This window comes from Pontibacter sp. 13R65, from assembly GCF_047525655.1.
Lineage (GTDB): Bacteria > Bacteroidota > Bacteroidia > Cytophagales > Hymenobacteraceae > Pontibacter.
In genome coordinates, this window is the sequence record NZ_JBLIQL010000017.1 from 57,672 (window position 1) to 115,342 (window position 57,671).

Annotated in this window: 34 protein-coding genes (2 of these 34 cut by a window edge); 14 read left to right on the forward strand and 20 right to left on the reverse strand. The window is 47.4% G+C overall.

Annotated elements, in window-relative coordinates:
* Positions 1-2,461 carry the 5' portion of a PAS domain S-box protein gene (locus ACMA1I_RS17355; RefSeq protein ID WP_337069687.1) on the reverse strand. The gene continues 824 nt to the left of window position 1, outside the view, so 2,461 of the gene's 3,285 nt are visible here — the first part of the coding sequence; it begins with the start codon at positions 2,459-2,461; its stop codon lies off the left edge, out of view.
* A 937-nt stretch (positions 2,462-3,398) separates the two neighbouring features.
* Here ACMA1I_RS17355 and ACMA1I_RS17360 point away from each other — a divergent pair.
* Positions 3,399-3,983, forward strand: a complete 585-nt coding sequence (locus tag ACMA1I_RS17360) for a sigma-70 family RNA polymerase sigma factor (RefSeq protein WP_337069688.1) — start codon at positions 3,399-3,401, stop codon at positions 3,981-3,983.
* The gene (locus tag ACMA1I_RS17365) at positions 3,970-5,250 is read left to right on the forward strand and encodes a TonB family protein (protein WP_337069689.1); all 1,281 of its coding nucleotides are present in this window, start codon (positions 3,970-3,972) and stop codon (positions 5,248-5,250) included. Before ACMA1I_RS17360 ends, ACMA1I_RS17365 begins: the two co-directional genes overlap by 14 nt.
* Positions 5,251-5,681: 431 nt before the next feature.
* Here the strand turns inward: ACMA1I_RS17365 and ACMA1I_RS17370 are convergent, their stop codons facing one another.
* From ACMA1I_RS17370 to ACMA1I_RS17405, 8 genes are all read right to left on the reverse strand, one after another.
* On the reverse strand, positions 5,682-7,343 hold the full coding sequence (locus ACMA1I_RS17370; protein WP_337069691.1) for a RagB/SusD family nutrient uptake outer membrane protein: 1,662 nt from the start codon (positions 7,341-7,343) through the stop codon (positions 5,682-5,684).
* Between the two features lie 9 nt (positions 7,344-7,352).
* A complete protein-coding gene (locus tag ACMA1I_RS17375; protein ID WP_337069692.1) occupies positions 7,353-10,502 on the reverse strand; it encodes a TonB-dependent receptor in 3,150 nt (1,049 codons plus the stop codon).
* Between the two features lie 710 nt (positions 10,503-11,212).
* A complete protein-coding gene (locus tag ACMA1I_RS17380) occupies positions 11,213-12,994 on the reverse strand; it encodes an FG-GAP-like repeat-containing protein (protein ID WP_337069693.1) in 1,782 nt (593 codons plus the stop codon).
* A gap of 399 nt (positions 12,995-13,393) precedes the next feature.
* On the reverse strand, positions 13,394-16,249 hold the full coding sequence (locus ACMA1I_RS17385; protein WP_337069694.1) for a glycosyl hydrolase: 2,856 nt from the start codon (positions 16,247-16,249) through the stop codon (positions 13,394-13,396).
* Between the two features lie 200 nt (positions 16,250-16,449).
* Complete coding sequence (gene rhaM, locus ACMA1I_RS17390) at positions 16,450-16,761, reverse strand: L-rhamnose mutarotase (protein ID WP_337069695.1); 312 nt, start codon at positions 16,759-16,761, stop codon at positions 16,450-16,452.
* Between the two features lie 176 nt (positions 16,762-16,937).
* Complete coding sequence (locus tag ACMA1I_RS17395; protein WP_337069696.1) at positions 16,938-20,738, reverse strand: DUF4450 domain-containing protein; 3,801 nt, start codon at positions 20,736-20,738, stop codon at positions 16,938-16,940.
* 368 nt (positions 20,739-21,106) lie between these two features.
* Positions 21,107-23,611 carry a glycoside hydrolase family 31 protein gene (locus tag ACMA1I_RS17400; protein ID WP_337069697.1) on the reverse strand — a complete coding sequence of 835 codons (2,505 nt, stop codon included), beginning with the start codon at positions 23,609-23,611 and terminating at the stop codon, positions 21,107-21,109.
* Between the two features lie 421 nt (positions 23,612-24,032).
* Positions 24,033-24,998 (reverse strand): Gfo/Idh/MocA family oxidoreductase, encoded by a 966-nt coding sequence (locus ACMA1I_RS17405; protein ID WP_337069698.1) that lies wholly within the window; start codon positions 24,996-24,998, stop codon positions 24,033-24,035.
* 373 nt (positions 24,999-25,371) lie between these two features.
* On the opposite strand from ACMA1I_RS17405, the gene ACMA1I_RS17410 reads away from it, so the two are divergent.
* Entirely contained in the window at positions 25,372-26,820 is a 1,449-nt protein-coding gene (locus ACMA1I_RS17410; protein ID WP_337069699.1) for a glycoside hydrolase family 28 protein, read from the forward strand.
* 122 nt (positions 26,821-26,942) lie between these two features.
* Here the strand turns inward: ACMA1I_RS17410 and ACMA1I_RS17415 are convergent, their stop codons facing one another.
* The 3 genes from ACMA1I_RS17415 to ACMA1I_RS17425 all read right to left on the reverse strand — a co-directional run bounded on the left by ACMA1I_RS17415 (position 26,943) and on the right by ACMA1I_RS17425 (position 31,977).
* Complete coding sequence (locus tag ACMA1I_RS17415) at positions 26,943-28,121, reverse strand: PepSY-associated TM helix domain-containing protein (protein ID WP_337069700.1); 1,179 nt, start codon at positions 28,119-28,121, stop codon at positions 26,943-26,945.
* Between the two features lie 3 nt (positions 28,122-28,124).
* Positions 28,125-30,524 (reverse strand): TonB-dependent receptor, encoded by a 2,400-nt coding sequence (locus ACMA1I_RS17420; RefSeq protein ID WP_337069701.1) that lies wholly within the window; start codon positions 30,522-30,524, stop codon positions 28,125-28,127.
* A gap of 583 nt (positions 30,525-31,107) precedes the next feature.
* On the reverse strand, positions 31,108-31,977 hold the full coding sequence (locus ACMA1I_RS17425) for an AraC family transcriptional regulator (protein ID WP_337069702.1): 870 nt from the start codon (positions 31,975-31,977) through the stop codon (positions 31,108-31,110).
* A 251-nt stretch (positions 31,978-32,228) separates the two neighbouring features.
* Here ACMA1I_RS17425 and ACMA1I_RS17430 point away from each other — a divergent pair, with 251 nt between their 5' ends.
* Genes ACMA1I_RS17430 through ACMA1I_RS17440 form a run of 3 tightly spaced genes read left to right on the forward strand, consistent with a single transcriptional unit; the run spans position 32,229 to position 34,941 of the window.
* Entirely contained in the window at positions 32,229-32,966 is a 738-nt protein-coding gene (locus ACMA1I_RS17430; RefSeq protein WP_337069703.1) for a (Fe-S)-binding protein, read from the forward strand.
* Entirely contained in the window at positions 32,963-34,357 is a 1,395-nt protein-coding gene (locus ACMA1I_RS17435; protein WP_337069704.1) for a LutB/LldF family L-lactate oxidation iron-sulfur protein, read from the forward strand. The genes ACMA1I_RS17430 and ACMA1I_RS17435 overlap by 4 nt, the downstream gene beginning before the upstream one ends.
* Positions 34,354-34,941: a LutC/YkgG family protein gene (locus tag ACMA1I_RS17440; protein ID WP_337069705.1), complete on the forward strand. Its 588-nt coding sequence runs from the start codon at positions 34,354-34,356 to the stop codon at positions 34,939-34,941. The genes ACMA1I_RS17435 and ACMA1I_RS17440 overlap by 4 nt, the downstream gene beginning before the upstream one ends.
* 385 nt (positions 34,942-35,326) lie before the next feature.
* On the opposite strand, the gene ACMA1I_RS17445 is transcribed toward ACMA1I_RS17440, so the two are convergent.
* The 5 genes from ACMA1I_RS17445 to ACMA1I_RS17465 all read right to left on the reverse strand — a co-directional run bounded on the left by ACMA1I_RS17445 (position 35,327) and on the right by ACMA1I_RS17465 (position 42,537).
* A complete protein-coding gene (locus ACMA1I_RS17445; protein ID WP_337069707.1) occupies positions 35,327-35,917 on the reverse strand; it encodes an outer membrane beta-barrel protein in 591 nt (196 codons plus the stop codon).
* Positions 35,918-36,194: 277 nt separating this feature from the next.
* Positions 36,195-36,773, reverse strand: a complete 579-nt coding sequence (locus ACMA1I_RS17450) for a hypothetical protein (RefSeq protein ID WP_337069708.1) — start codon at positions 36,771-36,773, stop codon at positions 36,195-36,197.
* 159 nt (positions 36,774-36,932) lie between these two features.
* On the reverse strand, positions 36,933-37,454 hold the full coding sequence (locus ACMA1I_RS17455; RefSeq protein ID WP_337069709.1) for a GNAT family N-acetyltransferase: 522 nt from the start codon (positions 37,452-37,454) through the stop codon (positions 36,933-36,935).
* 387 nt (positions 37,455-37,841) lie between these two features.
* Positions 37,842-39,353: a SusD/RagB family nutrient-binding outer membrane lipoprotein gene (locus ACMA1I_RS17460; protein ID WP_337069710.1), complete on the reverse strand. Its 1,512-nt coding sequence runs from the start codon at positions 39,351-39,353 to the stop codon at positions 37,842-37,844.
* Positions 39,354-39,426: 73 nt separating this feature from the next.
* The gene (locus tag ACMA1I_RS17465; protein WP_337069711.1) at positions 39,427-42,537 is read right to left on the reverse strand and encodes a SusC/RagA family TonB-linked outer membrane protein; all 3,111 of its coding nucleotides are present in this window, start codon (positions 42,535-42,537) and stop codon (positions 39,427-39,429) included.
* 84 nt (positions 42,538-42,621) lie between these two features.
* On the opposite strand from ACMA1I_RS17465, the gene ACMA1I_RS17470 reads away from it, so the two are divergent.
* Positions 42,622-43,644, forward strand: a complete 1,023-nt coding sequence (locus ACMA1I_RS17470) for an AraC family transcriptional regulator (RefSeq protein ID WP_337069712.1) — start codon at positions 42,622-42,624, stop codon at positions 43,642-43,644.
* A gap of 203 nt (positions 43,645-43,847) precedes the next feature.
* The gene (locus ACMA1I_RS17475; protein WP_337069713.1) at positions 43,848-46,049 is read left to right on the forward strand and encodes a S9 family peptidase; all 2,202 of its coding nucleotides are present in this window, start codon (positions 43,848-43,850) and stop codon (positions 46,047-46,049) included.
* A gap of 87 nt (positions 46,050-46,136) precedes the next feature.
* Here ACMA1I_RS17475 and ACMA1I_RS17480 read toward each other — a convergent pair whose 3' ends face one another.
* On the reverse strand, positions 46,137-47,108 hold the full coding sequence (locus ACMA1I_RS17480; protein ID WP_337069714.1) for a hypothetical protein: 972 nt from the start codon (positions 47,106-47,108) through the stop codon (positions 46,137-46,139).
* A gap of 530 nt (positions 47,109-47,638) precedes the next feature.
* Here ACMA1I_RS17480 and ACMA1I_RS17485 point away from each other — a divergent pair.
* From ACMA1I_RS17485 to ACMA1I_RS17510, 6 genes are all read left to right on the forward strand, one after another.
* Positions 47,639-49,051 carry a hypothetical protein gene (locus ACMA1I_RS17485; protein ID WP_337069715.1) on the forward strand — a complete coding sequence of 471 codons (1,413 nt, stop codon included), beginning with the start codon at positions 47,639-47,641 and terminating at the stop codon, positions 49,049-49,051.
* 23 nt (positions 49,052-49,074) lie between these two features.
* Positions 49,075-49,263 (forward strand): hypothetical protein, encoded by a 189-nt coding sequence (locus ACMA1I_RS17490; protein ID WP_337069716.1) that lies wholly within the window; start codon positions 49,075-49,077, stop codon positions 49,261-49,263.
* A 321-nt stretch (positions 49,264-49,584) separates the two neighbouring features.
* On the forward strand, positions 49,585-50,655 hold the full coding sequence (rhaT, locus tag ACMA1I_RS17495; protein WP_337069717.1) for an L-rhamnose/proton symporter RhaT: 1,071 nt from the start codon (positions 49,585-49,587) through the stop codon (positions 50,653-50,655).
* Between the two features lie 283 nt (positions 50,656-50,938).
* Positions 50,939-53,065, forward strand: coding sequence for a bifunctional aldolase/short-chain dehydrogenase (locus tag ACMA1I_RS17500; RefSeq protein ID WP_337069718.1), 2,127 nt, complete (start codon positions 50,939-50,941; stop codon positions 53,063-53,065).
* Positions 53,066-53,298: 233 nt separating this feature from the next.
* A complete protein-coding gene (locus tag ACMA1I_RS17505) occupies positions 53,299-54,582 on the forward strand; it encodes a sugar isomerase (RefSeq protein ID WP_337069719.1) in 1,284 nt (427 codons plus the stop codon).
* Positions 54,583-54,687: 105 nt separating this feature from the next.
* Positions 54,688-56,013: an FGGY-family carbohydrate kinase gene (locus tag ACMA1I_RS17510; RefSeq protein WP_337069720.1), complete on the forward strand. Its 1,326-nt coding sequence runs from the start codon at positions 54,688-54,690 to the stop codon at positions 56,011-56,013.
* Positions 56,014-56,141: 128 nt separating this feature from the next.
* Here ACMA1I_RS17510 and ACMA1I_RS17515 read toward each other — a convergent pair whose 3' ends face one another.
* Both ACMA1I_RS17515 and ACMA1I_RS17520 read right to left on the reverse strand, forming a co-directional pair.
* Positions 56,142-56,327: a CsbD family protein gene (locus tag ACMA1I_RS17515; protein WP_337069721.1), complete on the reverse strand. Its 186-nt coding sequence runs from the start codon at positions 56,325-56,327 to the stop codon at positions 56,142-56,144.
* A gap of 662 nt (positions 56,328-56,989) precedes the next feature.
* Positions 56,990-57,671, reverse strand: partial view of a glycosyltransferase gene (locus tag ACMA1I_RS17520; protein WP_337069722.1) — the 3' portion only. It continues 278 nt past the right edge of the window; only the last 682 of its 960 coding nucleotides appear in the window; its start codon lies beyond the right edge, outside the window; it ends in the stop codon at positions 56,990-56,992.

The window sequence follows — 57,671 nt, forward strand, 5'->3', positions numbered from 1 at the left end:
TGTAGTTCAACATCTCCATAGACACTGGCAAGCCCCTTCTTAACTTATTTGCCAGTTCCTGTAATTGCTCTATATCGGATTCGGGGCCAACAAGAAGTTCACCAGGCACCTGCCCCATCACATCTTCCAGCTGGTAGCCAGAAAACTTACAAAAGGCCTCGTTTACCCACTCTATACGGCAATAGGCATCCATAATAATGACACTATTCGTAGTTTTGCTGGCCACCAATGAGAGTTTCTTCAACTCCTCTCTAAATTTGATTCTTTCAGTAATATCAGTTTGGATGCTGATAATATTTATAATCTTGCCAGCATCATCTAAAACGGGGGTAATATCTACGGCCACCCAAATTCTACCGCCTGATTTCTGGTAATCATACATTTCTACAGATACAGGTAAGGCCTTACTTAATTGGTCCCTTATCAGGCGAACCGCATTTTCGTCAGTGTCCGGACCATGCACAATCTCCTCTGGTCTTCGCCCCAGAACTTCCATCTTACTATAGCCTGTTATAGTGGTAAAGCCATCGTTTACCCATTCTATGCAGCCATTGGCATCCATAATAGTAACGCCATTAGAGACTTTATTGGCTACTAACGAAAGTTGCTTTAGCTCCTGCTCCGTCTCTTTTTTTGCAGTAATATCAGTTAAAATACTTATAAACCTGTCTACCTTTCCGCTTGTGTCCAAAATTGGGGTAATGTTGACTGCCAGCCAAATTTTTTCACCTGATTTACGGTAATCCAGCATCTCTGCAGAAACAGCCATGCCTTTACTCAAGTGCTCCCTAATATAGCTTACGGTTTCGAGATTGGTTTCCGGGCCATATAAAAACTCACCAGGAGTTTTACCAACAACTTCTTCCAATGTGTACCCTGTAAGCACTGAAAAGCCATCGTTTACCCATTCAATGTGGCCGGTGGCATCCATAATATTTACGCCATTTGTAATCTTGCTAGCCACCAACGATAGTTTAACAAGTTCCTGCTCTGTCTTTACCCTATCCGTAATATCAGCAAAGTAAACCGAAACTCCTTCTTCAGACGGATACATGGCAACTTCTATCCAAAGGCCTGGGTGTTTAATAAAAGCTTTATAATTTACTGTTTCACCTGTTGTTATGGCGTGTTGGTAATGAGTTATAAAATCGCCTTCCTCTTCCTCCTTAAAAATTTCAAGAATGTCTTTACCTAAACAATCGTTCCTGGTGATTTGGAGTAGTCGCTCTGCCTCTTTGTTAATATAGTTGAACCCCCTGTTTTTGTCTAGTACAAAAAACGCATTTGTTATACTTTCGAAGATCGTATTCAGCTTTTTAGCCTGCTGCTGAATTGTTTTCTGCGACTGAATAATTTCGGTTGTGTCTTTTAAGATGGTATAGACCCCAACTACTGTACCCTCTATAATAACAGGAACTTTGGTGATATTTAAATTTCGTGTGCCTTCTTGCTCAAAACCTAATATTAAAGTTTCGAGGTCGTAGCAAATTAGCTTTCCTTCAAATGCTTCCAGGTGCTTTTGATAAGAATACTTTTTAGTATCTGGCGGCAAAAACTTGAATAAAGAATGCCCTATAATGGCATCTTTATTTACACCAAAAGTAGAAAAAAAGGCTGGGTTAGCATCAAGTATTTTACCTTCCCGATTCTGGTAATATATTAGATTCGGGTTATTCTCAAACAATGATCGGAAGCGTTGCTCGCTCTCTTGAAGTTGCAATCGATTCAGCCTTTGTTCAGTTATGTCGCGCGAGCTAATAGCAATACCTTTGATAGCCGGATTGTCTATCCGGTTAGTCGCTTTTGTTTCGATCCATCGCCACTGCCCGTCTGCAGCTTTAAAACGAAATTCAGATATCTGAAAATAAGTGTCTGAGGTAGCTTGGGCAAGTCCTTTTTGCACTGTTTCTAGGTCATCTGGATGAACAAAACTTAATGCACTTTTACCTAGTAATTGGCTTGGAGAATAGCCCAGAATATTTTTAATTGACCCGCTAACATACAAGTACGTGCCATTAGCATCGAGGAGTCCTAGCATGTCTGCCCCATACTCGATTAACGATTTGTAGAGCTCCTCCCTCTCGCGAAGTTGTTGAGTAATTTGTTTTTGTTCGGTAATGTCGCGCCCGATACAGAAATATAATGCATCCTGCTCAGACCATACGATGGACCACTGCAGGTGCACTTCCCGTCCATCTTTGCTCAGGCAGCAGTTCTCGAAATAACTTTTCTTTGATTTCTTGAAAACGTCTTTTACGAAAGAGCAAGTTGCATCATAATAATGGGGATGAATAAAACTGAAAAAGGTCTTACCTTCCAGTTCCTCCCGCTCATAGCCTAATATTTGTTTACAGATATTATTTACCTGGTAAATTTGCCCTTCTTTATCAATAGCACAAATCAGATCAAGAGAAAAATCAATTATTCGATCTAATACCCCACTATTCCTTACACTTTCCATTCTATTATAAATTACCCATAAAAAGCCCTTACCAGTCAACAAAGAAATCAAAATATAGTCCAATTTTAAATTGGACTATATTTTAAAACTAATCTTTCGTAAGTAGAAATACAAAAGCATTTTTCAATAAATTCAATTTGTCTGAAGAGTATTCTATAATAGATCATTACAAAATATTTAATTTCCTAAGTAGCAAAAGAAATCTCACTTATAAACTCTTTGGCTTTTGTAATAACTTCTACCGACCATATCGCTTCCTTGTATGGCTCCTGCAGAATAGCAACCAGAAAGACAATTTTCAGAAGCTTTGGCAGGAAATAAAATGTGCCCTTGTACCAGTTTAAATGTAATTTGACTTGCCAATAGTAGTTCAAAAAAGGAAACTACCGGATATAATTTTTCACATAAAAAGTGTTTTCCGATAGTTTTATACTACATCTAGCCAAGCGTTATTCTTGGTATTGGAGTTTGCATGTACGTAATTAAATTTTTACTTCTACGCCAATAACCCTGAAAAAACACAAATAATAAACTCTTCTACACTAGTTTATACTGCGCATGCTTGCTGGCGCAGGCCTCCTAAGTACCATTTACCAGAATAGTACGTATCAAGCAAAAGTACCTTATCTTAAATTCACCATTTATATTTTATTGTCATCTCTGGACCCCAAACATTGAGCAGCCAAGCATAAATAGGTTTAGCAGTACGGCTATTCTATGAAAATACCTGCCGAAGACTTCATTATAAGTGATTTGTAAAAGGTTGCAGCAACACTAGTGTTCCTTAGAATACAGGATTTTTCTTCTGGAAATTTTTGATTAGGTTAGGGCAGGTTTACTGGCAGTGCTGCCGCTTCTTTCAGAAAAAAACGTACAATCTTACTATAGCTTTTGCCTGAGAACCAGTGCAAGAGCATAAGCGACAACCCAAAGCCCCATGTTTCTAAAACTCTTCTCTAAACCTACGCCCCCGAGCGACCTGGAGCTGGTACACAAGTACCAGAAAACCAGCGACATGCAGGCTATGGGAGAATTGTTTGAGCGCTACACCGAAATGGTTTACCTGGTATGCCTGAAATACCTGAAAGACGAGGAAGACAGCAAGGACGCTACCATGCAGGTGTTCGAAAGGCTGCTTGAATTGTTAAAAAAGCACGAGATAAGTAATTTTAAGAGCTGGCTGCACGTAACCACCCGTAACCATTGCCTTGTTCTACTCCGGAGCCGCAACACTAAACAGGTACCAGTCGACGATAAAATTGCTATTCTTATGGAATCCACTGCTTTACTGCATCTATTGGAAGAAGACCAGCAGGAAGTAACCTTGCAGCTTCTGGAAAAAGGCCTCACCAAGTTACCCCCTGAACAAAAGATCTGCCTGGAATTGTTTTACTTGCAGCAGAAGAGCTATAAAGAAATTGCCGCCATAACAGGATGTGAATTACCAAAAGTGAAAAGCTACATACAAAACGGCAGAAGAAACCTGAAAATATACCTGGAAAACCATCATGAGCAGCCATAACAGCCAACTAATCTGGGGAACGGAGGAGCACCCCTCACTGGAGGAGTTGCGCCAATACCAGGAGGGTATGCTGCCGGAGGCTACCAGCCAGGAGGTGGAGCGGCATGTTTTTTCCTGCGAAATCTGTACCGATGTGGTGGAAGGCATGGTACTGGCCGACCGCTCCTCTACCCAAAAGGCAGTGCAGTCTATTCATTTCAGGCTCCATAACCTGAAGCAACCTAAAAAGAAACGTCGGCTGCCTGCCATGCCCCTGCTCGACTGGCGTGCCGCTGCTGCCATTGTGGCCCTGCTCTGCTCCCTGGCGCTGGTAGTGTATTACCACTATACCCAATTAGCAAAAGAGAGGCCTGCTGCCGTAACACAAGCGATCGAACCAACAGAGGTTGCTCCCGCCATTGCTGCTACCAGCCCTGAGGCAATCTGGGAGGAAGCTATCGGGCCAGAACCAGCCATACAGCAACAACCTGCACCAGCTGCCGCACCTGGCTCAAATGCTGCTTTACATCAAAACCCACCTCTGGCCGCTCCTTTACAAACACCTGCGCCTAAAAAGTTAGAACCTACTACAGCGCCAGAGGCAGGCCTCGGCTACGACAACGGTAATTTGGAACAAGCCGAAGGAACAGCTGCACCAGCCAATGCCAATAAGGCACAGGCAAAAGAGCAAGAGCTGCCAAAAGCAACCAGCAGCAACAATATTAGCGGCAAGGTCTTATCTGAAAACGGCGACGGATTACCAGGCGTAACGGTTACCCTGAAGGGCACGCAAACAAGCACAGTAACCGATTTGGAGGGTAACTTTACGCTCGCGGCTCCCACAGTTACTCGCACCCTTGCCTTTAACTACATCGGCTATGCGCCAACTGAGACAACCTTAGATGCTACAGCCGGCACAGTGGAAGTGCACCTCTTTCCGAGTGCCAACGCCCTGAATGAGGTAGTTATAACTGGCTACGGAAAAGCTCCTGTTACAAAAGCACCCCGGCCAGTAGGCGGCACCAGAGCGTTTAACAAATATATAAAAGAGAACATGCGTTACCCGGAAGATGCCAGGGCCGCACAAGTAAAAGGAAAAGTAGGAGTAGACTTTACTGTTAACCCTACAGGAAAGGTGGTAAACGCAAAGGTAACAGAAAGCCTGCATCCTTCCTGCGATGCAGAGGCTATCCGGCTAATAGTAGAAGGGCCTGACTGGCAACCAGCCACCAGTAACGGAGGCGTTACCTCCCAGCAGGTGAAAGTATCCATAAATTTCAAACCGTAAACCAAACCCACACAAAACGTCGCGGCTACGCTGAATTATTCTAATGAAACCAGCCTTCCTGAGCTAAAATACAGGTTTAGGGCAATAGACTTTACACCTTTCTAATTCCACTTCAGAAAAGCTGTTTCGGATTATATTAAGGGAGAGGTAGCTTTTTATAATAGCACACCTGTCGCTACTCTATCAGTAGAAAAACTTTTTAAACTAAGCATCTTTCATGATTAAATCAGCAACTAATCAAAGTAGGCTACTGCTCCTATTGCACCCACTTCCAGCTAGATTCTAAAACAATGACAAATGGAAACAGGGAATAAATGATGGATGAGGTTTTGGTACAAAAAGGAACAGGCCGGAATTTTCCGGTCTGTTCCTTTTGACATAAAGTGCACCCTATGTGCGGTGGTGGTTAAAACATCTGTTTTAGCAAAAGATTAATATCCTGGGTTCTGAGGGAACTCCGCATCGTTCAGAAGAAGTGCTCTTGCAGGGATTGGGCGTAATATTTTATACGCTCCATCTTGACCTTGGAACGGATCAAATCCGCGGTTATACCAGTTTCTGATATCTCTGTTGTACTCGCGAGTACGCTCCATGAGTGTACCAGTACGCTTCAGGTCGAACCAACGATGATACTCACCAGCCAACTCACGTGCTCTCTCGTCCAAAATAAAGGCAATGGTTACGTCAGCAGCTGTAATGCGCATGGCTTCTTCAGCTCCTGGTTTTGCGGCTCTTCTTCTGACCTCGTTTATGCGAGTTGCAGCTGTTCCGTTATCGCCTAACTTAAAGTAAGCTTCTGCTGCGATAAGGTAAGTTTCGGCGAGCCGCGCCAAAAATATGTCGCGGGTACTGGTAGCTCCACCAAAAACGGAACGGGGATCATCAAATTTTTTAATGGCTGGTGTAGCATTGTCGAGGGCCGTGCTGTTATTGGCTTCCCAGGCAGCAGAATAAGGTATAACTTGTGCGTCATTGCGTCGGTCAGGGTTTGCTGCCTTCCAGGCGGCAATGGCTTCAGGAGAGTTAGCCCATTTTGGTGCATAATAAAAGCGTACGTTTAATGTGTTGCGCTCTGTGCTTTTATCATAATAGTCGTAGTAGCGTTGGTAGTACTCTATCATAAAAGTGGCATCAAACCGTGCATCGTTTTCTGTAAACACATCGAAGGTATACATGGTTGGCACCAGGCGGTACGCACGCTGCGGATAACCTTGCGCTGCACCCTGGCCACCCATATAGGGTCCGTACCAATAGTTTTGGCTGTTGCCCGTGCTCTGTGGGTTAGCTACAGAACCGGCATCGTACTGAATCGAAAACAGTATTTCTGGATTACGCTCGTTACCCGGGAAAAACACTTGTTCGAAAGATTGCGTCAGCAACTGACCATCAATGGCAGCATCGGCAAACTGGGCTGCCTTGGCAAAATCGTCGGGGGCAGCAAAGCTTTCGTAGCCACGGGTCAGGTGCACTTTAGCCAAGTAATGGCGCACGGCGCGCTTGGTTACCCGACCAAACTCTGACGATGTTTCCGGGACCAGTTCCAGCGCCTCGTTCATCTGATTGACAATAAAAGTATAAACCTCCTCGGCAGTATTTCGAGGAAAGGCAGCTACCGGCTCGCTGAACCTCTCGGTTACCAGCGGCACACCGCCAAACTGCTGCACCAGCAAGAAATAATGGTAAGCACGTAAAAACTGTACCTCTCCTTTTCTGCTGGCAAGTGTTGCAGCGGGTGCTGTTCTCTCATTGAAATAGAGCGCGTTGTTACAAACCTGAATACCGGCATATACCCTGCGGTAAAAGTCCTCTATATTGGTATCTTCTGGGTTTAACTCGCGGTACTCACTTATGCCTTTTGGCTGGGCATCTCTGCCCTCCACATACATATCAGTGCCTGCGGCAAACACCCAAGGATCGGTATACACTGGCCTTAAAGAGGAATAAGAGGCATTCACTATTTTATCGTACCCTTCGGCTGTGGTATAATAGGCATCTGCCTCCATATTAGAGCGGTTCTCCTCTTCCAGAAAATCTTTGCAGCCTGCCAGAACAACCACTGCCGCTAACAGACTAAGTATATTAAAATTTTTCATTTCTTTCAATTAGAATTTAACGTTTACACCAAACTGATAAATAATAGAGCTAGGTCCGGTGTTGTTCAGGTTACCGTTTGTGCTGTTGGTAACATTGGTAGTTGTTGGATCAAGTCCTGCAGCATACTCAGGATCAAACCCGTCGTAATCGGTGAACACAAATGGGTTCAGCACGTTGGCATACACACGCAGTGCCTTTACTCTGATGCGCTCCAGCAGGGTCGGTGGCAGGCTGTAGCCTAACGAGATGTTCTGCACTTTGAAAAAAGAGGCATCTTTGTAGTAACCTACCGACGACCAATATTCACCAGGTCGGCCTGGCAGCGGATATGAGTTAGATGCTCTAGTTGGAGTTACATTGTTTGGCGACATATAATAGTCTACATCCAGTTTGTTACGGCCACGGTCTGCCATGTTTGTAAACTCTGCATGGAAGGGACTGTATACCAGCTGGCCCTGGCGCCCAAACATAGAAGCAGAAAGGTCAAAATTCAGGAAGGTTAATTGGGTAGAGAAGCCTCCGATCCATTTCGGATCTTTCTGACCAATTACTGCTCTGTCTTCGTTGTTAATAATCTGGTTGTTGTCTATGTCTACAACTTTGGCCTGACCAGGAATCTGGCGATAGACTTCTGCCTGATCTCGCTCATTCTCTTGCCAGATGCCATCGAAAATGTAAGTATAGTTTACGTTAATAGGTTGTCCGATAAACCAGGCATTACCCGGCATATCTTCCTTACCTCCCAGGAGCTCCACAATTTCGTTTTTGTTTCTGGAGAAATTAAAAGTGGTGGTCCAGGTAACTTTGCTTGTAGACACATTAACAGTTCTCAAAGAAACCTCTACACCTCTGTTGTTCACGGAGCCAACATTGTCTATCACACTTCTGTAACCATTCTCCAAGGGAATTTCTCTTTCTAGGATCAAACCTTCAGACTGCTTGTTGTACAGATCTATACTACCCGTAATTCTGTTGTTCAGAATACCATAATCTAAACCAAAATTTAGTTCTCGGGTTCTCTCCCAGGTAAGTCCGGGGTTTGGCAGCCTGTTAGGTGTATATCCCAATGCTACGTCACCGCCAAAGTCGTAGAAAGTAGGGCTGCTGAGGTTCATTTGGGTGCCGTATGGGTTCACGTTATTGTTGTTACCGGCATAACCCAAACTTACCCTAGCTTTTAGGTCAGAAAAGAGATTAACGTCCTGCATAAAGTTTTCCTCAGCAATTCTCCAGCCCAACGAAACTGATGGGAAAGAAGACCATTTGTTGCCTGTAGAAAGTTTAGAAGAGCCATCCCAACGACTAGTTAATGTAACTAAATACCTGTCTTTAAATGCATAGTTTACTCTGGCCATAAAAGACAAAATAGAAAACTCTCTGTACTCACTAGTGGTGCGTTCGCGGTTGGTGGCAGTTTCGAGGTTGTTAAAGGAGGAGTTGAAAGGCAAACCGCTTACCCTGTTAAAATTAGTCTCAAACTGATCTCGTTGCACACTATGCAAACCTGTAAAGGTAAAGCTGTGCTCATTTATGTCTTTACGGGCTGTAACGATGTTGTCCATAATGTAGGAGAAATTCTCCGACCTCGTAAGCTCGGCAGCAGCTGCCTGCAAGCCGCGCGACTCTGTCATAGGTCCCCAGTAGCGTCCCTGGCGGTTAAAAGAAACACTTGGCGAAAAGGTAGAACGTAGATCGAGCCAACTTACCGGAGAGTATTGCAGGTACAAATTACCTACCCCAAAGTATCTTCTTGTATTATTTTGAGAATTGGCGTTATCTACTAAAGGATTTACCGAACTGGTCATACTGGTAACGTTGGTCGAACCAGGAATCGGAATTTGGCCTGGTCGGAACGCCAGGTTTCCTTCAGCATCATAAGGCGAAAAAATGGGAGCCATCCGGAAGGCATTGGTTACAGCAAGGTCGCTACCACGTTCAATTTCTGAAAGAGAGAAGTTAAAGTTTACCCCGGCAGCCCATTTATCGCTTATTTTATGATCTACACTTGCTTTAAAGTTGTAGCGCTGAAAATCATCATTAACAAAATTGCCTTTCTCATTTTGGTAACCTGCTCCAATCACATACTGCATGTTATTTTCGCTCATTCCAGCTACAGTTAGCCAATGATTGTTTTGTGTACCTGTTTGCAATACCTGATCTCTCCAGTTAGTGTACCGCTTATTAGCAATAATATCGGCAACGGCAGGGTTTTCTGCACCACCAATCGTACTTGGATAATTGTTGTTGCCAGCAATCAACTCAGGTACTATATATGAGTTTTGGCGAAATTCCCACCACTGGTCACCATCCATAAAATCGGGCATGCGCGCAACCTGCCTTACGCCGGTGTAGCCGTCATACGAAATACTGGTGCCTCCTTTTACACCTGTGCCCTGTTTGGTCGTCACGATCACCACCCCGTTAGAACCACGCGAACCATAAACAGCAGTAGAGGCAGCATCTTTCAACACGTCCATTTTGGCAATGTCCTGAGGGTTAAGGAAATTGATGTCAGGCACAATAACGCCATCCACTACATATAGGGGCTGTGCATTGGCCAGGGAATTCTGACCGCGTATCTGAACACTAAAATTAGAGCCGGCACGTCCGGAACCAGAAGAAATATCAACCCCAGCTACCTGTCCCTGCACCCCCTGTAAGGCGTTTACAGTTCCGCGTTCGGCAATGGCCTCACCGGTAACGCTACCTACTGCTACCGAAACATCTGCTTTGTTCTGTGTGCCGTAGCCTACTACCACCACCTCTTTTAGCGCTTTTACATCGGGAGCCATGGTAATATTTATAGTTGTTCGGTTACGAACCGGTATTTCTTGCAGCGTATAGCCTACATAAGAAACAGAAAGTGTAGCATTTCCATCTGGCACGTTGAGCTGGTAGTTACCGTCTATGTCTGTCGTAGTGCCAAGACTAGTACCTTTTATTTGAATTGCAACACCTGGTAATCCATCGTTATTCTCACCAACAACTCTACCCGAAACCGTTATACCACTTTGTTTAATGGAGTTAACGAGGTGCAGGTTGGTACCAGGGTCAGTCTTCTCCCATGCATACGCTGCAGCCTTAGTAGTTTCAGGAGCTAACCCAAGCAGGGGTAGAACCAGAAACGCATATTGCGCATAGTGTATTCTTTTCTTCATGTTTCTGTATTTAAGTTTGCTCTAACATTCACTTTTAACCACATAATTTTAATCTGTCAAAATTCGATATTTCACGCCATCCTATTTACATTCACTCCAGCAAAACACTTTTATTCAACCACTATAAAAAACTGTTTTACAAGAGGTTAATTTCTTTTTAAAGTATTAACTAAATTTACTTAAATATGAGGCGACATGCATCCTTACTAACTAATATTTGTTGGTTTTACAAAATAATAGTCTCCTGCTGTTCCTGGAGATTGTGGGTAATTAAGCCCAATTTAATTATCGCAGTAGGATAAGCTAAAACTTAATTTCAAATTATCATTCAGTAAGTTTCTATAAATTTAAAGGATGGGGTTTTCTTTTATATCCTGCACCAACCTGCAGTATCCTGCAGGTTACTCCTGGATTTGCCCCAAATCCTGGGAAAAGAACATAAATAACCAGGCAACTATAAATAATTTCATATTTTCATGTATAGTATTTTAGCAGATTGACTAACTAATCTTAGCTTTAGTCTTAATGCCAATGCTCCATACCAGCTCCACGGAAGATGGAATAGATGGAATTACCAGATAGAAAGGGTTAGATGTTGCTGAAGATAGCTCATCCGGTTGCCTGACTGCAGTAAGAATTCAATGGAAAGAGTTGAGAGGTTTACTTTGCTTGTACCTAAAAACCAGTTGCTCCACTAAAGTGTTTGTTTCTTAATAGTGCGTATGGTTTACAACGGTGCTTTTCAGGTAGTCCAGGTTTTTCTTAACATCCTTATTGCTGTAGCTGGCTTTACCCGAACCATACACACGCAACATGCCGCGGCTCAGCGTGATCACTTCTTCAGCTCCCTTCCCCATAAAATCGAACATGTGGAACACCGGGTCGGGGAAATAGAGTTCTCCGGTGCCCTGCTTGTTGAGCCTGAACTTAAACCAGAACAGCTCTTCGCTGCCATCGCCGTGCCAGTTGCCTTTCACAAAATCTGGATTGCCGTTGATCGGATTGCCGGGCCACTTTTTAATTAAATTTCCTTTGTTATCGAACCAGTAGAGCTGGCTCGAGAGGTATGGCTCATTTACCTGCCTGTTGCCGTAAGTCCTGCCGCCTAATACCACTTGCGGCCCCGGAAACTCTTCCAAAAAATTGCCAACCTGTATCTGCTGGCTATGCTCCGCCACCTGCTGCCAGAGTATTTCGCCCGTCATGCCTTTGTACACAAACACGCCGGTTTCGCTGTTGGCGGTTACAATATCCAGATTACCGTCACCGTCTACATCACCGAACTTATAGCTGTCGGCGTGGTCGTGGTTGTCGTTGAGCAGCGCGAAGCGGTCCCAGATCTTGTTGCCCCTGGCATCAAGCAGAAGCGAACCTACCAGCACTTCGTCTATGCCGTCTTTGTTCAGGTCAACAGGGTACACGTAGTGGCCCAGGTTATCTTTTTTGCGGTTCTCGGTGTGCTCCCAGAGCTTTTTCAATTTATCGGTGTAGGCGGTAATTTTTATGGTGCCGCCCATGTCGGTAAACACTACGATATGGTTTGGCTCGCCTTTGCTGAGTTTGCCAATGGCTAGCCGGAAGTTGTTGTACACATGTGGCAGTGGCTGTGTAGGCCACTCAGTTTTGCGTTTTATTTTACCGGTTTGTCCGTCAGCGATCACAAGCCACTCCTTCCCTTCTAGTTGCCGCCAGTGCACCACCTCCGCCTTCCCGTCCCCGTCAAAATCCCAGAGTACGCCCGGCGCCTCGAACTCCGACCGCTCTTTGGTATATTCTTCCGGTGCTTTCCACGACCAGAGTTCTTTGCCGCTGTTGTCGAATAGGTGAGCAGAATAATCACGCGTCAGCACCAGCAGATCGGTCTGGCCATCGCCATTCACATCGCCAAACTTAACCGCATTCGATTCCGGAATTTTGTACTCCTTCAGCAGCTTTACTTCCGGATTTAATTGATAAGGTTTAATGTCTTCTTCCGTCAGGTTCGGGTTCTTGCTCAGCACCAGCACATCTACGGCTGCGCCTCTCTGGATACGGGTAACTTTCACCACAGCTTTGCCGGCTTGTAAGTTGAAGGTGCCGCCCCGCTTCCAGGTCAAATCTCCGTTACCAAACGTCTCAGAAGTCACCTGGTCGTTTACCGCCACCTTAAAAGAAGCGTTGCCTTCGCCCTGGCTCCTCACATAGAGGTAGTAGGTTCCGGCCTCCGGCACCTGCACCTGCGTTAGCAGATTGGTGGGAGAATTCAGCCGTATAGCCGTGTTGTTAAATAACCATGGCACCTGCAGCATACCCGCTTCCACCATGATGTCTCCTTTGGGCAGATCATACAAAAAATCTGAGGCAGGTATGATGACGGTGGCCGGCAATGAACGATTTATTTTAATGGAATCAGCCTTTTGCGGCTGCCTTACCAGCTGCTGCTTTAGGGTGGCTTGCACTCCTACCAGGGAGCAACAGGTAAGGGCGACGAGAAGGATCTGCTTTCTTTTCATAAGTAAAACGGGTAAAGACCTCGCAGTGTGCGCAACTCCTGTGAGTGTCTTGGTAGCTACGTAAAAAAATATTTGAATCAAGATGATCAGAATATTAGAATTTTAAGAATGAGTTCTAACAAATGCTTACATGCTGCAGATTTTGATTCAGACCCTTGAGCAGAATTGGCACAAAAAGCTTCGGAAGGCCTTTTTCATTAGAATAATTATGGAGCTTCGACAGACTAAAAATTCAGAGATGCATGTGCCAGCATAACAACTATCTAGCGGCCGGAGGCCACGGAATAGGAGTCACGAGCGAGGACGCTCGCGCCATAATTATTTTTGATTTCTAGTTTGGCGAAGCACTCTTCCTCCTATTCACTCAATCACTCATTCAGAATTCAAAATTTAAAATTACTACTTCTTTGCCTGCCCTTGTGCCGTGGTAGCATAAGGTGTAATGGTTACCGGGCCGATCAGGCCGGAGGTCATTGGTTTCCACACAGAGGCATCGAAGGCTTTGTAGTCGATGTTCACGAAGTTGATTTCGTGGTACTTGCGCCACTCCATCTTTTTCTGGTCCATATCGCGGATGCGGTTGGCCATCAGGTTGGCAACTTCTACTTTGAGCGTGTTTTTGCCCGGCTTCAGGTACTGCCCCACCCTCGCCTGGAACGGGATGCTCCACAGGTGCCCCACTTCCTGATCGTTGATCCAGACACGGGCGCTTTCGCTTACCTTGCCCAGGTCCAGCACGTACTCTCCTGCATTAATAGCGGGTATATCAAACGTAACAGTATATTCTCCGCTTCCCGAAAAGGCTTCTGCTTTTTTATCGCCTAGTTCCGTCCACGACACCAGCTTCGTTAGCTTTTTATCGGCTGGCACTTCAGGGCCGCCTTTGGTGAAGTGCAGGTTCCAGTCGCCGGTAACGGCGATGGGTGAACCTGGCTGCTCTAGGTACTGCCATGCCATTAAACCGGGGTTAGCAGCGTTGGTGGCACGCAAAATCAGGGCTTCGCCAGATTTTAGCTGCACCCGCACATTGGTTTTGTTATTGGCTGTTGTAGCCTTGGCCAGACCAGCGCTACCGCTCTGGGGGTCCATCATCACCACCGATTGTGCTGCTAAATTGAGCGGAATAGTGGTATCAATGGCTTTGGGTGTGTGGTTTACGAGGTAGTAATACTTGCCTCCTTCTATCTCTCTTCTGATAAATTTGAGGCCCGTATCAGCCAGCGTCTCGCGTTGTATGTCTTTCAGCTCCAGCGCCTGCTGCACGTTCTTAGAGAGCAGAATCTCTCCTCTTCCGGCTTTATGCTGGCGCACACCTTGTCCGGCATCCGAGAAAGTCAGGCTTTGGACCAGCTGCTCCAGCTTTTTGCGGCGGTTCTCCAGGTCCTGCAGGCCCGGCACATCGGTTGGCAGCTCTTCCAGCACCACGGTGGCTCCTTCTTTCGCCAGCTCAATTACTCTGGCAAAGGTAGTCTCAGACATGTATTTGCTTTGCGGTATAATCAGCACCTTACGCGTAGGCGCACCAGAGGCCGTCACTATCTGACCGTTGTTCACTTTCGCCTCCTGCAGCATCTTATCCGATACAAAATCCAGGGAGTAGCCGGCATCCATGAGTTGCTGCGACTGCTTGTAGAATTGTGTCGGGTGCAGCCACTCGTCTATGTCGTGTACTTTTATGAGCATCTCCATGCCTTTCGGGTTGCTCCACACGTCATGTATCGGCCAGTACATCAGCAGCTCGTTATCGGCCTTACCAGACTGCAGCACCGACTGCACCCGTGCAATGTAATTGTTGAAAGCTCCAAAATGTGGCCAGAGGCTGTTGGCTGGCGTCAGGTTAAGGGAGGCGTAGAACAGCCAGCCTGGCCAGGCTACATCCTCCGGCGAGTAGGTCACGCCGTGGTAAAATACATGGTTCACACCGGAAAGGAACACCTGCTCCACCTCCGGCTTCATCTGTGAATAAGATGTTTTAAAATGTTCGCCCAGCCAGGTGAAGGTCTCACTGGAAGTCAGATTCTTTCCAGCCACATGTGCAGCCGATGAGGCAAATTTAAGCATGATAGGGTCCGGGTCCACGTTGCGCACATCAGCACTATCGCGGCGCAGGCCGGGAATGGGGAAGTAGCTGGAGCCGAAGGTCTCGCACTCCGGAATATCCACTGCTGCGTACAGGTCGAGCAGGTTGCCCGGTGAGCCGTGCGATTGGTTTTTGGTGAAGCTCTTGTGCTCGTGCGCCCAGTTGTTCCAGTTTTTGTAGAAATTATCGTAGAGCATTTCGCTCATGGTTTCGCGGTAGTCGGCTTTCAGCCTGGCCACCCGCTCCGTCTGCTCTTTGCTCACCAAATCCTTCAGGTACAGGCGCAGCTCGTAGCCACGACGCTTCTGGAACTCTTCAAAAAACGTGGGCGTCCAGTCTGCTCCGTATACTTCGTAGCTGTCGTTGTAGAAGGCTCTTACGCCGTGGTTGCTGCCCCCAAAAGCTTTGGTAAAAGGTTCCAGGTAGGCGTTCACAGCTTTGTCGGAAAGGTGATCGAGGGTGTAGCCTACTCCTCCCGGTGCGGCACGTTTCACCATTTGCCGGGTTTTGCCATTAAAGGCCGCGTATACGGTCCAGGTGCCGGATTTCGGAGTCCAGTTCAGTTTCCCGTCTGCTGTGGCTTTGTCGGTAATATTCAGCGCTTCTCCTTTCCCGCTGTAGGCCATCACGGCCTGCAGTTGCGGGTTCAGTTCCCGCTGTTTCGGGTCCTGCACCGTCAGTGTCTCCTTCAGGGTCTGGCCAGCTTTTAAGGTATAAGTCTGCACTATAAGTTTAGATGCTGCAAACTCCGGCTTCACCTGCGGCCCGCCAAAAGGCCAGCCTGTTCCCTGTGTCAGGTCTACGCCCATGTTCAGGTTGTTGGCTTTCTGTACCGTGTAATCGAGCATGCCCATCCACTTCGGCGACAGAAAATCGATGTAGCGGCTTTCGTGGCCCATGGCACCGTAAATCGGGGCAATTTCCACACCACCCAGACCGGCCTCAGCATACTGGGTCATCATCTTATCGATGTTCTGCTCATCTACGGCACTGCCCATCCACCACCAGCGGGTCCAGGGCTTGTTTTCGCGCTGCACTTCGGGCCAGGCGTTTACTGCCTGCTGGCTGCTGGCCGTGGCTGTGTCGGCAGAGGCAGCAGGCTGCGACTGGCGGCAGTTGGTGAGTACTGCACCGCAAAGTGCCAGGGTGAGAAGAAGTTTATTTTTATGTATCATTATCTAAACCTTGATTAAAGAATTTTCTTGATTTCAAATTATTCTAATGAAAAAGCCCCTCTGGAGGCTCTGCTGCTGTTGGTGCTGCTCCTTAACCTTTAGTGTTTCGTTTATCATTCCTGCCCTACCAAGACACTCACAGGTCTGAAAGACACTGTGAGGTCTGTTGCTGCTGCTCCTTCTTCTTAATTCTTACCTTTTTACGCCAAGTAAAACACTTCTTTCAGCGGAATACTTACCGGAGAATTATCCGGGTTTGTTTCCATGATATCGGCCATGTAGGCCCACCACTTCTGCACAATGGCCGTTGTACCCAGATCCTGCGACGATTGCCCTGCCTGCTTTTGCACTGCAAAGAGGGTACTGGTTTCTTCATCCAGGAAAATGGAATAATCACTCACGCCAGCCTCTTTCAGCAGTTGCGCCAGTTCCGGCCAGATCTCGTCGTGCCGTTTTTTGTATTCAGCCTCAGAACCAGGCTTCAGTTTCATTTTAAAAGCAAATCGCTGCATGTTGTTAGTTTAAAGGACACAGGACGTAAGACACAAGACGCAGGACTATTAAAATGCCTTCTCCTCATGTCTTATAAAAGAAGAGTGGTTATGGATAATTTATTCTTCCCTGCATCAGTGTTTGTTTAAATTATTAAGTCTTGTGTCTGACGTCCTGTGTCTTGAGTCCTAAAACTTCAATTTCTCACCAACGTCACGCCCATCAGCCCGATGACCACATCGTTTGCAAGAGCGTTTACTTCCAGCGACTTCAGCTTTTTAGCTGGGTTCAGGGGCAGGTCCAGCACGGTGGCAGCACCTCCGGGAATGTAGCTGTCGTAGGCAAAGCCTTTGATGCTGTCGTATTGGTAGTTCGTGGGCACCTCACCGGTTTTCAGGTGGAGCCGGATTGGTTTTGGTTTGGAGCTGGTGAAGGAGTACTTGTTCAGGTAGTAATCCTGCTCAATCGGCCACCAAGTTTCGGGGTTCCGCAATGCCAGCCGCTCCTGCGTGCCATCAGTGTAAGTCACTACCACTTCGCCATTGTCGATGCGCGACTGCATGGGGTTGGTGGAGCCAGCCATGAGCAGGTAGGCATGCGAGGCGGAGCCTTGCAGTGGCACGGCAGCATTGGCTGGGTAGTTATCCCATTGGCTGGTGAAGAGGATATTTTTGCCTTTTCCGGGGCCCGTTGTTTTAAAGGGCAAGCCGTTCGGCAAGGTGATTTTTCCGGCTTCACCTGCCTTTGTCCGTAAACCGGAATCATCGACCTCGGCTGTTACAAACGGGTAGCACCAGTTGCCAATGCCTTGTTTGGGCAGCTGCAGGGTAGCAGAAGTAGGTCGTGGGGTCAGGTATTCGTTTTGAAAAATCTGCGTTACATTGTCGTTGAAGTGAGCCGTCAGGTCCAAAGTTTCCCAGTTGGGAGCAGCCTTTGCCGTGGCAGCAGGCACGTTCCAGTTCGTAATGTCGGCTGAGGCCAGGGTTTGGTTACCAGCCGCCACAGATACCCGATTAGTGCCAGCTTTTAAATGGTCGGCAGGAATAAGAATGGCAGAAGACGATGCAAACGCAGGCACCTCCAGTTTCATTGTCTGCGTGAATTTGCCAACAGTAACAGCTACCTCTTTTTTCAGGGCATCAGCTGTATTGTTCTGCAGTTCCACCCGCAGCTGTGCCTCGTTAGGGCCGGTGGTGGAGATAAGGCGGAATGGTTCGCGCAGTTCCACATTTACAGGTTGCCACCAGCTGAGGTCGCCCTGGGTGGTGCGCACGAAGAAGGTGCGGTGCCCCTCCTGCCCTGCCAGCTTCACCTCCAGTTTGCTCTTTTTCTGATCTGAGCTCGCTACAATACCTTGTGTGTCTTTCAGCTCTTGCACTTCGGCTTTTCCGAAATCAACCTCCAGTTTTGCTCCGTTCGCCGCTATGGCCTGGTGTTTTGCTGCTGCAGGCTTGTCTCCTGCCCAGGTAATAACTACTTCGTATTTATCTGCCTTAGCAGGCACAATGTCTATTTGTGGATTGCCTACTGCCTCTTCAAAGGAAGTCCACTTCACTGGCTGACCGTTTACAGTTACGGCGGCTACCTTATCTCCCAGCGCTGAGGCCATGAAGTTCAGTTTCAGCGGTTTGCCAAAATGTGGCTCCAGCTCATAAGTTTCCTTATTTCCCTCTCTCCTGAAACTGTACTTTATATCGGGCGTTTCCAGCAGCGCATGATCCCAGGATGCCGGCAGCCCCGGTCGTATCGTCAGTTCCTCCGCCAGCATATCGGGCTGTATGCCGAACATGCCTTCTACCAGAGCGCGGGACGTGATGCCGATACCATCGGCAAAATCGCGGTACAGTTCGTTGCGGTAATGGTCGTAGTAAGAGAGCTGCTGCAGGTTGCCAGGGCTGGAGCCCATGTACATGCTCTCTACCAGAATACTTTTCATGAGCCGGTTCGCCTCTTCGGTGTGCCCCGACTGCCAGTAAGCTAACGCCGTATGCGCCACCTCTGCCAGCGCCACATTGTTCACCGACCAGGTATATGGCATCCAGTTGGTGGTGGTGAGGGTGTAGAGGTTCTCATTAGGTAGGTCGGCACACTTTATCGGGATATGCGGAATCTGTGTGTCTACGTATCGCAGCGCCTGGTACGCCTGAAACGGGTCCGGCACCTGCGAATCGAGGGTGTGGTAGACGGTCCAGAGGGCAGCGGCCGGGTGCAGTTGCTGCAGCCCCAGCAGGTCTTTGAACTCCGCATAGACACCGGCTTCCGGCATCCAAAGCGTAGACTCAATAGCCTCTTTTATCTTCTCCGCTTCCTGTTCGTAAGGTTTCGGATCTTTGCCGATGAGGGCGGCTAAGCGGGCAGCAGTTTTATTGGAGAAATGGTGGTAGGCGGAGGAATGCGTTACGCCACCACCACTGTACTGCACGCCATCGCTGGCCCAGAAGCTGGCGTAGGCATCGTATAAACCATCGTTATCGGCATCGAAATTTCGTTTTTCCCAGGCCAGGTGCCGCTCCAGCATCGGCCATGCTTCCTGCAGGTAGGCTTTGTCGCCGGTCCAGAGGAAGTGGCGCAGCAGCTGGTCTATAAACACCATGTTCATGTCGTAGTGGTGCGCTACATGCTTGCTGCTCGGGTTGCGCGAAATGTAGCCGCTGGTGTAGAGCGATAGCCCCAGCTTTTCTTCCATGCGGGCCAGGTTTCGCTCCTGGTCCGGCACTACCGGCCCGCTGGCTGGCGAGGTTACCTGTGCCTTGGCATAACCCCGGAAGTGGGTGCGGGCACGGTCATGATGGCCCAGGGCATCGGCAACGTACGCGCCACGCCAGCCATTGAGCGGCATACGCCAGGCAATGGCTCCGTGCATGTAGCTCTGGCCGTCCCAGATGGCATCTGCTGCTATACTCAATGCTCCTCCGAAAGTGTTGAAAAACGGATCAGGCGTCTCGAGTTTGATATGGCTGGCAGCTTTCTTCCGGCTCTCTTCAGCCTTCTGAAAAACGCCTGCCAGCTCCTTATAACTTTTGATGCTGGTGCTCTTGCTGTTCTGGAGACCAAAATATACTTTCTGGGCAGGCTTTAAGGTTTGTTTTCCCACCACCACCGGTAACTCCGACTGCCCCGACTGCCATAATGTTTTCGGAGAATCCTGCTTTCGGGCGTCTGCCAGCTTTATGGAAGCCCCTGCCGGCATAATTCCCTGTATTTGGTGGGCATCGTTCTTGACTTTGAAATCCAGCAGAAAGGAATTATCCTTAATAGCAAACACATTGTTTTTACAATGCTCGGGGTGCAGGTAAAAGCCTTCTTCCGGGTCTGCTCCAATGTCACCATTACGGGATGGGCGGTGACCGCTGGCGCCACCGTAGGTCCAGATTAGCTCAAAGGGTGTGGTATTGGCGGCAGTCTCCATCAATAGTACCATGCCTTCAGCATCGGCCATTGCCAGCACCTGCAGGTTCAGTTGCCCCTCTCCCAGCAGCGGATCTTTTATTTCGTAGAGCATGGAGCCGGGCCGATAGATGGCTTTGATCTCGGTAGCCTCTATTAGCCACTTCTCGCCTTTGTCGGTGGCAATTCCGAGCTTCAGATTGCCGCCTTTGCCTGGCATGTAGAGCAGGAACTCCGGCAGATCTCCGGCCTCTACCCTAAAGGCAGTTGTCGTGCCATACAGGGCTCTGTTAAAGCGCTTGGTGCCGTTCGTAATCACGAAATCAGTTCCGTCGGGTTTGTAGCGGAGCGGGCGCACCTGGTCCAGTTTGTCGGTGGAGGCCTCCGGTATTGAATTTTCTAAGGGCTGTTTTTCATTTGATATTTTGGAAGAAGACTTTTCGGGCTTAATATGTAATGAAAGTCCTGCTCTACCAGTTAAAGGATTAGCTACAGAATCAGCCCCAACAATGATCTTCTCACTTTGATTAACACTTTTAGCCTGCTGCGAAACATGCTGCGACTGACAAGCAACTGCTAACAGTAAGGTAACTAATCCGGCTTTTCTCATTTCCTAAATGCTGGTATTGCGGTACAATATTAATCTGTTTTGACTAGCTCTATAGGTGTATTTTTAGGCTCCGGCTCTCTTAGTTACAGCTTCATCCGGTGCCCTTATGCTTTGATGCTAGCGTTGTTCAGTCGCTTAGCGCTCATGGCCGCGGGGCAGCGTCTTTAGCCATCGCCGCTGCGTTCCCTCCTGCCTTCGCTCGCGCTCAGGCTGCCGCTAAAGCGGCACCGGATCTCACGAGGCGGCTCAAGCCAAAGACTGGTTTTGCTTCGAAAGCTTGAGCCTAAATGACTTTTTCCGACTTTGGTGCTTCGAATGCATTTTTATATAAATAATTTTTCTTGATCAAACTGCTCTTCTTGCTTCTGCTATTTCACCACAATCGTTATATCTTCCTTATTCGAGCGCTTCGTTTTCACCCATAGCACCTTACTCTCTGCCTCGTAAAACCAACCATCTTCTTTCTCCACAGCTGCAGTTGTTTTCAGGGCTATTGCTTTCTTCCCGTTTTCTGTCACGCCGGCTGGTGCCTTCTCTCCGTTCCAGCGGATTCTTGCCAGGTAGTTATGTGTCGGCGCCTGAAAGTTTCCTTTGGGCTTCTGAACTTTCAAGGTTAAACCAGCAGCAGTTTTTTCGGAGGTTATCTCTGTAATGGCATACGCTCCTTTCTGGTAGTTCAGGCTTTGGCCGTCGTCCTCGTACAGTTCGAACCTGGAGGAGCCGTGCGGGAATACATCCAGCGTAATGGTATGCACAGGCTTCTCTCCGATATAACGCATCTCCGGCTGCATGGGCAGAATGGCTCCGCCTCTGGCAAAAACCGGAATGGTGTCTAAGGGCGTAAGCACGTGCACGAACTGGCGGCCTTTGTACTGTTTGCCGGTCCAGTAATCGAACCAGGTGCCTTCAGGCAGGTAAACCGTTCTGGTTTTGGCCCCTTTGGTAGTTACCGGGTTTATGAGAAGGTTGCTCCCGAAGAGGTATTGGTCGGTGATGTCGTATACGTTCGGGTCGTTTTGGTGCTCCAGTACCAGCGCCCGCATGAGGGGGGTACCGGTTGTGTGGTTTACATAAGCCTCGCTGTAGATATACGGAATGAGCTGGTAGCGTAGCAGATCGTATTTTTTGAAGTTGCGCAAGGCATCTTCGCCATAGTTCCAAGGCTCTTTATAGTTGGGGTGCTCCATGCCCAGCAGGTGTGCAATGGGGCTGAACATGCCAAACTGCACCCACCGGATATATAGCTCCGGGTCCGCCACATGCTCAAAGCCGCCCATGTTGTGTGACCAGTAACTTACACCCGACATACCCACATTCAAACCAGCTTTAATGACTGGCGCAAAATACTGCCACTCGCTGGGCCAATCGCCAGCCCAGATAAAGGGGTAACGCTGAATACCGGCATAGCCTTCGCGGGTGTGAGCCATGCCGCGCATGCCGTTGTGCTCCTGAAACTTCTCGAAAGAGGCTTTGGTGTAGACCAGCGGGAACACGTTATGCATCCATTTAATATCATCTCCTGTAGGGCCTACCTTGTCGCTTTTGTTGGCAAGGCCGCCAAAGGCGCTGCCTTCGTCTGTTTTTAGGAACATGGCTCCCTGGTCGGCAATGCGTTTCACGCCGTTTTCCCACCACCAGTCTACCGCCTTCTGATCGAAGAAATTCACGAACTCGCTGGGGTTGTCTTTTTCAGGATATACAAAACCCGCGGCTCTTGCCTGGTCGAGCAGGTTCAGTTTGGTGCCATTGTCGAAGCGTGGGCGCAGGTGCAAGCCTACCATTTTGTAGTTCATGGCGTAGAGGCTGTCGAACATGCCTTTCGGATCCTTAAATGTTTCGCGCCACTCGAATGAGGTTGCTCCTTTGCCTCCCACTTTACCAAAAATGCGCCAGGTAGAATCGAGGTGCAGCAGGTCGGCGGGGATACCATGTGTTCTGAACTTACGCCCCAGTTCCACCACATATTTATCAGAAGTCAGGTGCTCATATCCCCAGGTGCCACCGCTATAGGTGCCCACATGCAGCCCTAGCGCAAACTGCGCCACCATAGGCGATTTACCGGTAAGGGAAGTGTACTGGTCAAGAAGATTCTTAAAGGAAGGACCGTTCATGAAATAATAATCCAGCTCGCCACCTTCTGCCTTAAAACTATACGTCTCGGGGTTGCTGTTGCCCATATTCCACTCAGTCGCGTAGGCTGTGTGAAAAAAGATGCCGTACCCCCGGGTGCTCATAAAGAAAGGTACCGGGCAATAATTGGCTTCGAGTATATTGTACGCACCCACATGGTGTGGCAGCCCTTTGCCCCGGCCCACATCCATCTTCAGTCTCTTGTTCCGCTGGTCCAGAAAGTCCATGCGCTCGCCAAAACCGAAAAAATGCTCATCAGGCAATAGTTGCTTTTTCACCTGCACGGCCTCTCCTTGCTTGGCTAAGCCACCCTCCTTACCAGCCAATGCATCGGCCGACAGCAACTTTCCATCAGCAGTAGAGACTTCTAAGCGGAAAGGGGATTTAATCACTTTTACATGCAGCTTCTCTGTTTGGAGAAGGAAATGGTCGTTCTGTTCCGATGTCTGCAGCTGCACCGCAGGCCAGTCGTACTTAACGACCATGTAGGGCTCGTTGGGCAGAAACTGTTTGTTCCAGCTGGCGCGTACCCGAAACATATCTGGTGTGCAAAACTCCAGGCGCACCTCCCCTTCTGCAGTTGTAAAATAAACCTCGTTCCCTTTTTTCTGGAAACCTGATTGGTAATTTCCGATGCTGGTTTGAGCCAGTGCAGGAACAGAGAGAGAGAAAAGGATAGAAAGTATTGCTTTAAATAGAAGCTTCCGGTACATGTCTGAGTTTAAACGTGATCTACTCTTCATAAAAAACCTGCCTTAACCAGTTCTGGCCTTTCACGAACGTTTGTTAAAATTAGTAGTAGTGTCCGAAATTCCTATCCTGTACTGTCCTGTGAAGTTTAGTTGATATTTTATGAACCGGCTCTTATCAATTCTTCTAATGAAACAGCCCTTCCAGAGGCTCTATTGCTACTGCTACTTGTCTGAATCACCAATTTAAAGGATTACCCAGGTCTCCTAGCCTTGTGCCTGGAGCTCAGCATAGGGCTCATCCTTTTGAGGTCCTTGATAAAAGATTCTTTAAGAGTTAAACAATTCATTTTAATCTACCCTTTGCTGGGCCTAGTTTCCGACTACGCCCAGCAATTATTTGAAAGGCGAGGTGCCAATCAACTCAAAATTCTCACTTGATTATGCAGAAATTTCTAATCAACACATTAGCACATTACACGCGGCCCATTACCTGGTCCATGACCCATGCTGTTCTGGCAGCAGATTCGCCGGTACTCGGACATTTGCCCTGGCCTCTTAACTCATCTATAATAGTTTGGATGAGCGGCTGTTGCACGTGGGGTGGGTTCGGAAGATTAAATTGCTGCACGCCTGCTTTTGTTTCCAGTACCACCGGCTCGTTGCTAAAGCTAGGGAAACGGATCGCGCCCTGGCTGCCAACAACTTCATTAGAGTCCTTTCGCTGCGCTTGGGCTACGCTAAAGCACCACACACCGCTGCCTAGCACGCCATTCCTAAACCGGAATTGTGCCGTTACAATGTCTTCGGCGGCATAAAGTCCCGCTTGGTTTGCGGCCTGACCTGATGCTGCCTCTATGGGCCCGAGCAGGTAGTCCAGGAAATCGAGCTGGTGCGCGGCCAGGTCGAAAAAGAGGCCTCCTCCGGCTATTTCAGGCTGCACACGCCAATCGAGGTTGGGCTTTGGTGGCTGGCTTAGCTGCACGTTTACGTAGCGCACCTCTCCTATCGCACCGGCCGCTATAAGCTCTTTTACCTTCAGGAACGAAGGCAGGCAGCGGCGGTAATAAGCCACAAACAAAGGCACCTGCGCCTGCTGGCAGGCTTCCAGCATCGCCTGGCTCTCCTTATAACTAAGTGCCATGGGTTTTTCTACATACACAGGTTTTCCGGCAGCTGCTACCTGCAGGGTGTACGCCGCATGCGAATCGGGTGGTGTGGCAATGTACACGGCATCTACGTCGGGGGAGTTTATCAGGTCTTCGGCCTTGTCGTACCAGTTGGGCACTTTATGCCGCTGTGCATAGTCACGGGCTTTGGCGCTGTCGCGACGCATTACAGCCACCAGCTCCGAGTGCTTTATTTTCTGAAAGGCCGGCCCGCTTTTAACTTCGGTTACGTCGCCACAGCCAATTATTCCCCAGCGTATTGTTTGCATCATTTGCAGTGTTTGTTCTGTCACAAGTTAGAACTCCTTTCCAGATAAACAAAAAGAGAAACCGCCAGCAGAATAATTACAGCATACGACTCCAATTATTCTAATGATTTTGCCCTTCCAGAGCATTATGCAGCTTGTTTGGCATTAGGGTTTCAAACATAGGTTCTATGAGCTTCACTGCTCTTTCCTTACAAGAACCGAGTCATAGAAGCATCCTTTTTAAACCAAATGCATAACTGCAACACAGGTTACAGCAGGTTGCAGGCCAGCATGAACAAGTGTTACTTTAGCTTTTGAGTACAGCATTACCTGATGCCTAAAATGAACCTGTTGGAGAACAGGAATCCTTTTTCCACACAATCAGAAATGAAAACCGATGAGAAAGAATAGCCTTGCTTTATTATTTGTAGTTGCCTTGCTGGCGATGGCCTGTGTTCGTCAAAAAGCCGAAACTCCGCTAGCTGATGGGCTTCCGAAGCTAGACTGGCTGAAAGAGGTCGGTGCTAAAAACATGCCTTCCGGAAAAATGGTTTTTGAAGCCACTCAATACGGTGCTGTAAACGATGGCCAAACCCTTAATACGCAAGCCATACAAGCCGCTATAGATGCGTGTGCGGCTAAGGGAGGTGGCATTGTAACTTTTAAGCCCGGCCAATACCTTACGGGCTCCATCTTCCTGAAAAAAGGCGTGCACCTGCGCCTGGATAAAGGCGTGGAAATTTTAGGCAGCCAAAACCTGGCCGACTACCCCGATATGGACACCCGAGTGGCCGGCATTGAAATGAAATGGCCTGCTGCTCTCATAAATGTGCTGGACCAGGAGAATGTAGCCATAACCGGCGAGGGTGTGGTGCATGCCCAAGGCAAGCCGTTCTGGGACATGTACTGGAAAATGCGCAAAGAATACGAACCCAAAGGGCTGCGCTGGATCGTAGACTACGATGCCAAACGCCCCCGCACGCTGTTGGTTTCCCGTTCATCAGACGTTACCATCAAAGACATTACCATGAAGCAGGCTGGTTTCTGGACCATCCATATTCTTTACTCCGATCATATTACGGTAGACGGGGTGGTAATACAGAACAACATCGACGGCCACGGCCCCAGCACCGACGGTATCGACATAGACTCCTCCTCTTATGTGCTGGTTCAGAACAGCGACATCGACTGCAACGACGATAACTTCTGTCTGAAATTGGGCCGTGACTGGGATGGCCTCCTCGTAAACCGCCCCACAGAGTATGTCCTGATCCGCGACTGCATCTCCAGAGCCGGCGGCGGGCTGATCACTTTTGGCAGCGAAACCTCCGGCGGCATACGGCACGTGGTGGCTTATAACCTCAAAGCCAAAGGCACGGGCGTAGGCATACGGTTTAAGTCAGCCACAACAAGAGGTGGTACGGTAGAGGACATTTACATGCACAACTTTGAGATGGACAGCGTGGGTACGCCCATAGAAGTATCGATGAACTGGAACCCCAGTTATAGCTACTCCACCCTACCCGAAGGCTACAGCATGGAGACCGTGCCGCAGCACTGGAAAACCATGCTGACTCCGGTAGAGCCGGCCGAAAGAGGAATTCCGAAGTTCAGGGATGTGTATATTTCAGATATTAGAGTAAACGAGGCCCGCAAAGCTTTATCAGCAGCTGGCATTAAAGAATCGCTGGTGGAGAACTTCCATTTTAAAGACCTAAGCATTAAAGCCAGTACCGCTGGCCAGATAAGCTATGCCAAAGACTGGACCTTCGAGAACTCTCAAATCACGACCAAGGACAACAGCACCATCAGCATAAAAGAAAGCACAGGGGTAGCTTTAGAATAGATAAGAAGCTAAAGGCTGCAAAAGCAAGAGCGGGTGCAGGAGGTTTAACCTCTCCTGCACCCGCTCTTGCTTTAAGTGAGTGAGAAATAATGTCGGTCTGGTAAAATGTTTAGTCCTGTAGCTTAATTAGTCTTCGCAGAAGCCATCGCTTTTACCGCATTAGGTTTTGGATCTTTTGGTTGTTTATGTTTTTTTCTTCTTCCCCACCAGATCATAAAACCGGTTACTGGTAAGCTAGCTGCTATCAGGCTGGCAAAAAAAGCGATAACCTTCCCGACAATGCCGCCTATGGCTCCTACGTGTATGTCGTAGTTCATGCGCATGATTTTATCTGCTACCGTGGCATCGGCAAAGCGTCCGTACTGGTGTGTCACCGGAATCTCTTCAAGCGTATGCTGATCGTAATAAATATAATCCCCCTTCCAGTAAGTAGAAGGATCAGGATTTATGGCTACTTCTATAGACGAAGATTTGTTTTCCGGCACATGCACTTCCATTTTGGCGTTGGTGCCTAATATCTCCGGGTACTTTTTCATCCAGATCCGATCCATGGCGGGACTGGCCTGACTAGATGCATCTATGGCGGTGGTGTCAGAGAGAGGTTCGTAAAACTCTACCAGTTGCTTGCCACCAGAGGCTGCCCAGTATACCGACTTGGCAAACCACTGAAAGCCCATAACCAGGCCTGTAATACCTATAAAAATGGCAACCCAGGTCATGTAAAAACCGAGCACGTTGTGGGCGTCGTAGTTCACGCGCCGCCACCTGGCGCTCCACTTAATAGAGAAGCGCTGCTTGCGGGCTGCTTTGTTCTTAGGCCACCACAGCACCAGCCCGGAAATCAGCATGAGTACAAATACCAGTGTGGCAGAGGCTAAAATAGGTTGCCCAATGTGCGGAGGCAGCCAGAGGTAATAGTGCCCCATGATCATGAACCGGAAAAAATCTTTGTCCATGTCTTTTACCTTCAGCACCTGGCCAGTATATGGGTCGAGGTACACCACAAAGTAATAGGTAGGCTCCTCCAAACTGAAATACGACACCTGGGCCGCTTTACCGTGGGCAAAACTGACACCGTGCGCATGCTTGCCCGGCACTTCGGCATCGGCAATGGCTTTGAGCTTAGAAGGAGGCAACTTCACTTGCGCCTGCTGCTCCACAAACTGGTATGGTTGTGTGGCCTCTTCTATTTCGCGCTGAAATGCCAGTATGCAACCTGTAATGCCCAGAAAAAGCACCAATAGCCCGGATGAAAATCCGAGCCAGAGGTGCAGTTTGCCAATTAGTTTTTTCACTGCCATTTGTTAAAATTTATAACCGATGCTTACACGATAATTGCGAGGGGCCTCTGTTTGCCAATAGTAGCCATCCATGGTGCCGTTGTAATCGAAGTCGTAAGGGGAGCCGGAATAGAGGTTTGTATTGAGCAGGTTGTTAACTGTTAACCCCAAACTTACTTTCTTAAGCTGGTAGCTCAGGCCACCATCTAAGCGGAAGTAATCAGGAAGGCCACCCGGTGTGCCATCTGCCACAAACCACGGGAAACGGTTTATCTGCCACTGGTACCCCCCCGAAAAGCCCAGACCTTGCAGCGGCCCCTTCTGCAGGGTATAAGTAAGCCAGCTATTGGTTACATGCTCGGCATAGCCCGAAACTTTCAGGCCAATGCGGCTGGCTTCTATGTCTTTTGTGATTTCAGAATCGGTATAGGCATAATTGAACATCACGTTAAGCCCTTTCGTCAGCTCACCACGCACATCCAGCTCTACACCTTGCGTTTTGGTCTGGCCCAGTTGCAGGGAAAAATTCTGCCCGGGGTCGCTGCTCGGATCTGCCACCAGTTGGTTGTTTTTGGTAATCTGATATACCGAAACCGTTGTATTGAAACGACCGTTCAGCCAGTCGCGCTTAAAGCCTACTTCCATGTTGTTACCTGTTATCGGTTTCACACGTTCCCCGCTTCTTAATGCTCCAAGCTGCGGAATAAAAGCCTGATCATATAAGGCATAGAGTGAAGTATTACTGCTAAGAGAAGCACTCAGACCTACTCTTGGGCTGAACTTTTCGTTTTTGACAGAGGCGCCATATTGCTCCGTTGTGGCACTGGTGTAGCGACCGGCAAGTGTCAGGCGCAGTTTATTCTCGAAAAAGCCAAGCTCATCCTGCACGTACACTGCGCCATAGCGCTGCGCCAGCACGTTGCCTCCTGCTCTTTCGCGCAGTGGTTTAGAGCGATCAAAAACAGGCACACCACCTTCGGCAAAGCCATAAACAGGATTATAAATATTAAACGGCCTGTCTTTATCAAGTTGGAAAGACTGGTTCCAGTCCGCAATATATTCTTTATTGCCGTAGTCAAGGCCGCCTAAGATGCGGTGCGTGATGATGCCGGTTTTAACAGTACCGTTCAGGTAAACCTGTCCGAATTTACTGTCGTTCTGAGCATCCCAGCTGTTGGTGGTGCGCTGCATATCGCCGTTTTGTGCTACACTGCTTACCCAGAGCGAACTGCCTACCTGGTTGTAACGGAAGTAAGAGGCCTGCGCAGTCAGTTTCCAGTCGTTGTTCAGTTGGTGTTCAAATATCAGGAAGGCGCTGTTGTCGTGCATATCCGATGGCTCCAGATTGGGGTCGGCAATGGTAAAGTTGCGGGGCAGGTCCTCGTAGCCACGTGCAGAGAACACATAAGCAGAACCAATTGCCGACATGCGGGAATACTGGTGCGTGTACTCGGCTGTAAGGGAGGTTCTGTCGCTGAATTTATATTTGAGCACAGGTGCAATAGAATAGCGGTTGTTGTACTCGTAGTCTCGCCAGGAGTCTTTTAGCTGCCCCATCACGTTCAGCCGGTACTGTAGTTTGCCATCGGAAGTGAGGGTGCCATCCAGATCGGCGGTAGCGCGGTAGGTGTTAAAGCTGCCAAACGTGAAACCAACAGATTGCCTGTTAATGCCAGTCGGCTTTTTGGTAACTACATTGTAAAAACCAGCCGGGTCGCCGTTGGCCAGCATAAAACCGGCCGGGCCCTTCACAAACTCGATGCGCTCCACAAACGCCATATCTTCCGAAAGCGGGCCCCAGGTCGACTCCACATTCATGCCATTGCGGAAAGGTGCAATACGCGCCCCCCGCATGTTCAGGCGTGTATAGTTACCCCAGTGCTCCTGCGCCGTTACGCCACTTACGTTCCGCGCCACTGCCTCCGACATATCAAACGACTGCTGTCCTTTTATCAAACCTTCGGTAATTACCTGAATATTCTGTGGCGTTTCCAGCAAGGGTGTGTTAGAACGTAACGAGGCAGAAGGAAGATCGGCTTTAAACTGGTTTCTAGCCCCCTGCACCACCACCTCTTGTAACCTTGTGGCGCTCTCCTGTAGGGTAAAGTTGGCCCGTACAGTCTGGTTTGGAGCTACCGTGATAGTTTGTTCCTGCGGCTCAAGGCCTATTTGTTGTACAATTAACTGATAAGTGCCAGGTCTTACATTCGTAATCTTAAAATCACCTTCCACATTCGTAGTAGCTCCTATGGTAGTTCCTTTTAGCCCTACACCTACACCCATAGCAGACTTGCTATCGGTGGTAGCAACATGCCCTACCACTGTGCCTTGTTGAGCAAGGGCTGGAAGGCTGGCGAATAAAATAATGACGAGCACCCGGAACGGTGCTGTAGCATTTTTGAATAAAGTAGAAAGACAGATCATATTTGCCGTATTTAAGTTTAGAACCATTCTAAATAGCGACAAATATAGAGGTATAAAAATATCAAAAGCAAATTTTATTTAGATTTGGTCTAAATAAAATTTGCAAAAACTTTTTACTCAGTAAATGATTCTATTCACTCAAATTTTAACTGAGGCCGTGTTACTTAGACGCAGTATATGGTAGCTCATTAACAACAGAATTCTACCACGGACAGTAGTTGTGGAGGCGACATTCTATGACTATAGGACTTTAAAGTGAATAGGTTAATTAATTCAAGTATAGGTGCATCCAAGCCTTGTGGTTTTTCCTGTTGGCATGTTATCAGGTTGCAAAAATATAATGGCAGCTATTGCTGTTTCAGTCTAATAAAAGCACCATTTCTCCCCGAGTTATCAACATTTCTGATTCTATATGTAGAATAGTAGATTACCTACCTTGAAAATCCGCTCCACTTAAAAACCTCTGAATAAGCACACTAGATAAAATACTTCATTAACTAAATTCTGCTAATGAAAATAACCTTCCGGAGGCAAAAAGCTCTTAACAGCACTTAGGTTAGTAAAGGGTGAGACCTAGCTGTAGCTACAATACTTTGTGCAGTTTCTGGTAATCTTGGGGAGTAAGTTTGGTTATGGACTTAAAATAGCGGTTAAAGTTTGAGAAATTCTGAAAACCACTTTCAAGGCATATCTGTGCAATGGGCAGGTTGCCCTCCATCAGTAACTTACAGGCATGCCCTACCCGTATCTCCTGCAGAAACTGCATATAGGTTTTGCGGGCGTGGGTTTTAAAATACCGGCAGAAGGCATTGGGCGTAAGGTGCACCAGCGCAGCTACCTGCTCCAGCTTTATTTTAGACGAAAAATGAGCAAGTGTGTAAGTGTGTATGTCGGACATGCGCTTGGTATCAACCTCATTTAAAGAACTTTGGAACCCACTGGTGCACAAAAAGGAAGTTTCGGAGGAGTGCGCAATGGTTTGTAGCACCTGGAGCAGCAATAAAATACGCTCCAGCCCCACCACATCCGAAAGCTTCTGCATCAGCCTGCTCACTGTTTCCTGCGTTTGTCCTGTAACCCGAATGCCTTTCTTCGCTTTTTGGAAAAGCTCCTTCAACAGGCCCAGTTCCGGCAGGTTCAGAAAGGGAGTTCCCCAGAAATCGGGCAGAAACTGCACCACCAGCGCCTGGCAACCCTGCTCCTGCTCCCCCTGCCAAAGCGCTTCATCGCTCCGCCAGAAGTGTGGCAAGTTTGCTCCTAATAAGATCAAATCGCCTGCCTGAAAATTCTCTATGTTGTTGCCCACAAATCGGATGCCCCTGCCTTTCTGAATAAATGTTAGTTCCAATTCGGGGTGGTAATGCCACTGGTTATAGTCGAGCGGGTTAACGTTGTTTCGGACCTTAAACGATTGCTCCGGAGCAATATCTAATTTCAGGAGTACAGGCTTCATTAGGCAAATATTAACTTACAATTTTGACCTTTGCTAATTAAAATGTTAAGATAATATCAAAAGTGGTTAATTTATAAGATAGATCAACCTTTTTATTTAGCGTAATTTGTAACTTGTGCTTGTGCCCTGTAAACTAAATTATCCTGATCAGCAGGCAAACTTGGTATCAAAAACACAATACCTGATTTTGAACTTGTGGCAAGTGCTGCAAACCTCTTATGTGCCTTTTAGCATCTAGTATCTGATAACATATGAAAGTCGGTTTATTTATTCCCTGTTACATCGATCAGTTTTACCCGCAGGTGGCGGTGGCAACACTCCAGCTGCTCGAAAAACTGGGTGTAGATGTTGATTACCCGCTGCAACAGACCTGCTGTGGCCAACCTATGGCCAACTCCGGTTTCTCGCACTACACCCAAGGCTGCGACAGCCTGTTTGTAAAGAACTTTACGGGCTACGATTACATTGTGGCTCCTTCCGGCAGTTGCGTGCTGCATATTAAAGACCACCTGCACGACGACAAGAACCAGGCAGCCGCCGACCAGATCCGGAGCCGCATCTACGAGCTGTGCGAGTTCCTGACCGATGTGCTGCAGGTAAAAGAGCTGCAGGCCAGCTTTCCGCACAAGGTTGGTTTCCATGTAAGCTGCCACGGTCAGCGTGGTTTGCACCTCTCCCAAATGTCGGAGCTCAACGCTGAAGATTTCTCGAAGCCTGGTTACCTGCTGGGCCTGGTAAAGGACATTGAGCTGGTGCAGCTAAACCGAAAAGACGAGTGCTGCGGCTTTGGAGGCACCTTCTGCGTGTCGGAAGAGGCAGTATCGGTAAAAATGGGCAAAGACCGGGTGCAGGACCACCTGGAGCATGGCGCAGAGTATATTACCGGCGGCGACGTGTCTTGCCTGATGCACATGGAAGGTATTCTGAAGCGACAGAAAAGCGGGGTAAAAGTATTACACATTGCAGAAATTTTAAATGGCCAATTATGAGTAATTCAACATACATAGCACCTACCGACCATGCCAAGGCGGCAGATAAGTTTATGGAGGATGAGGAGCGCGTAAACTGGCACGACAAGGCGCTCTGGTTTATACGCGAGAAAAGAGATGTAGCTTCCAAGCAGCTGCCTGAGTGGGAACTGCTGCGCGAAACGGCTTCTCAAATCAAGCAAAACGTACTGGCCAACCTCGACACCTACCTGGAGCAGTTTGAGCAAAACGCCAAACGGAACGGCATTACCGTACACTGGGCAGCCGATGCAGCCGAGCACAACCGCATTGTGCTCGACATCATCAACAAGCACGGCATCAAGAAGCTTGTAAAAAGTAAATCGATGCTGACAGAAGAGTGCCACCTGAACGATTACCTGGCCGACAACGGCATTGACGTAGTAGACACTGATTTGGGTGAGCGTGTGGTGCAGCTGGCACAGGAGCCACCAAGCCACATTGTGCTGCCTTGCATCCACAAACGCAAAGAAGAAGTTGGTGAGCTGTTTCACAAGCACCTGGGCACCGAAAAAGGTGCCTCTGATCCCGCATACCTGACCGAAGCAGCCCGTCAGCACCTCCGCGAAAAATTCCTGACCTCTGACCTGGCTATCACAGGCGTAAACTTTGCCATTGCCGAAACTGGTGGCTTTGTGGTATGCACTAACGAGGGCAACGCCGATATGGGCGCTCACCTGGGCAAAGTGCATATTGCCTGCATGGGCATCGAAAAAATTATTCCGAAAGCCGAGAACCTAAGCGTGTTTCTGCGCCTGCTGGCCCGTAGCGCTACCGGCCAGCCAATTACCACCTACTCCAGCCATTTCCACAGGCCCCGGCCAGACCAGGAAATGCACATTGTATTAGTAGACAACGGCCGCAGCATACAGTTAGGCCGCAAAGATTTTTACAACTCGCTGAAGTGCATCCGGTGCGGAGCCTGCATCAACACGTGCCCGGTTTACAGGCGCAGTGGCGGCCACAGCTACCATTATGCTATCTCCGGTCCTATCGGTGCTATTCTGGCTCCGAACATGGACATGAAGAAGAACGCTGACCTGCCATTTGCCTCTACCCTCTGCGGCTCCTGCAGCAACGTATGCCCGGTTAAGATTGACATACACAACCAGCTGTACCAGTGGCGGCAGGTACTTGCCAAAGAAGGACATGTACCTACTGCCAAGGCACAAAGTATGAAGGTAATGGCCAATGTTATGTCTAACCCGACTCTATTCAGAGTAGCAGGTAAATCAGGCAGGTTTATGATGCGCTTGGCTCCTGGCCTCGCTAACATCAAAGCCGTAAACCCCTGGGCCAAGCAGCGCGATATGCCGGAGGCACCGAAAGAGAGTTTCAGAGATTGGTACATTAAAAACAAGAAGAAATCATGAGTAGCCGGGAAGCCATATTAAAACGAGTAACAGCAAATAAACCTGCAGGCCCTCCGCTGCCAGCTACCTTAGCCTTTGAGCCACTACCAGCCGATGCGCTTATCGAAAAATATGTGCGCATAGCAGAAGCTGTGGGTACCGTGGTGATGCAGGTGGAAAACCTGAGCGCCATAGGTGCTTACCTGAAAAAGCATTATGAAACGCCGGAGCGGGTACTAAACACGGTGAAAGGTGTTGGTTTTGGGCAGGAACTCAGCGGCCCGATAGAAGATGGCCACACACTAGCAAACCTCGAAATGGCTGTGGTGCAGGGCACCTTGGCTGTGGCAGAGAATGGAGCTGTGTGGGTTAGCGAAGAGCACTTGCCAATACGTGTGCTGCCCTTTATTACGGAGCACCTGATGCTGGTGGTATCGGAGAAAGATGTGGTGAACAACATGCACGAAGCTTATGCCAGGCTGGATGTGTCAGTGCCCGGTTTCGGCGCCTTTATCTCCGGCCCCTCCCGCACCGCCGATATTGAGCAATCGCTGGTAATTGGCGCACATGGTCCAAAACGGGCCCATGTGTTTTTGGTAAAATAACTTTTTGCATCCTAACACATAGCTTCTACAGGAGTTGTAACAAAGCTCCTGTAGAAGCAAAAAGCGGCATCCCCTGCAGGTACCAGAAACCTGCAGGGGATGCCGCTTTATACAATTGCCCATACCCAAATGGGAAGCGGCCAATTGATACTCGCCTCCTCTCCTTTTGTTGGAGGATCAAAACATGGAATAAGGACTGTATGCACTGAGCAAGGTATGATTGTTTGCACAGAGCATTTTGGTTTGTATACTGTTTATAATTTCATTCCAATCCCTAGTCTTACGCCGGCATCGAGCATCCGCTGNGATCAAAACATGGAATAAGGACTGTATGCACTGAGCAAGGTATGATTGTTTGCACAGAGCATTTTGGTTTGTATACTGTTTATAATTTCATTCCAATCCCTAGTCTTACGCCGGCATCGAGCATCCGCTGTTGATAATCTACTGGTCGGAAAGGAATAATAGCGTGCTGCTGTAGCATAGGATTAACAAATGCTGATATTTTTGGAGTAAAATTGAACTTCACACCGATACCTGCCATAGCCCCAATTCCAGACTGATCGTCTATGGAGCTAGTACTTGTTTCGAACTCAGCCACTGCGCCTGCGTTCACGAAAAAGTGCTTCAGGAAATTGGCTCTAACCGTTAAAGGAATCGATACAAGATGGAGATTGCTCTTTGTAATTGATCTGCCTCTATCCGGGTCAAATGCAGATGCCGATTTAATCCGATACTCCTGGTAGTTCACGCCTGCTTCTACATCAAGCCAGTTGTTCAACGGTTTAAGGTAGGACAAGCCAAATCCATAGAACCCACCCCCGCTGTAACTTCCCGCACCCTCTAATTGAGATCTTAGTATTTCATTTCCTCCTTTAGAGAAAGTAATATTCAGTTCGCCCTTGGCTTTATCTTGTGAGAAGGCTGGTATTCCTAATCCCATTAGGCAGGTTGTAAGCAATAGTATTTTTTTCATGTTTTTTTTCATTAATTCAGCTATAGGCTAAAAGCCAACGAAGATATCTTATATAGCGAAAGATACAAAAGTTTAAAGTACATGCAATTATTATGTAGCTTGGCTGCTGTAGTGGCCATTCTGAGATATACAGAGTAGTGGCTATCTGTAGCAGGCGGAAAAGACATAAATAGCACCTGTACTCCTTTTACTTTTTTTGTTCTTCAGTTAATATACTTGCTGCTGGGAGACTTCTAACAAAGACTCATAAGAATAAAAAGATTGCCAGTGCCACAAGTTAAAGTCGTTCATAAAGGCTGACAATTTGTACAGTCTTCCAACCCTTTGTAGTGTATAAGCGTTTGCTGAGGGTTACTTCGATAAGACCATTGCCTTTTACTAAAACTGAATGAGGGGGCGTATACAACTCTGGATCGGTTAAGGTAGGAGGCTGCGGCTCAAGCAGGAGTTGGGTAAAATCACTATCAAAAGCAAAGCGCCACACCACCACTTTCCTAGCATATAATGGTTTAATATTGGGATCGAAGTCAGTAGGCTCCACCCGTCCAAACGACTGTTGCGGCCAGTGATGAACAAAAAGAAAAGAAGGCTTCGGATTGTGCTGATTTTTTCCGAAAATGCTTACCTCAAGTAACATATTAGGTAAATCACTTATTTCTTCCAGCATATCAGTAGAGGCCGTTCCGTCCAGATTGATGTCCAAAGCCAAATTAGATTCAGAGTGTATAGGTTTATAAGTGCCATGAAATTTTTCATGAAGAGCGGCTACATTTTCATTAGGAGCCACATCAGAAGATTGTTGACACGCAGTTAGGCTTGACAGCCCAGCTAAGATAAATAGTAAGCTCGCTTTCATGTTTGTTCCTCTAAAGAGCGAATTATGTTTAACAGATAAAGCTAATTATTTAGAGGATTATTTTTACTGAAGACCTATAAAACTTTTGTTACTCCCCTACTTTAGGACTGACAACGATCGCAGCAAAGATTTTATTAATTAATTGAAGCTGCTTCTATTTTATTTTAAGTGTAGTTTCATCATTATGTCTGTTTGTTCATCGTTTCCTAATCTAAAAATGTGCTTACTAAATTCTACGAAACCGTTTTTTTTATAAAATTTGAGCGCTCTTGAATTTTCTTCCCAAACTCCTAACCAAACATAATCCACATTTCTCTGCAAGGAGACCTCCATTGCCTTATCGTAAAGTAATTGACCAACTTTTTTCCCGTGAAATTCTTTTAGAACATAAATCCGTTCGATTTCAAGGGCATTTTCATCCTTTATTTCAGTCTGTGATTGCCCAACGTTGACTTTTAAATAACCGATTACCCTATTGTCAGTTAATGCAAAATAAAATTCAGAATTTTTGTCTACCAGTTCGGTTGTCAGCTTTTCTGTTGAAAACCCTTTCTCCAAATAATCTTTCATATTCTCCTCGCTATTTCCTGACGAAAATGTTTCGGCAAATGTCTGTCTGCCAATTTTCTGTAATTGATCAATCTCGTTTACCGTTACTCTTTTTATTTTAGTATTCTCCATTCTTGTATAAATATTCTTTTTGTTATTGGGTTGCAGCTAATTCTCAACAATAGGGTACATTCAGTTTATCAGCAATACGGCTGGATATATTTTTCTATTCTTCAGCCACTGTCACTCATAAGCAAATGCATTCCTCCTAATAGCTAAATAAAAAGCAATCCTCTTACAAGCAGAACAATGGTAAAGCAGCTTGCTAACCTCATAGCCTCGAGCTACTGATGCTTATACACGCAAAAAAAAACGCCGCTGCTAGGCAACGGCACTTTTCATCATTCACAGTTTAATTTTGCACTTGTGATTTTTAACAGGCTCTTGGTAGTAGGCATCAGCATGGACTTTAAGCGGCAGCCACCCCAGCAATTTTTACTAAGAATTGCTGAAGAGGTATTAGCGCTGGTCCCACCACACTCTGTTCTCCAAGATAAGGTCCCCACCTTGTTGCGATGCATTTTCGTTGTTTGTAGCTCTTTCTGTTTCGGGGTACATAAACCGAAGTGGCCTGCCAACTACACCCGTAGCAGCTGTACCCGGAAAATTCGGCATGCCTAACCGGCGATAATCATTCCAGGCCTCTATGCTGTTTATGCTGTTCAGCGAAAGCCACTTTTGTGTTATAATCGATTCTATTTTATCTGTGGCATTATCGAAGTTCACATTTGGCTGTGCATTGTAAGCTGCAAACTGGCCTGCATCTACATTCAGGTAATTAAACGATTCTTGAATACCTTTCTCATAGAGTGTTTTGGCATCGCCGCTAATCCAACCGCGTTGGACAGCCTCTGCTTGCAAAAACAAGCTTTCGAAAGAGCTTAGCAATACGCTTGGCTGGTTAAGCGCCTTAAACAAGCCCGTAGGTTGGTTGTTATTTTCAACCCGACCTTTAAACGGTGAGGTATTGGCTCGGCTGTATTCCGGGTTGCTGGCATCAGGGTTGCCGAACAGCACCCCCTTGTACTCTCCGTTAACAGGAAGATACAAAGCAGCCAAACGCGGGTCGTTGCGCTGCTTGTATTGTTCCAGCAAGTAAACAGTTGGTCGTATGTTAAGGTAATTAGCAGTAGCACCTCCCTGCACATCGCGGTAATAGGTTTCCCAGAAAGGGTTCATTTTGCCAGCCGTGCTCAGGTAACCCGGATTAACAAAGGCATTATCACCGGCATCCATAAAGCCAGAACCTTCCTGCGTAATTTTTCCGAGCTCAGCTATTATATAAGCCTGGTTGTTAGCCTCACTCTGCCGCAAAAGGGCTCTTAGTTTTGCGGTGTTTGCAAATTTAACCCACAAATTAATATTGGCCCCAAACATAACATCTCCGCTTGCATCAGCTGGCGTTACCGTGGCGCCTTTAAGGTCTGCTATACCTTCTGTAATTAAATTAATGGCTTTCTCATACACCACTTTGCCAGGTTCGTATCTAGGGTTTGTGAAGTTTGTTCCCTGCACCGCCTCATCAAATGGCACATTGTTATATACATCTACCATGCGAAGAAACAACCAGCCCTGCATAATTTTAGACGCACCCAGGTAAAAGCTGGCACCACTGGCCTGCGCCTCTTCTCTTATCAGCTGAAAATATAAGATATTGTTATAGCCGGTTTCCCATACCGGAATTCCATCTCGCTGATTACGGATAGCCGCATTGTAATTTTTAAGGTCGAAGAACAGGTTAACACCGTCGTTGTTTGTTCCCCAGTAGCCTCCCCAGAAGGCTCCCACCTGGTTTAGTTGCAGTGCTTCCTGGTTTACAGTAGCAACCAGGGCGGCCGGTAGCTTAGCACTCAAGGGCAGGTTGTTTGCACCTGGTTTGTTAGGATCGTAGTTTACATCAAAATAACTTTCGCAGGAGGTAAGCCCCGTAAAAAGCAGCACGACTATAAGGACCTTTTTAAAAATATTCATCTTGTTTTATCTGTATCAGCCTTTACTGAAAAAGCTGCCTCTTATTATAAATTAGCTAAAAAATGTCTTATTATTAGAAACGGCAGTTCACATTAAAGCCGTAGCTCCTTACCGGAGGCACCTGCCGGAAGCTGGAGTAACCATCGGTGCTGTTGTAAAGGTATTCCGGATCGCCCAGGTCGTTATCTTTATGCCGGATAATGAACAGGTTGGTGGCCACAAAACCTATTCCCACTTCGCGCAGGAATCTTTGTTTTGCCAGAATGGAAGCTGGCAGCGAGTAACTTACGCTTAGTTCGCGCATCTTCAGAAAATCTGATTTGGCTGCTGTGTTACGTTGCCGCTCTCCCTGCGAGGCCCAGAACTCGCGGCCTCCACCTGATGTGAGCACGCTGGTATTAGGCTCGTACACACCTGGTGTAATAATCTGCCCTTCTTCGTTGCGTACCGGCGCAGTTACTTCTACTACTGAGTTTGGCCACACAAATGCCTCCCGGCCGTAAGCTGCTGTAATGGGGTGCGTACCGGCTTCGTACATGGCGGGCACAATTTCCGAGTACATCCAGCCCCCCAGACGGCTATCGAACTGAGTAGCCACAGTAAAGCCTTTATAATTAAAGCTAGTGAAAAGGCCCATCAGGTGCGGTGGCACAAGTGGCCCTAACAGTACATTGTCTGTTTTTTTGCGCGGATCGCCGTTTGTATTGCTTGTAATAATTACTGCACCATCCAGATCGTCGTTTACCCGCTCGTAATCGCTCAGCCACAGGCTCGGGAACTGCTCCCCCACCATAGCAAAAGACTGGCGAAAGTTCTGCCTGGAAGTTGCTCCTCCAAACAGCTCCTTCACAATGTTTTTGGTATAGGTGTAATTTACACCAACGTTCCAGCGAACTTCCGGCGTACGGATTACATCTGTATTTACACTCAGCTCCAGAATGTTGTTAGTCAGGCGTCCGGAATTTACCAGAGCGGCATTATAGCCGGTAGCTCTGGAGACAGGCGCTGTAGAAATCTGACCATCTGAGTCTGAATAAACATAGGCAGCATCTATGTTGAGGCGGTTATTGAAAAAGCCGAACTGAAAGCCTGCCTCAAAAGAGGTTACAAATTCTGGTTCTATGTTCGGGTTTGGATCGGTAAGGCCGGGCAGGAAACCAACAGAGGTGCCAAACGGAAAGCCATTGGCCTGCGCATAGGTATTGTTGAGCATGTAGGGCGTAAGCGTAACGTTACCGGTTCGGTTCCAGGAAGTATAGAATTTGGCAAACGAAACCTTTTCAGAATCCCGAAGAAAATCAAAAGCATCGCTGGCCACAAAGGCTGCGCTCACCCCAGGGTAGAAATAAGACCTGTTCTGCGGGCTCAGCGTAGACACCCAATCGTTGCGGCCGGTAAAGGTTAGATACAAAAAGTTCTTGTAGCCGGTTACTAACTCACCGTAGACCGCCATGGAGCGTTGCTCTGTTATAGTTACACCTCCTGTTAGTTCCCCGGTGCGGCTGCCGGGGTTAAGCACATCCGGGTAAAGCAGGTTGCTGGCACCTATATTATGTGTTTTACGATAGTCGGTGCGCAGGTTATGGCCCAGCAGCAATCGGGCTGAGAAATCGCCAACCTCCTTCTTGAAATTCAGCATCAGGTCGCTGTTAAAGCGCTGATAATTGTTACTACCATCGTCTATGGCGCCATTAGTGTTGTTAGCACGGGTGGTCTGGAACTTACGGGTAGTGTTGCGGGTATCCTGGTTCAGGCTGTACATGCCCACCCGATACAAGGCACTAAACCAGTCTGCAAAAGTATAGTTCAGGTCTATCTTACCATTTATAATCTGCTGGTTGGTCTGGTTGCGGATATTATCGATCAGGAAATAAGGGTTGCGTACCCAGCTGCCGTTTGGTGTAAAGTAGTTGTTAGGGTTACCTGGCGAGTTAGGGTTTTCCCAGTCTTTAATGAAATCGTAATCGAAGTTGGCAGGCATTCGGTAAGCACCAACCCAGGGGCCATCAGGCGTTACGTTGTTTTCGTTGTCTATAAAGTTCACGTTATAGGAAGTTTTAAGCCTGCCAAAATCACGGGAACCATTAAACCGAAGATTTATGCGTGTGTTCTCATCTTTTGGAATAACACCAGTCTGTCGCACATGCTGGGCCGACACAAAATACGTGCTCTTGTCATCTCCTCCTGAAAAAGAGATATCGTTCTGGACATTAACTCCAGTATTGAACAAGTTGAGGCGGTTGTCGCGACTGGGCGCTGCGTACAGAAGCTGTGGCTGAGATCCATCAGGAAGCGGCGTTCCAAAATCGCGCATGGTACCATCAAAAGCAGGTCCCCACGATTCGTACAAAGAGGGGTCATATACACCGTTAGCACCCTGTCCATATTTTGTTTGCGCCTTAGGCAACAGGTACACATTAGAAAAGGTAGTGGTATTGCTCAGGCTAATAGTTCCCCGGCCATTGGTGCCGTTTTTGGTGGTAATCATAATAGCACCGTTCACACCATCAGAACCATACAGGGCAGCGGCATTGGCACCTTTCAGCACCGTTACACTTTCTATATCGTTGGGGTTTAGTCGGTTAATGTCGGGCATTGGCATGCCGTCTACTACATAAAGCGGAGCATTTACATTGCGTCCATCTATGGTGGCGGTGCGGGTAAGCGAACGGGTACCACGCAGTGTTACCTGTACACCCGGGTCTACTTTGCTGTCGTTCATGTTAATGCGCAGGCCAGCCACCTTGCTGCTCAGGCCCAGCAACGGATTTACAGTCTTGCCCTGATTCAGGTACTCGTTGTCTACCATTTGAGCGGAAGAGCCGAGCTCACGGGCGGGGCGCTTAATGCCCAATGCACCTGTTACTACTACCTCCGCCAGGTTGTTGCTGCTAATTTCTAAAGCCATGTTGGCTGTTTCGGTCTTTGTCATTACCGGAAGTTCCTGCTGGTGGTACCCTACAAACGAAAACACGAGTACCTGTCCCGAATTTGCGCTAATGGAGAACTTGCCGTCAGAATCGGTGGTAGCAGCCTGCGAAGTATTTTTGATGCGGATGGTTACGCCAGGCAAGGGAGTACCGGTTTCTTTCTCTATTACCCTACCGGTAATGGCCCGCTCTTGCGCCCATGCACCCACTGACAGGAAGAATAAAGAAAAAAGTAGAAGTAAATATTGCTTCATGGTAGAATATGATGAGATATACTATTTAAAATTAGTCTAAATAATTTAACTTTGGCAAAGATATAGCCCCGCCGGGATATAACAATGACGCACAAAGGAAATTTGGTAACGCTAAAAGGAGAAATTTCGAAAGTTTCTGCACCGCCTGTTGAAGCACCGCACCAGGTCTGGGACTTCCGTAATCTTTTCAGAATCAGCGGAGATGGCTTTATAAAGCGGGAACATCAGTTTGCAGAAACCGGCCAGGTATATGAGTATTCTTCTAAAGGAATCTATTTCAGGCACACCTGCGGCTGCTTTAAACCTCAGCCTAAACTGGTAGTGGAGCCGGAGCAGCCAGTGGTACATATGGCCTTTGCTCTGAACAATAGCCGAACGCTTAGCATAGCCCCTGCAGGTAAAACGATTGCCCGCCTGCAGCAGCACCAGCACAACCTGTTTTTGCTGCCGAGCCAGAAAATACAAATGGAGTGGCCTCAGGAGCAGGAGGCGGAGTTCTTCGATATCTTTATCAGCAGCGAAAGCTTTTTCAAATACCTGCCGCAGAGTCACCCGCTTTACCGCAGCTTTCTGCAGGGCATGGCACAAAACAAGTCTGCTCAGCTCAGCAGCAGCAACCTGCCACTTACCCCCCGCCTAATTTCGCTGCTGTTTGAGATCCTGAACTGCCAGTTTAGCGGGCACTGCAAATGCCTGTTTGCAGAAGCAAAGGTGGTGGAGTTGCTGGCCCTCCAGCTCGACCAGCATGGGCAGCAGGCAACACAGGCCAAACATGAAAGCCTGAAAGCAGACGATGTAGAGAAAATGCAGCAGGTTAAGGACATTATGCTAGCAAACCTCCACACTCCTATTACGCTAAAGGACCTGGCTCACCAGGTAGGAACCAATGAGTATAACCTCAAAAAGCACTTTAAGGAGATTTTTGGCACAACCGTTTATGGCTACCTGCAAAAGCATAAAATGGAACAGTCGCGGGAGCTCCTGCTGCAGGGCGAAGCCAAAATAGCTGCAATAGCCAGCCAAATGGGTTATAAGCACGCCACCCACTTTACCTCTGCCTTTAAAAAACATTTTGGTTTCCCGCCTAACAAGCTAAAAGCTGTATAAGCCGCCACAGCTACAGTGGCTGGTATTAGGCTGGTTCAGATAGTATACACGATGCTAAGAAGTCTTCTCTCTTAATGCCTTGCATCCCGTGTTCCTTAAAAGCCTCCGGGAGGGCATTTTCATTAGAATAATTTGAAAAATGATGAAAGGCAGGACTGCTTTTGAGCAAACACACTATATTTATAGTCTACAAAACTACATCTATGCGAAAATTAAGTTTACCTAAGGCTGGTAGTACAGCCGTTTTATCAGCTTGTTTGCTGGTTGGCACTGGCTGCTCCACCAGCACTCCACCAACAGATACCACTACGGCTACAGCCGAAGAGGTGCCTACTACACCGGCCACCCCACAGCCCCCCCAGCCGCCTGTTGCCAAAAAGCAGCCCAAACAACTCACCACCCACGGCCATACCCGAACCGACAACTACTACTGGCTCAACGAGCGGGAAAACCCGGAAGTGATCGAGTACCTAAAGGCTGAGAACGCTTACACCAAACAAATAATGGCCCCCACCGAGGAGCTGCAGCAAAAGCTTTTCGACGAAATAGTGGGCCGTATCAAACAGACAGATGAATCAGTACCTTACAAGCGTAAAGGATATTTTTACTATTCCCGCTACGAAGCTGGCAAAGAATACCCTATCTATGCCCGTAAAAAAGGAGCCCTGAGTGCGGCCGAAGAGGTCATGCTAAACGCCAACGAGCGTGCCGAAGGCAACAGCTACTATGCAGCCGCTGGCATGAATGTAAGCCCCAATAACCAGCTGCTCGCTTTTGGCGAAGACACCGTGAGCCGACGCCAGTACACCATCCGGTTTAAGAACCTCAGCACCGGCGAGTTACTACCAGACCGCATTCCGAACACTACCGGTACCGCCGTGTGGGCCAACGACAACAAAACTATTTTTTACACCATGAAAGATGCCGCTTTGCGCTCTTTCAAAATTTTCAGCCACACCCTCGGCACTCCCAGCTCCCAGGATAAAGAGGTTTACCACGAGGCCGACGAAACCTTTGGCACCTTTGTCTATAAAACCAAATCCGATAAATACATCATTATTGGTAGCAGCAGCACCATGGCGCAGGAGTACCGTTACGTGGATGCCGCTAAACCCAATACTGCTTTTAAAGTGATTCAGCCACGGGAGCGCGGCCTGGAATATAGCGTAGATCACTTTGGCAATAACTTCTACATCAGAACAAACAAAGATGGGGCTACCAACTTTAAGCTGATGCAGACACCTGTTACTAAAACGAATAAAGCGAATTGGAAAGACGTAATTCCGCACCGCGCCGATGTGTTTCTGGAAGAAACCGAAATTTTTAAAGATTACCTGGTGCTGCAGGAGCGCAAAAATGGCCTCACGCAGCTGCGCGTAAAAAAATGGAACGATCCGAAATCAGATTACTATGTCGATTTTGGAGAAGAAACCTACACCGCCAGCATCAGCATTAACCCGGAGTTCGATAGCCAGGTGCTCCGCTACGCCTACAGCTCCCTTACTACCCCAAGTTCCACGTACGACCTAAACATGCAGACGAAAAAGAAGACGCTGCTGAAGGAACAGGAAGTGGTTGGCGATTTTAACAAGGAGAACTACGAGGCCAAACGCATCTATGCCACAGCCAAAGACGGCACTAAAGTTCCGATTTCGTTGGTTTACCGTAAAGGCCTGAAACTGGATGGCAGCAATCCAACCTTGCTCTACGCTTATGGCTCCTACGGCATCACCATGAACCCGAGCTTTAACTCTACCCGCCTGAGTTTACTCGACAGAGGCTTTGTGTATGCCATTGCTCACATCCGGGGTGGGCAGGAAATGGGGCGGCAGTGGTACGAAGACGGTAAGCTGCTCAAAAAGAAGAACACCTTTACTGACTTTATCGATTGCTCCGAATACCTGATTCAGCAAAAGTACACCAACCCCGACAAGCTTTTTGCACAAGGCGGCAGCGCGGGTGGTTTACTAATGGGTGCCATCCTGAACATGCGTCCGGACCTGTATAAAGGAGTACATGCTGCTGTTCCGTTTGTTGATGTGGTAACTACCATGCTTGATACCAGCATTCCGCTAACTACCGGTGAGTTCGACGAATGGGGCAACCCAGCTGAAAAGCCATACTACGAGTATATGCTTTCTTACTCCCCGTACGACAATGTAGAGGCCAAAGAATACCCGAACATACTCGTAACCACCGGCCTTCACGATTCGCAAGTGCAGTATTTTGAGCCGGCCAAATGGGTTGCCAAGTTGCGCGAGCTCAAAACAGACAACAACCTGCTGCTGTTCCACACGAATATGGAAGCAGGTCATGGTGGTGCATCCGGTCGTTTTCAGCCTTACAAAGAAACAGCTCTACAGTACGCCTTCTTCCTGACGCTGGCAGGCGGAGTGGAACAATAAATATTGCTTTGTTATTGATGGATGGGATAGTAAGTAGCTGATCCTGGCTATTTATTACCCCATCCATTTTTGTTTTAAAACAGTAAGCTACTTATTCGCTTTCAGGTCTTCCAGTTCTATCGCCAGGTTCCGCAAGGCTTGTTTCATGAGGTTTACGTGCGATTCCAGCTGATCCAGCATGTTGGCTCTGTTGCGAAGTTCCTCAGCAGAGTACTTGCCACCATCGTCGAAGTACATCTGGAGCTGCTTTTTTTTGCTTGATGTTTTTCTTCGGTCTATCTGTCCGAAGCTCTCCCACTTTTCGATTATTTGCTGCCGAAGTGGAGGCATATCAGGTTCTGCCGGATTATCGTAGGTAAGGTAATACCAAACCGAGGGCGGAAAAATACCTGCCTCATCCTGCCCTTCCCAGATAGTCCGCAATACATTGCGAGGGTGCTGTAGTTCTACTTTTCGCTTGTTGGTCAGGATCAGGATACCCAGTGTGGCCTCGGTTATACCAGCTCCTATACCTATATATTCGGAAGCATTGCCTTTGTTGAGGACCAAACCCGATAAAATGGCGCCGGTTGCTCCCACTACAATAGCCCCCACTGTTAATTTTGTTTCGGAATCGTCTTCCTTATGCCTCAAGTAAGTCGCAATCTGATCGGTTCGTTCCTCCTCGCAGTCTAATTCTGAGGAAATAGCCGAAATCTCCAATGAGGCTATGTCTATGCGGTGATTTATTGTTTCAGTCAGCTCCATAGTAGCGAACCTATTGGCTAACGTTGGATCCAGCTGGTACTGTTTCTTGCTTTTCACAAAGTCGTTCAGCAGGTCGACCAGGCCAATGGCATTCGCCACATTCAGGCTGTTAAAAGAAAACCGCGAAGTGAGGGATGTATCTAACACAAGCTCATGAATAGGCTTGGGTATATCCTGGCTCGATAGCCGATATGCTTTTTGCTGGTTGCAGTTACTCTGTGTAAGGGTACTTTTTAACCGGACTTGATGCCCTCCTGCACAGGATGTTAGCAGCAGCAGGATCAAAATCCGTAACGAAAATCTAAAAATCATAGAGTGGGTACAGCTTTTAATTTAGTAGATACAGCGTTTCCTTTGCAGATTATAAAAACTTAAAGCTACGCATAAAATAATAAAAGAGACATTGTTGCAAGTTGGCAAGCCTTCTGTCATGTTCATACACGGTGCACAAGGCGAAAGCAAAGACACTAGCTTTAGCCATCACAAAACGGCACGAACTATATGTAGTGGCGCCAATGAATTATTCTAATGAAAAGGCGCTTCCGGAGGGTATTTTTAATTTACAAGCGATAGGGTTACTCGGTGCTATCAAACTTTGGCCAAAAGAAAAAAAGCCGCTGCTACTTTGCCAGATAAGTCCGAACAGGAAATCTGATACAGGACACTACCGGATACCTTCTTTCTTTTTTCTCCTTATTTTTCAATTCAAAGTAATATAGCAGCTTACCAGCCTTACAAAAAAGCATGTGTACAGGCCTTTTTTAAGAGGAGTAGCATGGCGATATTTATAACTAACATTAGTTTTAAATAAAAAACTTAAGATAGCAAATTAGCAGAATAGAATGAAAAAGACACTTGCCAAACAATTAGATGCTATAAATGAATATGAGCGGGAGCCAATTCCTAAGAGCAAACTTAAAGGCCTGAAGAGTTTTGTGGGCATGTATGCCGGCGAGCATATTGCCGGCACAGAGTTCGTGATCGGCCCTCTGTTTGTGGTGCACGGGGTGAGCGCCATCGACCTTTTTACCGGACTGCTGGTGGGCAACCTGCTGGCCGTTTTGAGCTGGGCCTTTTTGTGTGCCCCTATTGCTGTGCGGGTACGTCTTACACTGTATTACCAACTCGAGAAAATATGCGGTAAATACCTGGTGTCGTTCTACAATGTGGTAAATGCCCTTATGTTCTGCTTCCTGGCCGGCTCTATGATTGCCGTTGCCGCTACGGCTGTGGGCATACCGTTCAACATTGCCATGCCGGGTCTCGACGACCTGTACCCGAGCAGCATTGGTTGGGTGGTAACGGTGCTTTTTGTTGGCTCAGTTATTACGGCGGTAGCGATTCTGGGCTACGAACAAATATCCAGGTTTGCCAATGTGTGCGCCCCCTGGATGATCCTGATCTTTGTGGCAGCGGCCTTTGCTGTAATGCCGCAACTGGGCATAACTTCGCTCAGCAGCTTCTGGGAAGTAGCGCAGACTAAAATCTGGACAGGTGTGCCAGTAGCTGGTTACACGAAGTTCACGTTCTGGCATGTGATGTTTTTTGCCTGGTTTGCTAACATGGCCATGCACATTGGTATGGGCGACCTTTCTATTCTGCGGTATGCTAAAAAATGGTATCATGGCTTTGCATCTTCTACCGGCATGTTCATCGGGCACGTTATGGCCTGGGTGTCATCGGGCATTCTGTGTGCGGCCGCTGGTGGCGAAGTTCCTCCAGGTCCTATTGCTTATGCTAGTGCAGGTATTGCCGGAGCCGCCTGCGTTATGATTGCCGGCTGGACTACCGCTAACCCTACTATTTACCGTGCTGGTCTGGCGATCCAATCTATTATGCCAAGTGTAAAGCGATGGAAGGTAACAATGATTGTAGGCTTAGTCACTACCATTGCAGCCTTCTTCCCGGCATTGGTCATGCAGTTGCTTGGCTTTGTAGCACTCTATGGGCTGGTACTGATGCCAATGGGAGCCATTATTTTTATCGACTACTGGGTTATACCAAAGTTGGGCATGACGAGCAACTACGCCAGCGTAGCCAACAAGCATTTTAACATAGCTGCTGCCGTTACATGGCTGGGCACACTGGCCATATGTTTATCGCTAAACTTTTTTCAGAATGTCGATATTTTTTTCCTGGGCCTGCCAGGTTGGTTTATAGCGGCTACGCTCTATATTATTATCAGTAAACTTTATCAAAAGAAAAACATGGGGCAACCAGCATCTAAACTATCTGCAACCAGCTTAACAGTTTAGTTTCACATCTAATTATCTAAACCATGCATATCCTTCTTAAACTTATATCTTATATAGGCCTTCTTTTAACCGTAGTGCCCTCTATTCTGGTGTTTCTAGGCCAGATTGAACTTAGCTTTCATAAAACACTCATGTTTGTAGGTATGCTGATGTGGTTTTTAACCGCACCATTCTGGCTAAACAAACAGAGCGAAACAGAGGTCGAAGGCTGAGCTATTCCCCTGCCACTACGGTTGCTAACGTTTATGAAATTTTAGCAATTCGTGGTACAGAATTATCATAGGGCAAGGCTAAGGTGAATTCTACGGAAAAAAGAATTTATCTTAGCCTTGTCTTTTGCCTGTAGCCAACAACTTACAGGGCGATGTAGTGGCAGGCCCTGATTTTGAGGTCCGATGCTTAAGGGATTTTAACCAGTAGCTCAAAACACTGGCAAGAACAGCCACTGGTAACAAATTGAATAACCAGGGTTAAGCACTAGATCGGAATGGTAAGGCAAAAGGCAGCATATTACTTTTTAACCAGTTTTTTTCATGCAAGTTATTTTAGGTCTCCTCTACCACTTTATAGGTGGTGCTGCCTCTGGCAGTTTTTATATTCCTTACAGTAAAGTAAAAAAATGGTCGTGGGAAAGCTACTGGATTGTTGGTGGCATTTTCTCCTGGTTGCTTGTACCACCGCTGGGAGCCTGGTTAACGGCTCCGGGCTTTATGGACATCCTTTCCAATGCCGAGGGCTCTACCCTTTTCTACACCTACTTGATGGGCCTGCTTTGGGGCATTGGCGGCTTAACCTTTGGCTTATCCATGCGCTACCTGGGCATGTCGCTGGGCATGGCGATTGCGCTGGGCTTATGCTCGGCCTTCGGCACCCTGATCCCCCCTATCTTCTATGAAATTTTTGGCAGCCAAGGCAACGAAAAAACGATCACGGAAATATTTAGTACTATCTCGGGCCAAGTAACCTTGTTCGGTGTTTTCCTTTGCCTGGTAGGTATCGCCATTTGCGGTAAGGCGGGTATAATGAAAGAGAAAGAGATGCCTGAGGAGCAAAAAAAGGAAAGCATAAAGGAGTTTAACCTCTCGAAGGGGTTGCTGGTAGCTATCTTCTCCGGTATCTTAAGCGCTTTTATGGCTTTTGGTTACGCCACTGGCAAACCCATAGCAGAAGCCACAGTAGCATCAGGCATCGATCCTTTATGGCAAAACAACCCTGTGCTGGTAGTTATCCTGCTGGGGGGGTTAACGTCTAACTTTATCTGGTGCGTGTACCTCAATTTTAAAAACAAAACCGGCTCCGACTACACCAACCAGCAGACACCGCTACTGCGCAACTACTTTTTCTCAGCGGTTGCCGGCATTACCTGGTACTTACAGTTCTTCTTTTACGGAATGGGCGAAAGCCTCTTTGCAGAATCAGGCGTTGGCTTTACCAGCTGGACCTTGCACATGGCCTTTATCATTATCATCAGCAACTTATGGGGCATTTACCTGAAGGAGTGGAAAGGAGCCAGCAAAAAAACAATGTTTGTAATTATTCTGGGTATCTCTACCGTTATTCTTTCTACGGTAGTAGTAGGTTTCGGCAATTACCTGTCAGAATAAATAGTGGCAAGTACTATCTCATTAATAAATCCGTTATTTACTAGTGAAATTATTTTTAACTAACTTGCCAATCTTTTAACGCTGATGCCTACTTTTTTAAATTAAATAAAGCTAGTGCCACTTTTTTTATGAATCTAAACTAAATTACAGGATAGTACAGGATAGAAAGCAATATAAATTCCAGTATTTTTGAGTAATATATTTATAACATTAAATCATTATTACTTCTTCCTATCAGAATAGGACACAATAGTTTAAATAGAAAACATACCAATTTTTTAAGATGGAAAACTCTGTAGCCACTACAAATTATAAGTACGTAAGTTACCTTTGGGATGAGGAGGTTGCTAAGTCTTTTGGCGATGACCAGGTTGCATTACTGATCTACCGCTCAAACCTACTCGGTGCTGACCTGCGCCTGACGAACTATGCCGGTGGCAACACCAGCTGCAAAACGGTGGAGAAAGATCCGCTGACCGGTAACGACGTGGACGTGATGTGGGTGAAAGGCTCTGGTGGCGACTTGGGTACTTTAAAGAAAAGTGGACTGGCTGGCCTTTACCTGGAGAAGCTGCACAGCCTGAAAAATGTATACCGTGGATTGGAACACGAAGACGAGATGGTAGCGCTGTTTAACCGCTGCATCTACGACCTCGACTCTAAGGCACCGTCTATCGACACGCCGCTGCACGCCTTCCTGCCCTATAAGCACATCGACCACCTGCACCCAGATGCTATTATAGCCATTGCAGCGGCGAAAGACGGAGAGCAAATCACTAAAGAACTTTTCGGTGGCAAGCTGGCATGGGTTCCTTGGCAGAAGCCAGGCTTTGACCTGGGTCTGATTCTGGAGAAAACGGTACAGGAAAACCCTGGTATCACCGGCCTTATTCTGGGTAGTCACGGTTTGTTTACATGGGGCGATACTGCTTACGAAAGCTACATCAACACCCTCGAAACTATTGAGCGTGCTTCTGAATACCTGAACGAAAACTTCGGCAAAAACCGCCCGGTGTTTGGTGGCGCTAAAATAGAATCGTTGCCAAAAGAGGAGCGCCTGGAGAAAGCCAGCGCCCTGATTCCAATCCTGAGAGGCTTTACATCAAGCCAAAACCGCATGATCGGTCACTTTACCGATGATGAGCGTGTGCTGGAGTACATCAACAGCAACGACCTGGACAAACTGGCACCACTTGGAACCAGCTGCCCAGACCACTTCCTGCGCACTAAAATCCGTCCGCTTGTACTAAACCTCGCTCCTGACGCAGATCTTTCTGACGCTGAAGCAGTAAAAGCACAGCTGGCAGAGCAGTTCGAAGCGTATCGTGCCGATTACACCGCTTACTACGAGCGATGCAAGCACGACAACAGCCCGGCTGTTAGAGATACAAACCCGGTTATCATTATCTATCCTGGTGTAGGTATGTTCTCTTTCGCGAAAGACAAGCAAACCACCCGCGTATCCAGTGAATTCTATATCAACGCTATCAACGTAATGAAAGGCGCTGAAGCAATCTCTGAATACCAGGGTTTGCCAGAGCAGGAAGCTTTTAACATTGAGTACTGGTTACTCGAAGAAGCGAAACTGCAGCGTATGCCGAAAGAGAAAGCTTTATCGCGTAAGATTGCGCTGGTAACAGGAGCATCTGGCGGTATTGGCAAAGCCATTGCTGAGAAAATGGCTCAGGAAGGTGCCTGTGTGGTACTGACCGATATGAACGCAGAGGCACTTGAAGAAGCAAAAGCTGAGTTCGAAAGCAAATTCTCTAAAGACATTGTAGCTACAGCTGTAGTAAACGTAACAGATCCGCAAGCCATTGTAGACTCCTTTAAGAAAGCAAACCTGGCTTTCGGTGGTGTAGACATTGTGGTGAACTGCGCTGGTCTTTCTATCTCTAAATCTATTACTGACACCACAGAAGCTGATTACGATATCCTGCAAGACGTGCTGGTAAAAGGACAGTTCCTGGTATCGAAAGAAGCTGTTAAAGTACTGCGCAAGCAAGCTACCGGTGGCGATATCGTAAACATTGCCAGCAAAAACGGCATCGTATCTGGCCCTAACAACGTGGCTTACGGAACTGCTAAAGCAGCTCAAATGCACATGTCGCGCCTGCTAGCTGCCGAGCTTGGCCCGGACAAGATTCGTGTAAACGTAGTAAACCCTGATGCCGTAATTCGTGGCAGCAAAATCTGGGGAAGCGGATGGGCTGCAGGTCGTGCGAAAGCATACGGTATCAGCATCGAGGAACTTCCAGCTTATTACGCAAAACGCACTGTGCTAAACGAAGAGATTCTGGCAGAAGACATTGCAAACGCTGTGTTTGTATTTGTAGGTGGCCTGATGAACAAGAGCACCGGCAACGTGTTGAACGTGGATGGTGGTGTACCAGCAGCTTTCTTAAGATAATCAGTTAAGACGCAAGACATCAGACACAAAACTTAGGACGCTTTAGAAGATCAGTCTTTCATCTTGTGCCCTGATACTTGAGTCCTTTATTTAGTATGAGCGAAAATTTAGCTTTATACCAAAAAGTAAAAGTCTGAGACAGGCGGTTGTGACGGACGTGGATAAAGAGGCCACACCCGCACAACCGCCTGTTTCTTTATACATGCATTATCATTGACTTAATTTAATTAATAATGATACTAGACAAATCACTGATTGAGCAGCATAACCAGGCAAATCAATCGTTGCATAAAAAGAAATTTGAAGGCCTTTCTGCTGTACTCGGCGACGAAGGGCATGATGTAAAAACTATACTGGAGAAAATTTCCGCTTTCCAGATTGCCATCCCGAGCTGGGCACTAGGCACAGGTGGTACGCGTTTCGGCCGATTTGCAGGTGGCGGTGAGCCACGTAGCCTCGAAGAAAAGATTGAAGATGTAGGCTTGCTGCATGCCCTCAACCAATCCAGCAACTCTATCTCGCTGCACATTCCATGGGATATTCCAAAAGACCCTAAAGCCATTACACAACTGGCGGCCTCTTTTGAACTAGGCTTTGATGCCGTTAACTCCAACACCTTCCAGGACCAGGCCGACCAGAAAGAATCTTACAAATTCGGTTCCCTTTCGCACACTGATAAGAGCGTACGCGACCAAGCCATTCAGCACAACATCGAGGTAATTCGCCACGGTATTGAGCTAGGCTCAAAGGCTCTTACTATCTGGCTTTCTGATGGTACCGATTTCCCAGGCCAGCAAAATTTCAGGCGCATGTTCGAACGAACGTTAGATTCGATTCAGCAGATCTACGCCGAGCTGCCTGCCGACTGGAAAGTGCTGGTGGAGTACAAACCATACGAGCCTCACTTCTACTCTACTGTTATCGCCGACTGGGGTACCTCGCTCCTGTTCTGCAACAAGCTGGGCGAAAAAGCAGTTGGCCTCGTTGACTTAGGTCACCACCTGCCAAACACCAACATTGAGCAGATTGTGTCGCGCTTCCTGATGGAAGGCAAGCTGGGCGGGTTCCACTTCAACGACTCAAAATACGGCGACGACGACCTGACGGTAGGCTCTATTAAGCCGTATCAGCTGTTCCTGATCTTTAACGAGCTGGTGGAAGGCATGTCGAGCCCGGAAATTAAAAACCCGGAACTGAGCTGGATGATAGATGCAAGCCACAACATAAAAGATCCATTGGAAGACTTACTGCAGTCTGTGGAGGCAATTAAAATAGCCTATGCACAAGCCCTGATAATAGATCGCCCTGCCCTTGAAAGAGCTCAGGCTGAAAACGACGCTACACTGGCGCAGGAAATTATGCAGAACGCCTACCGTACCGATGTGCGTCCTCTGCTGGCAGAAGCACGCCTGCAGGCTGGTGCTGCCTTAAACCCGGTTGGTTTCTACCGCGAGGGTAAGATCAGGGAGCAATTGGTAAGCCAGCGTGGCGCCAAATCTTTTGCTACCGGTTTATAAGCTGTTTTCTAAAAGCATAACTAACATTATTCTTGTATTTCAACCAGAAGGGGGTGCTGCCCCTGCCTGGTTGAAATTTTATTTTTATAATTTATTAAGCGAATTATGGTGCCTTGTGTTGCAGTATTCGATATAGGTAAAACAAACAAGAAATTTCTGTTGTTTGATCAGAACTACCAGATCATTAAAGACGATGAGATGAGCTTTGAGGAGATAACAGACGATGACGGTGACAGTGGAGAGGATTTAACGGCGCTGGCAAACTGGCTCCGAAATATCTGGCAAGCCTTGGAAGCCGACACTAACTTTGATGTAAAGGCGGTGAACTTTACCACCTACGGTGCCAGCCTGGTGCACCTCAACAGCTACGGCGAGCCGATAACGCCGCTTTACAATTACCTAAAGCCGTTCCCCGAAGAGCTGGAAAAGCAGTTTTACAATGCCTACGGCGATAAGTTATTGGTAGCGGCCCAAACCTCTTCTCCGGCACTGGGCATGCTGAACTCAGGTCTGCAGCTCTACTGGCTCAAATATGGTAAGCCAGATGTATTCAGGGAGATTGCCCATACCATACACCTGCCGCAGTACATCTCTTACCTGTTTACCGGCCAAATGGTAACAGACTATACCAGTCTTGGCTGCCACACAGCTCTTTGGAGCTTCGAGAAAAAAATGTACCACGATTGGGTGAAGGCAGAAGGACTGGACCAACTGTTTCCTCCGCTTCGATCGCATGACCAGCCATTCGAAATAAAATTCAGAGACAAAACGATAAAAGCAGGTCTCGGGCTGCACGACAGCTCTTCTGCTCTTATTCCGTACCTGAAGCAGTACCAGGAGCCTTTTCTGCTACTTTCTACCGGCACCTGGGGCATTACCTTAAATCCTTTTTCAGAAAAACCGCTTACTGTTTCTGACCTGAAACAAGATTGCCTACAGTATCTTACTTACACCGGCAAACCAGTTAAAGCATCGCGCAAGTTTATTGGCAATGCCCACGAGGAGCAGGTAAAGCTATTGGCAGCGCATTACCAGAAACCGGCCGACTACTTTAAACAAGTGGCCTTTGACGAAAGCCTTATACAAAGCTTCGGAAAAACAGAAGCCGCACAAACAGCTAAAGAGGTACTGGTAAAAGATAAAATTGCCACCGCCGTAAAAATTGACCTGGACCTGGCGCTCTACGACACCTACGAAAAAGCTTACCACCAATTGGTTGTAGAGCTCGTGGAGCAACAAATAAACTCTATTTTATTAGCTGCGGAAGGAGACACTACCAAATTCAGCATTTTACTTGTAGATGGCGGCTTTAGCAAAAATCCTATTTTTATGGAATTGCTGCACAGGACATTTCCTCACTTGCGCTTAAAAGCAGGAAAATCGGCACAGGGCACTGCCCTGGGAGCTTGCCTGGTAATGGATGCATTTTAACCACCATAAAGCTCCGGAAGGGCATTTTCATTAGAATAATTGCCTTCCATGGCGCATACAAAACTGTTATAAAAGAAGAAAGGAAGCCCTTTGCAGGTGCTTCCTTTCTTCTTTTATAACAGTTTAATTTACAGGCTTCTCAACCAGCTCACTACCTCGTCGCGGGTCTTACCTGTTTTTTGTTGCAGGCGACCATACAGTTCATCATCTTTGCCCTCTTCATATCGAAGATCATCGTCGCTCAGATCGCCATAGGCTTGCTTAACTTTGCCTTTTATTTCATTCCATTTGCCTTTTAATTCTAAATTATCCATTATTCTAGTGGTTTATGTTGAACTTGATACTATTAAAACGCATCCTATTCAACTAAGTTAGTTTATAAAGGCTATGGCCATTTCACCGAACATTTCTCTCCTTTTCCACCGTGCTGCAAACGAAGATTATAAGCCTATGAATGCACCTAACAACCACGCTTCATTATTCTGAATTAGTTCTGAGGCAGTAAAAAAGATCGACTACTGGCTCCTCTTTATCGCAGAATTATTCTATTTTGTCAGACTAAAAAAATTGTGACAGCAAGATCCTTCGGCAATGGCTACAGCTGCTGTGATCTAAGTGATGGTTTACATACTCTCCTTTGCTCCTGCCCCACTCGAGGCCGTTCTTGATAAGGCCCACTTCCTCCGATTGTTTAGTATGAAGTTGTGCACCTGGCAGCGCTGCTGCGGCCAAATAGAATCTGTCTATAGCAATCAAATTATTCTAATGAAAGTAGCCTTTCAGAAGCAAAAAAGAGATGCTAGATATAAGGCTAACCAATATTGCTGCAGTTTCAATAAGTAATTTAACACGAAGACCGCTAGTGCTCCTCTCATTTATTTGTAAGCAACGTTACAAATAAACGAGAGGAGCCGGAGGACGCGGAAAGCAGGCACGAGCGAGGACACTCACGTCATGATCCTAATTTGAAGAAGTACTAGCGATGCAGCAGGCTTACATACCACTTGCGCAACAGGCTCAGATTTACTTTATGCTTATTGAGAAAGTACATCAGTTTATAGACCTTCGATAAACCCGCCACCTGCTGCAGCATCTCCAAAAATTGCCTGGCTTCGGTATAATTAGCGGTTAAGTAAGCATGCCGCGCCTCGTATTCCAGCCGCTTAGCCAATGCCGCACGTTCTTCAAGTGTTCTGACCAGCTGCATAGCTTTTTCACAAACCCGAACCGTAGAACCAAGCAACCTGCTACCTGCTGTGTACCAACTCTTCGATAAAGAGCTGTCGTGCACACGGCGCTTGGTAGTTACCTTATCAAGGAAAAAGTATTTATAGTTGCGAGAAGATCTTACCCAAAAATCGAAGTCCTCGTAGGCCAGGGTTTCGTCGTAGCCTTGCAGCTCTTCCAGCACCTGCCGCCGCACAAACATAGTGGGCGGACAAATAAAATAGCGCTGCAAAATATCCTGAAACACATCGCCAGAGGGTGCAAAGGAAGTAACTTTTCCGCTTTTGTCGCGCTTACAGTGGTAGCCTATAAACCCGGAGTTGTCATTTATGTAGGCGGCATCGGAATACAAAACACCATACGTAGGATCAAGCTTCGAGAAGGCTGCCACCTGCTCCGTGACCCTATTGGGTAGCAGCACATCGTCGGTG

Bases quoted from the DNA above. Each gene is read 5' to 3' on its own strand.
- ACMA1I_RS17455 (WP_337069709.1), bottom strand. From the start codon at position 37,454: ATGGAGAATACTAAAATAAAAAGAGTAACGGTAAACGAGATTGATCAA.
- ACMA1I_RS17405 (WP_337069698.1), bottom strand. From the start codon at position 24,998: ATGATGCAAACAATACGCTGGGGAATAATTGGCTGTGGCGACGTAACC.
- ACMA1I_RS17450 (WP_337069708.1), bottom strand. From the start codon at position 36,773: ATGAAAGCGAGCTTACTATTTATCTTAGCTGGGCTGTCAAGCCTAACT.
- ACMA1I_RS17385 (WP_337069694.1), bottom strand. From the start codon at position 16,249: ATGATACATAAAAATAAACTTCTTCTCACCCTGGCACTTTGCGGTGCA.
- ACMA1I_RS17445 (WP_337069707.1), bottom strand. From the start codon at position 35,917: ATGAAAAAAATACTATTGCTTACAACCTGCCTAATGGGATTAGGAATA.
- ACMA1I_RS17430 (WP_337069703.1), top strand. From the start codon at position 32,229: ATGAAAGTCGGTTTATTTATTCCCTGTTACATCGATCAGTTTTACCCG.
- ACMA1I_RS17505 (WP_337069719.1), top strand. From the start codon at position 53,299: ATGATACTAGACAAATCACTGATTGAGCAGCATAACCAGGCAAATCAA.
- ACMA1I_RS17360 (WP_337069688.1), top strand. From the start codon at position 3,399: ATGTTTCTAAAACTCTTCTCTAAACCTACGCCCCCGAGCGACCTGGAG.
- ACMA1I_RS17440 (WP_337069705.1), top strand. From the start codon at position 34,354: ATGAGTAGCCGGGAAGCCATATTAAAACGAGTAACAGCAAATAAACCT.
- ACMA1I_RS17365 (WP_337069689.1), top strand. From the start codon at position 3,970: ATGAGCAGCCATAACAGCCAACTAATCTGGGGAACGGAGGAGCACCCC.
- ACMA1I_RS17425 (WP_337069702.1), bottom strand. From the start codon at position 31,977: ATGAAGCCTGTACTCCTGAAATTAGATATTGCTCCGGAGCAATCGTTT.
- ACMA1I_RS17510 (WP_337069720.1), top strand. From the start codon at position 54,688: ATGGTGCCTTGTGTTGCAGTATTCGATATAGGTAAAACAAACAAGAAA.
- ACMA1I_RS17380 (WP_337069693.1), bottom strand. From the start codon at position 12,994: ATGAAAAGAAAGCAGATCCTTCTCGTCGCCCTTACCTGTTGCTCCCTG.
- ACMA1I_RS17485 (WP_337069715.1), top strand. From the start codon at position 47,639: ATGAAAAAGACACTTGCCAAACAATTAGATGCTATAAATGAATATGAG.
- rhaM (WP_337069695.1), bottom strand. From the start codon at position 16,761: ATGCAGCGATTTGCTTTTAAAATGAAACTGAAGCCTGGTTCTGAGGCT.
- ACMA1I_RS17400 (WP_337069697.1), bottom strand. From the start codon at position 23,611: ATGAAGAGTAGATCACGTTTAAACTCAGACATGTACCGGAAGCTTCTA.
- ACMA1I_RS17490 (WP_337069716.1), top strand. From the start codon at position 49,075: ATGCATATCCTTCTTAAACTTATATCTTATATAGGCCTTCTTTTAACC.
- ACMA1I_RS17500 (WP_337069718.1), top strand. From the start codon at position 50,939: ATGGAAAACTCTGTAGCCACTACAAATTATAAGTACGTAAGTTACCTT.
- ACMA1I_RS17415 (WP_337069700.1), bottom strand. From the start codon at position 28,121: ATGGCAGTGAAAAAACTAATTGGCAAACTGCACCTCTGGCTCGGATTT.
- ACMA1I_RS17480 (WP_337069714.1), bottom strand. From the start codon at position 47,108: ATGATTTTTAGATTTTCGTTACGGATTTTGATCCTGCTGCTGCTAACA.
- ACMA1I_RS17470 (WP_337069712.1), top strand. From the start codon at position 42,622: ATGACGCACAAAGGAAATTTGGTAACGCTAAAAGGAGAAATTTCGAAA.
- ACMA1I_RS17475 (WP_337069713.1), top strand. From the start codon at position 43,848: ATGCGAAAATTAAGTTTACCTAAGGCTGGTAGTACAGCCGTTTTATCA.
- rhaT (WP_337069717.1), top strand. From the start codon at position 49,585: ATGCAAGTTATTTTAGGTCTCCTCTACCACTTTATAGGTGGTGCTGCC.
- ACMA1I_RS17395 (WP_337069696.1), bottom strand. From the start codon at position 20,738: ATGAGAAAAGCCGGATTAGTTACCTTACTGTTAGCAGTTGCTTGTCAG.
- ACMA1I_RS17435 (WP_337069704.1), top strand. From the start codon at position 32,963: ATGAGTAATTCAACATACATAGCACCTACCGACCATGCCAAGGCGGCA.
- ACMA1I_RS17465 (WP_337069711.1), bottom strand. From the start codon at position 42,537: ATGAAGCAATATTTACTTCTACTTTTTTCTTTATTCTTCCTGTCAGTG.
- ACMA1I_RS17460 (WP_337069710.1), bottom strand. From the start codon at position 39,353: ATGAATATTTTTAAAAAGGTCCTTATAGTCGTGCTGCTTTTTACGGGG.
- ACMA1I_RS17370 (WP_337069691.1), bottom strand. From the start codon at position 7,343: ATGAAAAATTTTAATATACTTAGTCTGTTAGCGGCAGTGGTTGTTCTG.
- ACMA1I_RS17410 (WP_337069699.1), top strand. From the start codon at position 25,372: ATGAGAAAGAATAGCCTTGCTTTATTATTTGTAGTTGCCTTGCTGGCG.
- ACMA1I_RS17515 (WP_337069721.1), bottom strand. From the start codon at position 56,327: ATGGATAATTTAGAATTAAAAGGCAAATGGAATGAAATAAAAGGCAAA.
- ACMA1I_RS17375 (WP_337069692.1), bottom strand. From the start codon at position 10,502: ATGAAGAAAAGAATACACTATGCGCAATATGCGTTTCTGGTTCTACCC.
- ACMA1I_RS17420 (WP_337069701.1), bottom strand. From the start codon at position 30,524: ATGATCTGTCTTTCTACTTTATTCAAAAATGCTACAGCACCGTTCCGG.